55 protein-coding genes (1 of these 55 cut by a window edge) are annotated in these 52,318 nt (G+C 75.2%); 29 read left to right on the top strand and 26 right to left on the bottom strand.

The features are described 5' to 3' along the window. Positions 1-125: 125 nt before the first annotated feature. Both ABD254_RS17345 and ABD254_RS17340 read left to right on the top strand, forming a co-directional pair. On the top strand, positions 126-2,333 hold the full coding sequence (locus ABD254_RS17345; RefSeq protein WP_344249897.1) for a primosomal protein N': 2,208 nt from the start codon (positions 126-128) through the stop codon (positions 2,331-2,333). Positions 2,334-2,335: 2 nt separating this feature from the next. Next, entirely contained in the window at positions 2,336-2,959 is a 624-nt protein-coding gene (locus tag ABD254_RS17340; RefSeq protein WP_344249896.1) for an HAD family hydrolase, read from the top strand. A 7-nt stretch (positions 2,960-2,966) separates the two neighbouring features. On the opposite strand, the gene ABD254_RS17335 is transcribed toward ABD254_RS17340, so the two are convergent. Beyond that, the gene (locus ABD254_RS17335) at positions 2,967-3,653 is read right to left on the bottom strand and encodes a hypothetical protein (protein ID WP_344249895.1); all 687 of its coding nucleotides are present in this window, start codon (positions 3,651-3,653) and stop codon (positions 2,967-2,969) included. A gap of 37 nt (positions 3,654-3,690) precedes the next feature. On the opposite strand from ABD254_RS17335, the gene fmt reads away from it, so the two are divergent. The 4 genes from fmt to ABD254_RS17315 all read left to right on the top strand — a co-directional run bounded on the left by fmt (position 3,691) and on the right by ABD254_RS17315 (position 7,824). After that, a complete protein-coding gene (gene fmt, locus ABD254_RS17330) occupies positions 3,691-4,665 on the top strand; it encodes a methionyl-tRNA formyltransferase (RefSeq protein WP_344249894.1) in 975 nt (324 codons plus the stop codon). Beyond that, a complete protein-coding gene (locus tag ABD254_RS17325) occupies positions 4,662-6,200 on the top strand; it encodes an RsmB/NOP family class I SAM-dependent RNA methyltransferase (RefSeq protein WP_344249893.1) in 1,539 nt (512 codons plus the stop codon). Before fmt ends, ABD254_RS17325 begins: the two co-directional genes overlap by 4 nt. A gap of 110 nt (positions 6,201-6,310) precedes the next feature. Further along, positions 6,311-6,550 carry a helix-turn-helix transcriptional regulator gene (locus ABD254_RS17320; protein ID WP_344249892.1) on the top strand — a complete coding sequence of 80 codons (240 nt, stop codon included), beginning with the start codon at positions 6,311-6,313 and terminating at the stop codon, positions 6,548-6,550. After that, positions 6,547-7,824: a HipA domain-containing protein gene (locus ABD254_RS17315; RefSeq protein WP_344249891.1), complete on the top strand. Its 1,278-nt coding sequence runs from the start codon at positions 6,547-6,549 to the stop codon at positions 7,822-7,824. Before ABD254_RS17320 ends, ABD254_RS17315 begins: the two co-directional genes overlap by 4 nt. Before the next feature lie 43 nt (positions 7,825-7,867). Here ABD254_RS17315 and ABD254_RS17310 read toward each other — a convergent pair whose 3' ends face one another. After that, a complete protein-coding gene (locus ABD254_RS17310; RefSeq protein ID WP_344249890.1) occupies positions 7,868-8,446 on the bottom strand; it encodes a GNAT family N-acetyltransferase in 579 nt (192 codons plus the stop codon). Positions 8,447-8,494: 48 nt separating this feature from the next. Continuing rightward, positions 8,495-8,920, bottom strand: a complete 426-nt coding sequence (locus ABD254_RS17305; protein ID WP_344249889.1) for a DUF1761 domain-containing protein — start codon at positions 8,918-8,920, stop codon at positions 8,495-8,497. A 55-nt stretch (positions 8,921-8,975) separates the two neighbouring features. On the opposite strand from ABD254_RS17305, the gene rpe reads away from it, so the two are divergent. The 4 genes from rpe to ABD254_RS17285 all read left to right on the top strand — a co-directional run bounded on the left by rpe (position 8,976) and on the right by ABD254_RS17285 (position 11,568). Continuing rightward, entirely contained in the window at positions 8,976-9,638 is a 663-nt protein-coding gene (gene rpe, locus ABD254_RS17300; protein ID WP_344249888.1) for a ribulose-phosphate 3-epimerase, read from the top strand. 143 nt (positions 9,639-9,781) lie between these two features. Then, positions 9,782-10,045, top strand: coding sequence for a phosphoribosyl-ATP diphosphatase (locus tag ABD254_RS17295; RefSeq protein ID WP_344249887.1), 264 nt, complete (start codon positions 9,782-9,784; stop codon positions 10,043-10,045). 112 nt (positions 10,046-10,157) lie between these two features. Further along, complete coding sequence (gene hisG, locus ABD254_RS17290; protein WP_344249886.1) at positions 10,158-11,006, top strand: ATP phosphoribosyltransferase; 849 nt, start codon at positions 10,158-10,160, stop codon at positions 11,004-11,006. 58 nt (positions 11,007-11,064) lie between these two features. Continuing rightward, a complete protein-coding gene (locus tag ABD254_RS17285) occupies positions 11,065-11,568 on the top strand; it encodes a PH domain-containing protein (protein WP_344249885.1) in 504 nt (167 codons plus the stop codon). A 114-nt stretch (positions 11,569-11,682) separates the two neighbouring features. Here the strand turns inward: ABD254_RS17285 and ABD254_RS17280 are convergent, their stop codons facing one another. Further along, positions 11,683-13,605, bottom strand: a complete 1,923-nt coding sequence (locus ABD254_RS17280) for a DEAD/DEAH box helicase (protein ID WP_425553852.1) — start codon at positions 13,603-13,605, stop codon at positions 11,683-11,685. A 254-nt stretch (positions 13,606-13,859) separates the two neighbouring features. On the opposite strand from ABD254_RS17280, the gene clsA reads away from it, so the two are divergent. The 8 genes from clsA (at position 13,860) to ABD254_RS17240 (ending at position 19,849) form a co-directional block, all read left to right on the top strand. Next, positions 13,860-14,471 (top strand): cardiolipin synthase ClsA, encoded by a 612-nt coding sequence (gene clsA, locus ABD254_RS17275; protein ID WP_344249884.1) that lies wholly within the window; start codon positions 13,860-13,862, stop codon positions 14,469-14,471. Next, a complete protein-coding gene (locus ABD254_RS17270) occupies positions 14,468-15,439 on the top strand; it encodes a DUF881 domain-containing protein (protein WP_344249883.1) in 972 nt (323 codons plus the stop codon). The genes clsA and ABD254_RS17270 overlap by 4 nt, the downstream gene beginning before the upstream one ends. Continuing rightward, positions 15,436-15,768 carry a small basic family protein gene (locus ABD254_RS17265; protein WP_344249882.1) on the top strand — a complete coding sequence of 111 codons (333 nt, stop codon included), beginning with the start codon at positions 15,436-15,438 and terminating at the stop codon, positions 15,766-15,768. The genes ABD254_RS17270 and ABD254_RS17265 overlap by 4 nt, the downstream gene beginning before the upstream one ends. After that, the gene (locus ABD254_RS17260) at positions 15,765-17,006 is read left to right on the top strand and encodes a DUF881 domain-containing protein (protein ID WP_344249881.1); all 1,242 of its coding nucleotides are present in this window, start codon (positions 15,765-15,767) and stop codon (positions 17,004-17,006) included. Before ABD254_RS17265 ends, ABD254_RS17260 begins: the two co-directional genes overlap by 4 nt. 154 nt (positions 17,007-17,160) lie before the next feature. Next, entirely contained in the window at positions 17,161-17,637 is a 477-nt protein-coding gene (locus ABD254_RS17255) for an FHA domain-containing protein (RefSeq protein WP_344249880.1), read from the top strand. After that, complete coding sequence (ftsR, locus tag ABD254_RS17250) at positions 17,634-18,383, top strand: transcriptional regulator FtsR (RefSeq protein ID WP_486326999.1); 750 nt, start codon at positions 17,634-17,636, stop codon at positions 18,381-18,383. Before ABD254_RS17255 ends, ftsR begins: the two co-directional genes overlap by 4 nt. Before the next feature lie 114 nt (positions 18,384-18,497). Next, positions 18,498-19,025, top strand: a complete 528-nt coding sequence (locus ABD254_RS17245) for a bifunctional nuclease family protein (protein WP_344250081.1) — start codon at positions 18,498-18,500, stop codon at positions 19,023-19,025. 233 nt (positions 19,026-19,258) lie between these two features. Next, on the top strand, positions 19,259-19,849 hold the full coding sequence (locus ABD254_RS17240; protein ID WP_344249877.1) for a MerR family transcriptional regulator: 591 nt from the start codon (positions 19,259-19,261) through the stop codon (positions 19,847-19,849). A 50-nt stretch (positions 19,850-19,899) separates the two neighbouring features. Here ABD254_RS17240 and ABD254_RS17235 read toward each other — a convergent pair whose 3' ends face one another. The 6 genes from ABD254_RS17235 to ABD254_RS17210 form a co-directional block, all read right to left on the bottom strand. Beyond that, positions 19,900-21,180, bottom strand: a complete 1,281-nt coding sequence (locus ABD254_RS17235) for a phospholipase D-like domain-containing protein (RefSeq protein WP_344249876.1) — start codon at positions 21,178-21,180, stop codon at positions 19,900-19,902. Between the two features lie 5 nt (positions 21,181-21,185). After that, the gene (locus ABD254_RS17230) at positions 21,186-22,349 is read right to left on the bottom strand and encodes a tyrosine-type recombinase/integrase (protein ID WP_344249875.1); all 1,164 of its coding nucleotides are present in this window, start codon (positions 22,347-22,349) and stop codon (positions 21,186-21,188) included. A gap of 132 nt (positions 22,350-22,481) precedes the next feature. After that, entirely contained in the window at positions 22,482-23,045 is a 564-nt protein-coding gene (locus tag ABD254_RS17225) for a methylated-DNA--[protein]-cysteine S-methyltransferase (protein WP_344249874.1), read from the bottom strand. Between the two features lie 889 nt (positions 23,046-23,934). Next, the gene (locus ABD254_RS17220) at positions 23,935-24,246 is read right to left on the bottom strand and encodes a hypothetical protein (protein WP_344249873.1); all 312 of its coding nucleotides are present in this window, start codon (positions 24,244-24,246) and stop codon (positions 23,935-23,937) included. A gap of 190 nt (positions 24,247-24,436) precedes the next feature. Continuing rightward, positions 24,437-24,820, bottom strand: a complete 384-nt coding sequence (locus tag ABD254_RS17215) for a VOC family protein (RefSeq protein ID WP_344249871.1) — start codon at positions 24,818-24,820, stop codon at positions 24,437-24,439. Beyond that, positions 24,817-25,110, bottom strand: a complete 294-nt coding sequence (locus ABD254_RS17210; protein WP_344249869.1) for an ArsR/SmtB family transcription factor — start codon at positions 25,108-25,110, stop codon at positions 24,817-24,819. The genes ABD254_RS17215 and ABD254_RS17210 overlap by 4 nt, the downstream gene beginning before the upstream one ends. 226 nt (positions 25,111-25,336) lie before the next feature. On the opposite strand from ABD254_RS17210, the gene ABD254_RS17205 reads away from it, so the two are divergent. Both ABD254_RS17205 and ABD254_RS17200 read left to right on the top strand, forming a co-directional pair. Continuing rightward, a complete protein-coding gene (locus ABD254_RS17205; protein ID WP_344249868.1) occupies positions 25,337-27,136 on the top strand; it encodes a glycoside hydrolase family 3 protein in 1,800 nt (599 codons plus the stop codon). An 89-nt stretch (positions 27,137-27,225) separates the two neighbouring features. After that, positions 27,226-28,533: an exo-beta-N-acetylmuramidase NamZ family protein gene (locus tag ABD254_RS17200; RefSeq protein ID WP_344249867.1), complete on the top strand. Its 1,308-nt coding sequence runs from the start codon at positions 27,226-27,228 to the stop codon at positions 28,531-28,533. A gap of 96 nt (positions 28,534-28,629) precedes the next feature. On the opposite strand, the gene ABD254_RS17195 is transcribed toward ABD254_RS17200, so the two are convergent. Next, the gene (locus tag ABD254_RS17195; protein WP_344249866.1) at positions 28,630-29,679 is read right to left on the bottom strand and encodes a nitronate monooxygenase; all 1,050 of its coding nucleotides are present in this window, start codon (positions 29,677-29,679) and stop codon (positions 28,630-28,632) included. A gap of 22 nt (positions 29,680-29,701) precedes the next feature. On the opposite strand from ABD254_RS17195, the gene ABD254_RS17190 reads away from it, so the two are divergent. Together ABD254_RS17190 and ABD254_RS17185 are read left to right on the top strand one after the other, a co-directional pair. Further along, positions 29,702-30,139 (top strand): pyridoxamine 5'-phosphate oxidase family protein, encoded by a 438-nt coding sequence (locus tag ABD254_RS17190; RefSeq protein ID WP_344249864.1) that lies wholly within the window; start codon positions 29,702-29,704, stop codon positions 30,137-30,139. Positions 30,140-30,142: 3 nt separating this feature from the next. Further along, positions 30,143-30,586: a VanZ family protein gene (locus ABD254_RS17185; protein ID WP_344249863.1), complete on the top strand. Its 444-nt coding sequence runs from the start codon at positions 30,143-30,145 to the stop codon at positions 30,584-30,586. A gap of 6 nt (positions 30,587-30,592) precedes the next feature. On the opposite strand, the gene ABD254_RS17180 is transcribed toward ABD254_RS17185, so the two are convergent. Next, positions 30,593-31,411, bottom strand: coding sequence for a hypothetical protein (locus ABD254_RS17180; RefSeq protein WP_344249862.1), 819 nt, complete (start codon positions 31,409-31,411; stop codon positions 30,593-30,595). Between the two features lie 118 nt (positions 31,412-31,529). On the opposite strand from ABD254_RS17180, the gene ABD254_RS17175 reads away from it, so the two are divergent. After that, positions 31,530-32,249 carry an ATP-binding protein gene (locus ABD254_RS17175; RefSeq protein WP_344249860.1) on the top strand — a complete coding sequence of 240 codons (720 nt, stop codon included), beginning with the start codon at positions 31,530-31,532 and terminating at the stop codon, positions 32,247-32,249. A gap of 22 nt (positions 32,250-32,271) precedes the next feature. On the opposite strand, the gene ABD254_RS17170 is transcribed toward ABD254_RS17175, so the two are convergent. The 5 genes from ABD254_RS17170 to ABD254_RS17150 all read right to left on the bottom strand — a co-directional run bounded on the left by ABD254_RS17170 (position 32,272) and on the right by ABD254_RS17150 (position 38,415). Continuing rightward, complete coding sequence (locus tag ABD254_RS17170) at positions 32,272-33,627, bottom strand: sulfatase family protein (RefSeq protein WP_344249858.1); 1,356 nt, start codon at positions 33,625-33,627, stop codon at positions 32,272-32,274. Continuing rightward, entirely contained in the window at positions 33,624-34,892 is a 1,269-nt protein-coding gene (locus ABD254_RS17165; protein WP_344249857.1) for a sulfatase-like hydrolase/transferase, read from the bottom strand. The genes ABD254_RS17170 and ABD254_RS17165 overlap by 4 nt, the downstream gene beginning before the upstream one ends. A gap of 180 nt (positions 34,893-35,072) precedes the next feature. Beyond that, the gene (locus ABD254_RS17160) at positions 35,073-36,092 is read right to left on the bottom strand and encodes an LLM class flavin-dependent oxidoreductase (RefSeq protein ID WP_344249856.1); all 1,020 of its coding nucleotides are present in this window, start codon (positions 36,090-36,092) and stop codon (positions 35,073-35,075) included. After that, positions 36,089-37,615, bottom strand: coding sequence for a SpoIIE family protein phosphatase (locus tag ABD254_RS17155; protein ID WP_344249855.1), 1,527 nt, complete (start codon positions 37,613-37,615; stop codon positions 36,089-36,091). The genes ABD254_RS17160 and ABD254_RS17155 overlap by 4 nt, the downstream gene beginning before the upstream one ends. Further along, positions 37,612-38,415: an alpha/beta fold hydrolase gene (locus ABD254_RS17150; RefSeq protein ID WP_344249854.1), complete on the bottom strand. Its 804-nt coding sequence runs from the start codon at positions 38,413-38,415 to the stop codon at positions 37,612-37,614. The genes ABD254_RS17155 and ABD254_RS17150 overlap by 4 nt, the downstream gene beginning before the upstream one ends. A gap of 102 nt (positions 38,416-38,517) precedes the next feature. Between ABD254_RS17150 and ABD254_RS17145 the strand changes: the two genes are divergently transcribed. Both ABD254_RS17145 and ABD254_RS17140 read left to right on the top strand, forming a co-directional pair. Next, positions 38,518-39,003 (top strand): alpha/beta fold hydrolase, encoded by a 486-nt coding sequence (locus tag ABD254_RS17145; RefSeq protein ID WP_344249853.1) that lies wholly within the window; start codon positions 38,518-38,520, stop codon positions 39,001-39,003. 12 nt (positions 39,004-39,015) lie between these two features. Next, positions 39,016-39,327, top strand: coding sequence for an alpha/beta fold hydrolase (locus tag ABD254_RS17140; RefSeq protein WP_344249852.1), 312 nt, complete (start codon positions 39,016-39,018; stop codon positions 39,325-39,327). 41 nt (positions 39,328-39,368) lie between these two features. Here the strand turns inward: ABD254_RS17140 and ABD254_RS17135 are convergent, their stop codons facing one another. Further along, entirely contained in the window at positions 39,369-40,187 is an 819-nt protein-coding gene (locus ABD254_RS17135; RefSeq protein ID WP_344249851.1) for a sulfite exporter TauE/SafE family protein, read from the bottom strand. A 164-nt stretch (positions 40,188-40,351) separates the two neighbouring features. Here ABD254_RS17135 and ABD254_RS17130 point away from each other — a divergent pair, with 164 nt between their 5' ends. Together ABD254_RS17130 and ABD254_RS17125 are read left to right on the top strand one after the other, a co-directional pair. Next, on the top strand, positions 40,352-41,353 hold the full coding sequence (locus ABD254_RS17130; RefSeq protein ID WP_344249850.1) for a helix-turn-helix domain-containing protein: 1,002 nt from the start codon (positions 40,352-40,354) through the stop codon (positions 41,351-41,353). Positions 41,354-41,403: 50 nt separating this feature from the next. Beyond that, the gene (locus tag ABD254_RS17125; RefSeq protein WP_344249849.1) at positions 41,404-41,919 is read left to right on the top strand and encodes a GNAT family N-acetyltransferase; all 516 of its coding nucleotides are present in this window, start codon (positions 41,404-41,406) and stop codon (positions 41,917-41,919) included. Positions 41,920-41,931: 12 nt separating this feature from the next. On the opposite strand, the gene ABD254_RS17120 is transcribed toward ABD254_RS17125, so the two are convergent. Next, positions 41,932-42,483, bottom strand: coding sequence for an Lrp/AsnC family transcriptional regulator (locus tag ABD254_RS17120; RefSeq protein ID WP_344249848.1), 552 nt, complete (start codon positions 42,481-42,483; stop codon positions 41,932-41,934). Positions 42,484-42,632: 149 nt separating this feature from the next. Here ABD254_RS17120 and ald point away from each other — a divergent pair, with 149 nt between their 5' ends. Beyond that, positions 42,633-43,745 carry an alanine dehydrogenase gene (gene ald / locus ABD254_RS17115; protein WP_344249847.1) on the top strand — a complete coding sequence of 371 codons (1,113 nt, stop codon included), beginning with the start codon at positions 42,633-42,635 and terminating at the stop codon, positions 43,743-43,745. Between the two features lie 115 nt (positions 43,746-43,860). On the opposite strand, the gene ABD254_RS17110 is transcribed toward ald, so the two are convergent. The 5 genes from ABD254_RS17110 to ABD254_RS17090 all read right to left on the bottom strand — a co-directional run bounded on the left by ABD254_RS17110 (position 43,861) and on the right by ABD254_RS17090 (position 48,194). Then, positions 43,861-44,844: a ribonuclease Z gene (locus ABD254_RS17110; protein ID WP_344249846.1), complete on the bottom strand. Its 984-nt coding sequence runs from the start codon at positions 44,842-44,844 to the stop codon at positions 43,861-43,863. A 28-nt stretch (positions 44,845-44,872) separates the two neighbouring features. After that, positions 44,873-45,193 (bottom strand): hypothetical protein, encoded by a 321-nt coding sequence (locus ABD254_RS17105; RefSeq protein WP_344249845.1) that lies wholly within the window; start codon positions 45,191-45,193, stop codon positions 44,873-44,875. Between the two features lie 64 nt (positions 45,194-45,257). Beyond that, positions 45,258-46,280 carry a UDP-glucose 4-epimerase GalE gene (galE, locus tag ABD254_RS17100; protein WP_344249844.1) on the bottom strand — a complete coding sequence of 341 codons (1,023 nt, stop codon included), beginning with the start codon at positions 46,278-46,280 and terminating at the stop codon, positions 45,258-45,260. Positions 46,281-46,320: 40 nt separating this feature from the next. After that, positions 46,321-47,013 carry an FMN reductase gene (locus ABD254_RS17095; protein WP_344249842.1) on the bottom strand — a complete coding sequence of 231 codons (693 nt, stop codon included), beginning with the start codon at positions 47,011-47,013 and terminating at the stop codon, positions 46,321-46,323. Beyond that, positions 47,010-48,194 carry an LLM class flavin-dependent oxidoreductase gene (locus ABD254_RS17090; RefSeq protein WP_344249841.1) on the bottom strand — a complete coding sequence of 395 codons (1,185 nt, stop codon included), beginning with the start codon at positions 48,192-48,194 and terminating at the stop codon, positions 47,010-47,012. The genes ABD254_RS17095 and ABD254_RS17090 overlap by 4 nt, the downstream gene beginning before the upstream one ends. Positions 48,195-48,572: 378 nt before the next feature. Between ABD254_RS17090 and ABD254_RS17085 the strand changes: the two genes are divergently transcribed. Beyond that, a complete protein-coding gene (locus tag ABD254_RS17085; protein WP_225566476.1) occupies positions 48,573-48,917 on the top strand; it encodes an RNA polymerase-binding protein RbpA in 345 nt (114 codons plus the stop codon). 105 nt (positions 48,918-49,022) lie between these two features. On the opposite strand, the gene lnt is transcribed toward ABD254_RS17085, so the two are convergent. Both lnt and ABD254_RS17075 read right to left on the bottom strand, forming a co-directional pair. Then, entirely contained in the window at positions 49,023-50,861 is a 1,839-nt protein-coding gene (gene lnt, locus ABD254_RS17080) for an apolipoprotein N-acyltransferase (protein WP_344249839.1), read from the bottom strand. A 43-nt stretch (positions 50,862-50,904) separates the two neighbouring features. Next, positions 50,905-52,318, bottom strand: partial view of an amidohydrolase gene (locus ABD254_RS17075; RefSeq protein WP_344249838.1) — the 3' portion only. It continues 257 nt past the right edge of the window; only the last 1,414 of its 1,671 coding nucleotides appear in the window; its start codon lies off the right edge, out of view — the gene reads right to left on this strand; the stop codon is at positions 50,905-50,907.

Below are 52,318 nucleotides of genomic sequence, written 5' to 3'. Positions count from 1 at the left end.
CCGTCTTGCCTCGTTCGTCGGTCGAGCTTGTCGAGACCCAGCTCCGCCGTTGGATCGTCTCGAACCCACGCCCACCGGCCGAGTCTGTGGAGACCTGCGGCTCGTGGTCGGCGGGTCGTGATGGGATGGGCCCCGTGAACGACGTCCCCGAGCCCGAGCAGCCCGCGCTGCTCGGGCTCGACGACGTCCAGGGGCCGGCGTCGGGCCCGCGCGGCGGCAAGGCCCGGCGCAAGGCCGCGCTGGGGGCGCACGAGATCGCCGAGGTGCTGCCCGTCGCGCGGGTCGTGCTCGACCTGCAGCCCGCGCACCTGGACCGCGAGTACGACTACCTCGTCCCCGCGTCGATGGCGGCCGACGCGCAGCCCGGGGTGCGGGTGCGCGCCCGGTTCGGACCGCAGGAGGTGTCCGGGTACGTCGTCGCCCGCGCGGCGACCTCGGAGCACACCGGCCGGTTGATGCCGTTGCGGCGCGTGGTCTCGGGTGACCCGGCGCTGAGCGAGCCGGTCCTGCGTCTGGCCCGCGCCGTCGCCGACCGGTACGCCGGCACCCTGGCCGACGTCCTCCGGCTGGCCGTGCCGCCGCGGCACGCGCGCGTGGAGAAGGAGATCCTCGCCGCCCTGGCGAACCCCCCGTCGGTCGAGCCTGTCGAGACCACGCCCGTCGTGAACGTCCCGTCGGTCGAGCCTGTCGAGACCACGCCGCCCGCCGAGAGCACGCACGCGGACCCCTGGGCGCCGTACCGCGGCGGCGAGGCATTCTGCCGCCACCTGCTGGCCGGCGGGGCGCCTCGCGCCGTGTGGACGCCCCTGCCGGGCCTGGCGCCCGCGGACGACGGCTCCGTCGGGCACGTGCCGCACTGGGCGGACGCGATCGCCCGCGCGGTGCGCGCCACCGTGGCGGGCGGGCGGCGGGCCCTCGTCGTCGTCCCCGACGCCCGCGACGCCGACCGCGTGTGCGAGGCGCTGGAGGCCGCGGGCGTCGGGGACCATGCGCGGCTCCTGGCCGACGACGGCCCCGCGCCCCGCTACCGCGCGTTCCTGAGGGCTCGACACGGCCTCGCTCCGGTCGTGGTCGGCACCCGCGCTGCCATGTTCGCGCCGGTGCCGAGCCTGGGGCTGGTCGTGCTGTGGGGGGACGGGGAGGACACGCTCGCCGAGCCGCACGCCCCGTACCCGCACGCCCGCGAGGTGCTCGCCCTGCGCTGCGAGCTCGAGGGCGCGGCCCTGCTCCTCGCGTCCCCGGGCCGCACGGTGCAGGCCCAGGCGCTGCTCGCGTCCGGGTGGGCGCGGGAGATCGTCGCCCCGCGGGACGTCCTGCGCGCCCGCGCCCCCAGGGTGCGGGCGCTGACGTCGGTCGAGCTGGCCGCCGAGGGCCCGGGCGCCGCCGCTCGGCTGCCGACGGCTGCCTGGCGCGCCGCGCGCGACGGCCTCGCGTCCGGGCCGGTGCTGGTCCAGGTGCCGCGCACCGGGTACCTGCCCGTCGTCGCGTGCGGGCGGTGCCGCACGGCCGCCCGCTGCGCGCACTGCCACGGCCCGCTGGGCCTGCCGCGGCAGGCGGCGGCCCCGCAGTGCACGTGGTGCGGGCGCCTGGCCGGCGGCTGGCGGTGCGACGAGTGCGGCGACTCCCGGCTGCGGGCCGTGCGCGTCGGCTCCGACCGCACCGCCGAGGAGCTCGGGCGCGCGTTCCCCGGCACCACGGTCCGGGTCTCGGCGTCCACGGCTCCCGGCGGGGTGCTCGACCGGGTCGCGGCCGGGCCGGCGCTCGTCGTGTGCACCCCCGGCGCGGAGCCCGTCGCCGACGGCGGGTACGCGGCCGCGCTGCTGCTCGACGCCGCCGTCGCCACCTCCGGGACGGGCCTGGCGGCGGCGACCGAGGCGCTGCACCGCTGGCTTGCGGCGGCCAGCCTCGTGCGCCCCGCCCGGGACGGCGGTCAGGTGCTGCTCGTCGGGGACGCCGCCCCGGCTCCGACGGGCGCGCTCGTGCGCTTCGACCCCGCCGCACTGGCCGAGCGCGAGCTGGCGGAGCGGCGGGAGCTCGCGCTGCCGCCCGCCGTGCGGGTCGCGGCCGTCTCGGGCGACCGCGAGGCGGTGGGCGCGCTCGTCGGCCGGGTGGCGCTCGCCGGCGGAGAGGCGCTCCTCGGCCCGGTCGAGCTGCCGCCGGAGCCCGACGGGCGGGGCGCCACCCTCGACCCGCGGGTGCGGGCCGTGGTCCGCGTGCCGCTCGCCCAGAGCGCCGAGCTCGCCCGCCAGCTGCGCGCCTCGCTGGCGGTCCGCTCCGCGCGCCGGGAGGGTGGCAGCGTCCGCGTCCAGCTCGACCCGAAGGAGATGCTCTGACGATGGCAGGCAACGTGAGTGACGCCGCGATCGACACCGTGGTCTACGACTTCGGCAACGTGCTCGTGGAGTGGGACCCCTACGGGGCGTTCCCGCACCGGGACCGGGCCGAGGTCGCCGCCTGGATGGCCGAGGTCGACTTCCCTGTGCTCAACCACGCCCAGGACGCGGGGCGTCCGTGGTCCGAGGCGAGGGCGACGCTCGCGGACCGCCCCCACCTGGTGGCGCTGCTGGACGAGTACGTCGCAAACTTCCCCGGCACCCTGACCCGCCCGGTCCCGGGCTCCGCCGCGCTCGTCGGCGAGCTGCACGACCTCGGGCTGCGCCTGCTCGGGCTCACCAACTGGTCGGCGGAGCTCTTCGTCCACGCCGAGCCGGCCGCGCCTGCGACGGGTCTCATGGACGCCGTGGTCGTCTCCGGCCGGGTGGGGCTCGCCAAGCCCGACCCCGCGATCTTCGCCCACCTCGTCGCGGAGCACGACGTCGATCCCGGTCGCGCCGTCTTCGTCGACGACAGCCCGGCGAACGTCGCCGCGGCTCGCGACCTCGGCTTCCACGCCGTGCGCTTCACCGGTACCGCGGCGCTGCGACGCGCCCTGCGCGAGTACGGCATCCCTGTGCGCTGAGGCCTCGTCAGGCGTCGTGGTCGACCACGACGTCGTGCTCGGCGGCGTCGCGCAGGTCGCGCAGCGTGCGAGCGTCGACCGCGGGCAGCGCGGTGCTGCCGCCCGTCTCGCGGGCGACCAGGCCGGGCCAGGTGAGCGAACCGTCCCTGCCGACGTCGGCGAGCAGCGCGCCGTCGAGCGCGATCCGGTAACCGGCGGGCTCGTCGGCGGGCACGAGGAGCACGACCACGTCGTCGAGGGCGACGAGAGCATCGGCGACCGCGTCGGCGGGCGTCTCCGCGTCGACGACGACCTCGATCACGACGGTGCCGGCTGGCTCCGCGGTCCCTGCGCGGGCGTCGACCACCCCGTCGACGGCGAGGTCGACGAGCAACGTGCGGGTGTCCGCGTCGCCGTCCCACGCGACGACCCGACCGGCGTCCGTGTCCCAGGCACGCGCCTCGCCCCGCTCCCAGGACGTGAGCCGGCCCGAGACGGCGAGGTCGGAAAAGGTCAGGTCGGCACCGTCGACGAGGTGGCGGGTGGACGGCAGGGCGTCGGTGACGGAGTCCGGCAGCAGTGCGTACGAGGCGGTCGCGTCTCCGGGAGCGAGAACCGCGCCGAGGTCAACCGGCCCGTGCGATCCCGCGCACCCCGCGACCACGAGCGCCGCGCCGGCGGTCACCGTGCCACAGGAGTACGGGATGGTCCTCACACCAGGTCAGTGTGTGACGGCCACCTAGACTTGCACGGTGCGTCTGCTCTTCGCCGGAACCCCGGAACCCGCCGTCCCGTCCCTGCGTGCCCTGCTGGACTCCCGCCACGAGGTTGTCGCCGTCCTGACCCGCGCCGACGCGCGCTCGGGGCGCGGGCGCAAGGTCGTCCCCAGTCCGGTGCGGGTCGCGGCCGAGGAGGCCGGCATCCCCGTCCTCACCGACGTGCCCCGGGGCGAGGAGTTCGTCTCCCGGCTGCGCGAGCTCGAGGTCGACGCCGCGCCCGTCGTCGCGTACGGGCACCTGCTGCGCCCGGACGTCCTCGCCGTCCCGCGGCTGGGCTGGGTCAACCTGCACTTCTCCGTGCTGCCCGCCTGGCGCGGGGCCGCCCCCGTGCAGCACGCGATCCTCGCCGGCGACGAGGTCACCGGCGCCACGACGTTCCTGCTCGACGAGGGCATGGACACCGGCCCGGTGCTCGGCACCGCCACCGAGACCGTCCGCCCCCGGGACACCGCGGGCGACCTCCTCGGCCGCCTCGCGACCAGCGGGGCCGGGCTGCTCGTGGCCACCCTCGACGCGCTCGAGGACGGCACCCTGCGACCGCAGGCGCAGCCCGCCGACGGGGCCTCCGTCGCCCCCAAGATCACGACCGACGACGCCCGGGTGCGCTGGGACGACCCGGCGCTCGCGGTCGACCGCCGCGTGCGCGCCGTCACCCCCGCGCCGGGGGCGTGGACCACGGTCCCCGCCACGACCGGGGTGGACGCCGCTCCCGGCGTCCGCCTCGGCCTCGGGCCCGTCGACCTGCGGCCCGACGTCACCGACCTCGCTCCCGGCCAGGTGCGCCCAGGCAAGAAGGAGGTGCTCGTGGGCACCGCCACCCACGCCGTCGCGCTCGGACAGGTGCGCCCCGAGGGCAAGAAGCCCATGGCGGCCGCCGACTGGGCCCGCGGGCTGCGGGGCGTCCTCGACGCGCCCGAGGGCGCCGTCCTCGGGCAGGACGCCCGATGAGCGACCGTCGGGCGCCCCGCGACCCGCGCCGCGACGACCGCGGCCGCCAGCGCGGCGCCGCCCGCTCCCGGGGAGAGGGGCACCGCACCTCCCAGGCGCCCTCCCAGCGGCGCCGCCGCACCGACCCCGCCCGCACGGCCGCGTACGACGTCCTGCGCGAGGTCGACGGCTCCGACGCGTACGCCAACCTCGTCCTGCCGCCCCTGCTGCGCGAGCGGCGCATCAGCGGGCGCGACGCCGCGTTCGCCACCGAGCTCGCGTACGGCACCCTGCGCCTGCGCGGGCGCTACGACGCGATCCTCGCCCGCTGCGTCAGCCGACCCCTGGACCAGGTCGACCCCGACCTGCTCGACGTCCTGCGCCTGGGCGCCCACCAGGTCCTCGGCATGCGGGTGCCCGCGCACGCCGCCGTCTCCGAGACCGTGGCGCTCGCACGCGACCGGGTGGGCGCCGGGCCGGCCCAGATGGTCAACGCCGTCCTGCGCGCTGTCGGGCGGACGCCGCTCGACGAGTGGCTCGCGCTCCTGGCCGACGAGGCCCCCGACCCCGTCACCGCGCTCGCCACCACCGGCTCCCACCCGGTGTGGATCACCCGCGCCCTGCGGGAGGCACTCGTCGGGCACGGCCGCAGCCCCGACGAGACGCGCGACCTCCTCGACGCCGACAACGCCGCCCCCCGCGTCACCCTCGTGGCCCGGCCGGGCCTCGCCGGACCCGACACCCTCCGCCAGGAGGCGGACGACGCCGACGTGCGGCTCGAGGCGGGCCGCTGGGCGCCCACGGCCCTGGTCATGGCCGGGGGCTCCGACCCCGCCGGGCTGCCCGCCGTCGCCGACGCGCGCGCCGGGGTGCAGGACGAGGGCTCCCAGCTCGTCACCCTCGCCCTCGCCGCCGCCCCCCTGGAGGGCGCGGACGCGCGCTGGCTCGACCTGTGCGCCGGACCCGGGGGCAAGGCGGCCCTGCTCGCGGCGCTCGCGGCCGGGCGGGGCGCCACCCTCGTCGCCAACGAGGTGCAGCCCCACCGCGCCAGGCTCGTCGAGCGCGCCCTGCGTGCCGTGCCGGACGGCGTCGTGGAGCGGGTGCGCACCGGGGACGGGCGAGAGCTCGGCGCCGAGACGCCGGGGGAGTTCGACCGGGTGCTCGTCGACGCCCCGTGCACGGGTCTCGGCGCCCTGCGCCGGCGCCCGGAGTCCCGGTGGCGGCGCACGCCGTCGGACCTCGGCGAGCTCACCGTGCTGCAGCGCGAGCTGCTCGCCGCCGCTCTCGGCGCCGTCCGCGTCGGGGGAGTGGTCGGGTACGTGACGTGCTCCCCGCACCTCGCCGAGACCCGGCTGGTCGTCGACGACGTGCTGCGCCGCCGGGACGACGTCGAGCGGATCGACGCCCGCGCCGCCCTGCGCGACGTGCTCGTCCCCGGTGCCGAGATCGACCTGGGGGCGCCCGACGGCGGCGCGGCCGGGCTCGACCTGCAGCTCTGGCCGCACGTGCACGGCACCGACGCGATGCACCTGACCCTGCTGCGCCGACGACGCTGAGGTGAGGCGTGAACGTCGCATTTTCCTTGCAGGTTCGGGGATGTCAGCATAGTCTGAACCGACGTGATGTCAGGACAATCTGACATCACGTCTCGCCCCCAGGAGATCGCATGCCCGATACGACGCGGTGGACCCCGGCCAGGAGCGCGCGAGACCTCGGGCGCTTCGCCAAGGACGTGCGCCGACGACGCGGGATCAGCCAGGCGGAGCTGGCGGACGAGCTCGGGCTGACGCGGCAGTACGTCTCCGAGCTCGAGTCGGGCGTCGACAACCTCTACATCACGCGGCTCTTCGAGATCTTCGACGAGCTCGGCGTCGACGTCCGGCTCGCGGAGCGGGGCGACGCGTGACCGAGCTCGACGCGTGGCTCTACGGCGCCAGGGTGGCACGCTTCCGCGCCCGGGACCTGGGCCGCGACGCGCCGCGTGTCGAGCTCGAGTGGGACGCCGCCGCGCCACGCCGCTGGGGGTACGGCGCACGGCTGCTCTCGCACCTGCTGCCGATCGACCCCGACGATCCGCCGGCGCCCGCTCGCGTGGCAGCGTGGCTCGACGGCCTCATGCCCGAGGGCCGGATCCGCGAGCACATGGCCATCGACGCGGGCGTGGACCCGGAGAACCCGGTGGCATTCTTCCGGGCCTACGGCGGCGACACCGTCGGCGCCCTGGTCTTCGTGGCGCCCGGCGCCCGGCCAGCAGTCGACTCGCGGCCCGGCACGCGGCTCGACGACGCCGGAGTGGCGGCCCTGCTGCGCGAGAGCGTCGCCCGCGCCGGCGGGCAGGGGCGGGCGCAGCACCTGACGAGCTCGCTGCCGGGCATGGAGCCCAAGATCGGGCTGGTGCGGGACGAGCACGGCTGGGCGCGTGCCTCGTCCGAGCAGCCCACCACGCACATCCTCAAGGTCGCGCGCGAGGCGGGCTCGCCTACGGCCGACCTCGTGGACACCGAGGCCGCGGCCCTCGACCTCGCACGCCGGGTCGGCCTGACGACGATCGACGCGCACGTGGCCACGTTCGACGGCATGCGCTGCATCGTCGTCTCTCGCTACGACCGCGTGCCGGACCCCCGCGCCCCGGGCGGGCAGCGTCGCGTCCACCAGGAGGACGCGGCGCAGGCGCTGGGCATCAACACCCGCGACCCGGAGCGCAAGTTCCAGCACGGCCGGGCGCTGCCGTCCCTGGCGCGGATCGCGCGCGTGCTGCGCGACGACGGCGCACGTCCCGACCCGCTGCTCGCCCTCACCGTGCTGAACCTCGCCGTCGGGAACACCGACGCGCACGCCAAGAACATCTCGATGCTGCGCCGAGAGGACGGCACCGTCGCGCTCGCGCCCGCCTACGACGTCTCCATGCACCTGCACCACGCGCACGCCTCGCGGGTCTTCGCGATGGACGTCGGCGGTGAGCGGGACATGGACCGGATCTCTGCCGGCCACCTGGTCGACGAGGGCGCGTCCTGGGGGCTGCCGCGGCGTCGTGCCGTGCGCGTGGTCGGGCAGACGCTCGACGCCCTGCGCGCCGCGCTGGAGGAGGTCGACCGCGACGCCCATCCCGGTGTCGGCCCCGAGGCATGGCAGACCGTCACCGAGCGCACCGACGCGCTCCGCGCGGGGCTCGCGGCCTGACCTGGGGCGCCCGCCGGGCGCGGCGTGGCCCGGGCGAGCGGTGTCAGACGAGCGTGCGCTGCAGCAGCATCGTGCTGACGCTGCGGCCGTGCTTGACCCCGACGTCGCGCAGCACCCCGGCCACCTCGAAGCCGAGCTTGCGGTGCAGGGGGAGCGAGCCGGCGGCGGCCGGGTCGTCCGCGACGACGGCGACCACCTGGCGGACGCCCGCGAGCGAGCAGGCGTCGAGCAGCGCGGACAGCAGCCGCGTGCCCACGCCGCGACCCTGGGCCTCGGGGGCGAGGTAGATCGAGTTCTCGACCGTGTACCGGTAGGCGGCCTTGGGCCGCCAGGGTGACGCATAGGCGTACCCGACGACGGCCTCGTCGAGCTCGGCCACGAGGAACGGGAGCCCGCGCGCGGCGAGGTCGGCGAACCGGGTGGACCACGCGTCGAGCGTCGGGGGATCCTCGTCGAACGTGACGGCGGTCCGCGCGACGTACGGCTCGAGGATGTCGGCGACGGCGGGCAGGTCGGCGCGGGTCGCGGGCCGGACGACGGGCCGCGGCGCGCCCGCGCCGTCCTGCGCTGCGTCGTGCGCGGCGCCGGCGTCGGGAGCGGCGGGGGAGGGAAGGGGGACCACGGCTGACGAGCGTAGTGGGTCCCGCGACCGCCCGCCGTCGTCCGGCGGTCAGACGCCCGCGGGCGCCCAGAGGCCGATGACGAGCGCCATCACGGCGAACGTCACGAGCTCGTGCACGACGTTCAGCAGCGTGAGCGCAGGCGGACGGCCCTCGAACGCGTCGTGGGTGACGAACCGGGCCGCGGTGAAGCCGACCCAGAGGAAGCCCGCCGTGGCGAGGGCCGCACCGAGAAAGCCGCCGCCGTAGAACGTCCACGCGATGTAGGTGGCGCCGGCGAGCACCCAGGCGGACAGGAAGCTCACGACCACCGTGACCACGATCGGGCCGACGGCGCTCCCCGCGGAGTCCGGGTCGACCTTGGCGAGCCGCATCCAGAGCGTGCCGAACACCTTCGGCGTGTACCAGACCGAGCCGACGACCAGGGTCGAGGCCGTGGCGACCAGGACCGCCCAGTAGTTGATGTCCGGAACCATGGCCTGCCCCTTCGCCGGGCGCCCGGCGACGGTGCCGAGCCCTACGCTGGGCATCATGTCAGCCCTGATCAACCCGAGCATCCTGTCCGCCGACTTCGCGAACCTCGAGCGCGACCTGGGCGCGATCGCGACCGCCGACTTCGCGCACGTCGACGTCATGGACAACCATTTCGTCCCGAACCTGACGCTCGGGCTGCCGATCTTCGAGCGGCTGGCACAGGTCTCCCCGGTGCCGCTGGACGCGCACCTGATGATCGAGGACGCCGACCGCTGGGCCCCGCAGTACGCGGAGGCCGGCGCGGCGTCGGTGACGTTCCACGCGGAGGCCACGACGGCCCCGGTGCGGCTGGCGCGCGAGCTGCGTCGGCTCGGGGCGCGGGCCGGGGTCGCCCTGCGCCCGGCGACACCGGTCGAGCCGTTCCTCGACCTGCTGGCGGAGGTCGACATGATCCTCGTGATGACGGTCGAGCCGGGCTTCGGCGGGCAGTCGTTCATCGACGGCACCCTGCCCAAGATCCGGCGCGCCCGGCAGGCCGTGAGCGAGTCCGGGCTGGACGTGTGGATCCAGGTCGACGGGGGAGTGTCCCGCGAGACGATCGAGCGGGCGGCCGAGGCGGGGGCGAACGTCTTCGTGGCTGGGTCGGCCGTGTACGGGGCCGAGAGCATCCCGGACGAGATCGCCGCCCTGCGGGGACTCGCGTCCCGGCACACCCACTGACGCCGCCGCGGGAGCACCTCGTTGCGGCGGCATGCCCTGGCGGAATAAATAGTGTGCCAAGCGTCGAGACACCCCTGTGACGTCCGTCCCGAACCGCGGAACCCAGCCCCGAGGGGAGGGGCGGCCGCGTCTAGGCTGGGCGGGTGAAGACCTTCGACTCCCTGTTCGCCGAGCTGTCCGAGAAGGCCGCGACCCGCCCCGCAGGGTCGGGGACCGTCGCCGAGCTGGACGCCGGCGTGCATGCGATCGGCAAGAAGATCGTCGAGGAGGCCGCCGAGGTCTGGATGGCCGCCGAGCACGAGTCCCAGGAGGCGGCGGCCGAGGAGATCTCGCAGCTGCTGTACCACCTGCAGGTGCTGATGCTGGCCAAGGGCATGACGCTGAAGGACGTGTACGCGCATCTGTGAGCGCCGGGCCGGTTGCCTGCGACCCCGCGTCGCCACCCGGCCGCCGAGCGCTCCGCCGACTGCCGCACCCGTCGTCCGACCGTCCTGACCAGACCTGACCGAAGAGGTTTCCGTGCTCCGCATCGCCGTCCCCAACAAGGGTTCCCTGTCCGGCCCTGCCACCGACATGCTCCGCGAGGCCGGCTACCGCCAGCGCCGCGACACCCGCGAGCTGGTGCTCGCCGACCCGGACAACGGGGTCGAGTTCTTCTTCCTCCGTCCTCGCGACGTCGCCGTGTACGTCGGGTCGGGCACCGTCGACGCCGGGATCACCGGCCGCGACCTGCTGCTCGACTCCGGGGCGGACGCCGTCGAACACCTGCCGCTCGGCTTCGCCGGATCGACGTTCCGGTTCGCGGCGCCCGCCGGGACCGTGACGGAGGTGGCGCAGATCGCCGGCAAGCGGGTCGCGTCGTCGTACACCACGCTGGTGCGCACGCACCTCGCCGAGCAGGGCGTCGAGCCGGCCGCCGTCGTGCACCTGGACGGCGCCGTGGAGAGCTCGGTGCAGCTCGGCGTCGCGGACGTCATCGCCGACGTCGTGGAGACGGGCACCACGCTGCGTGCCGCGGGCCTCGAGATCTTCGGCGAGCCCATCCTGCGCTCCGAGGCGGTGCTGATCCGGCGCGCGGCCGTCGACGAGCCCGAGGGGCTCCGGGTCCTCACCCGGCGCCTGCAGGGCGTCATCACCGCGCGCGAGTGGGTGCTCATCGACTACGACGTCCCGATCAGCCTCGTCGACGCCGCCGTCGCCGTGACGCCCGGCTTCGAGTCGCCCACGGTCTCGCCGCTGCACAACGGGGAGTCGGCGGCGGTCCGGTCCATGGTGCGGCGGGGAGACACCAACCGCGTCATGGACGCGCTGTACGACGTCGGGGCCCGCGGCATCATCGTGACGTCGATCCACGCCAGCCGGCTGTGACCCGGCCCCCGGCGCGGCCGGGTGTCGAGCACCCGCTCGCGGTGGCAGCGTGGCGGGCATGAGCACGACCGACGGCCCGGGCCGTGGCGCGGTCGACAGGGTCGGCCGGGGCAGCGCGGACGAGGCCCGCTGGCGGACGTTCCGGCCGCTCTGGGGCCGCGTGACGGCGTGGGTGGTGTGGGCCGTGGCCGCGGGCGGCAGCCTCTTCGTCGGCCTGACGGCGAGCGGGCCGCTGGGTGCGGCCGCGGTCAACAAGGTGTCGTTCGTCGTCTTCGCCCTGGCCGCCACGTGGCTGCTCTGGCGGCTGGGCGGCGTGCACGCCGTGCCGGCTCCGACCGGGCTCACGGTCCGCAACCTCGTCCGCACGCGCCGGCTGGCGTGGGCGGAGGTGGTGGAGGTGCGCCTCGGACCGAACGACCCCTGGGTCCGGCTCGACCTCGCCGACGGCGGGACGCTCGCGGTGATGGCCGTGCAGCGGGCCGACGGCGAGCGGGGGATGGACGAGGCGCGGCGGCTGCGCGAGCTCGTCACCGAGCTGGGCGAGGCGCCCGACCCGAGGTGATCCGGCCGGGGCGCGTCGCGGACGACGCGACCCCGACCGGGCCCACGCGGAAACGCGGCACGCCGCCGTCGACGGATCGACGACGGCGTGCCGCGTTCGGCGGGAGACCCCGCGTCAGTAGGTGCGCGCCGGGCGACGCTCGGTGCGGGGGCGCTCGGTGCGCGGCCCGCGGTGCTCGGGGGCGCCCTTGTCGACGGAGATGCGCAGCGCCTTGCCCGCCACGTGCGCCCGGCCGATGCGGTTCATCGCCGCGTCGTCGAGCGGGCGCGTGATGTCCACCAGCGAGAAGTTCCCGAAGATGTCGATCTTGCCGATGTCGCTGCCCGACAGGCCGCCCTCGTGCGTCAGCGCCCCGACGATGCCGCGGGGCTGCGCGCCGTGGGTGTGGCCCACCGAGATGCGGTAGCGGGTGCCGTCGGCCGGGCGACGGATGCCGCGGCCGCGGTCGCCGCCGCGGTCGTCGGCGCGCGGGTGCCGGCCGGTCCGGTCGCCGTCGCGCTCCGTGCGCTCGGCGCGGTGGGTCTCGCGGGTGCGGCCACCCTTCGCCTCGGCGCGCTCGCGCTCGTGCTCCTCCTGCGCGGCCCGCTGCTGGGGGCCGTCGTCGCCGACCGCGAGCGCCAGGAGCGAGGCCGCCAGCTGCAGGAGGTGGGCGTCCGCGGGTGCCGCGGGGGCGGCGGACCCGTCGGTCTCGGCCTCGGTCGGCTCGGCGGACTGTGCCGCCGCGGCGACGTGCTCGCGGATCATCTGCGAGTACAGGTCGAGACGCCCGGCCTCGGCGCGCGCGCCGACGGCGTCGAGGAGGCGCCGGGCACGGTGCTGGGAGACGTCCCGGGGGGACGGGACCTCGACCTCGGTGAGCTGGGCGCGGATGGTCCGCTCGATGTGCTTGAGCTTCCCCCGCTCGTGCGGGGTGACGAACGACAGGGCGCGCCCGCTGCGGCCGGCACGGCCGGTGCGTCCGATGCGGTGCACGTAGGCCTCCGCCTCGCGGGGGATGTCGAAGTTGACGACGAGCCCGATGCGGTCGACGTCGAGCCCGCGGGCGGCGACGTCGGTGGCGACGAGGACGTCGAGGGCGCCGGAGCGCAGCCGCTCGACGATCTTCTCGCGCTCCTTCTGCGCGACGTCGCCGGAGATGGTCGCCGCGGAGGTGCCGCGCTCGACGAGGGCGGCGCCGACCTCCTCGGCGTCCTTGCGGGTGCGCGTGAAGACGATGGTCGCGTCGGCGTCGGAGGTGGCGAGGACCCGGACGAGCGAGCCGACCTTGTGGCGGAACGGCACGACGGCGTAGGTCTGCTCGACGGTGGAGGTCGTGGACGACTGGCGCGAGACGGCGATCGCGACCGGGTCGTTGAGGTGCGTCGCCGCGACGGAGCGGATCGCGGGCGGCATGGTCGCGGAGAAGAGGGCGACCTGACGCTTCGCGGGCGCCTGGCCGAAGATCGTCTCGACGTCCTCGGCGAAGCCCATGCGCAGCATCTCGTCGGCCTCGTCCAGGACGAGGAACTTCACGCCGTCGAGCGACATCGAGCCCCGCTCGAGGTGGTCCATGACCCGGCCGGGGGTGCCGACGACGACGTGCACGCCGTCGCGCAGCGCGCGCTGCTGCGGCTGGTACGGCGACCCGCCGTACACGGAGGTGACGCGGACGCCGGGCAGGTGCGTGGCGAAGGACTCGACGGCCTCGGCGACCTGGAGCGCGAGCTCGCGGGTCGGGGTGAGCACGAGGGCCTGCACGTGCCCCCCGGCGACGCTGGAGTCGGGGTCGACGGCGGCGAGCAGCGGGATCGCGAACGCGGCGGTCTTACCGGTGCCCGTCTGCGCGACACCAGTGATGTCGCGACCGGCGAGCAGCTCGGGGATCGCCCGGGCCTGGATGGGGGAGGGCGTGGTGAAGCCCTGGTCGTCGACGGCGGCCTGCAGCGCGGCGGGCAGTCGCAGGTCGGCGAAGGTGGGGCCCTCGACCTCGGGGGCGGTGACCTCTGTCGTGGTCTCGGGGGCGTCGGTGGGCAGGGTCGAGTCAATGCTCAAGGGGATGACCGTTCGTCGGTGGTGGGGGGAGTCCTGCGTCGCCGAGGAGGGCGAGGCGGTCGCTCGTTCCCGGACACACACCAGACCTGGCTCTTGGGCCGAGGTCGCAACGAACACGCGGGAGGCACGACGAACTCCGAAGGTCCCTCCATCGTACGCGGTGGGCGCCGTCCTGTGACCGGCGGCTGGTGGTGAGTTCGGCCACTGAACGGCGGACGGCGGCGCATGGATGGCCCGTCGCCGCTGCGTAGGATGTCCGCGTGCAGCCAGGCCCGGAGATCAGCAGCGCGGTCCTCACGGTGCCCAACCTGGTGAGCCTGGTGCGTCTGGCGCTGGTGCCGGTCTTCGCGGTGCTCATCGTGGTCGGGCAGGACATGTGGGCCCTCGCCGTGCTGGCGTTCTCGGGCTTCACCGACTGGCTCGACGGCGTCCTGGCGCGGCGGCTGCACCAGGTGACCAAGCTCGGCCAGGTGCTGGACCCGGCGGCCGACCGGCTGTTCATCCTCGTCAGCCTCGTGGGCCTCGCCTGGCGCGACCTCGTCCCCGTGTGGCTCGTCGTGGTGATCGTCGCCCGCGACGTCGTGCTCGCCTGCCTCATGCCGGTGCTGGCGCGCCACGGGTATGGTCCGCTCGAGGTCAGCTTCGTGGGCAAGGCGGCCACCTTCGCGCTGCTGTACGCCTTCCCACTGCTCCTGCTGGCGACCGCGCCCGGCGCCCTGGGCGCCGCCGCGCACGTGGTGGGGTGGGCGTTCACCTGGTGGGGCGTGGGCCTGTACTGGGTCGCGGGCGCGCAGTACGTGCGGCAGACGCGGGAGCTGGTCGCGGCCGACCGCAGCGGGCCGGCGCGCGACGCCGGAGGGGAGCGCGTATGACGGCGCCGACGCCGCGGCGCCCGACGGCGGGCGCCCGCGACTCCGGCGGCAGGCGCCTGGACGAGTCGATGACGCTGCTCGTCGAGGTCATGGAGCGACCGCTCGATCCCGGGTACGCCGAGGCCGCCGCGCGGCGGGCCGCCCGGGGCGAGGCCCCGCCGCGCGCGCGCCGCGGGATCGGCATGGTGCTGCTGGCCCTGCTCGGCGTGCTGCTGGGGCTCCTCACGGTCTCCGCGGCCCGCGAGCTGCGAGCGCCGCAGGCCGAGGTCGCCGCGGCTCGCCAGCTGCTCGAGGACCAGATCGTGGAGCGCCGCCAGACAGGGGACTCGCTGCGGGAGCAGTCGGTCGACCTGAGCGCCCAAATCGAGGCGCTGCAGCACTCGGCGCTGGCGAGCCAGGATCCCGCCCTCCTACAGACGTTGCGCCTGGACGCCGTCGTCAACGGGTCCACCCCCGTGAGCGGTCCCGGCCTCGTCGTGACGCTCGCCGACGGGGGCGGCGGGCTGGAGGACTCCGAGGCCGACCCCGGCGCGCGGGTCAGGGACGCGGACGTCCAGACGGTCGTGAACGCGCTGTGGGCGTCCGGGGCGGAGGCGGTCGCCGTCGACGACCAGCGGCTCACGTCGATGTCGGCGATCCGCAACGCGGGGGACGCGATCCTCGTGGACCTCGTGCCCCTGTCGGGGCCCACCTACGTCGTTCACGCGATCGGTGACTCCGACAGCATGCAGACCGCGTACGCTCGGACCGGCGCCCCCGCCTACCTGCAGCTCCTGGGGTCGCGCTATGGGATCTCCTCGAGCGTGGTCCCGCAGAGCGAGCTCGAGCTGCCGGGCGTCGGGACGCAGACCTTGCGTCACGCGGAGCCGGTGGACGACGACGCCGTCGACGAGGACGCGGGTGTCCCCGGTGCGGGTGGCGACGGCGTGGACGAGACCGAGGACGAGACGCAGGAGGAACGCCCATGATCGCCGTGGTCGGGCTCATGGTCGGCGTGGTCGCCGGCCTGGTGCTGCAGCCCACCGTGCCCGTCGCCCTGCAGCCCTACCTGCCCATCGCGGTGGTGGCTGCGCTCGACGCGCTCTTCGGGGGCCTGCGGGCGAAGCTCGACGGGTTGTTCGACGACAAGGTCTTCCTCGTGTCGTTCCTGTCGAACGTCCTCGTGGCGGCGTTCATCGTGTTCCTCGGCGACCAGCTCGGCGTCGGCTCTCAGCTGTCCACGGCGGTGGTCGTGGTCCTCGGCATCCGCATCTTCTCCAATGCCGCGGCCATCCGCCGGCACCTGTTCAAGGCATGAGCGCCGACATCCCGAAGCAGGCCGGCGCGGAGCCGTCGGAGCCGCAGCAGGAGCCCGTCGAGGACGCGGCGGTCCAGGACGAGACGCTGCCCCCGGGTGGCGCGGAGGTTGCGCCACACGACGATGCGGAGGACCCGGCTGAGGACGCGGGCGACGGCGCGGAGGTTGCGCCGCACGACGCGGGACCGGGCGACGATGCCGAGGACCCGGCTGAGGACGCGGGCGACGGCGACGACGCCGGTGGCTCCGAGCCCGTTGACGTCCGCGCCGACGAACCCGCTGACGACGACGATCCGCCGGCGGTGGACGACGCGTCGTCCGCGGGCACTGACGACCGTGACGCCGACGGCGAACCGCCGGCCCCGACCGCGAGCGCCGTCGTGCCGGACGCGACGGCACGGTCCGGACCCGAGGTCGGGGCCGAGGCCGTCGGCGAGGCCGAGCCCCTGGACCCGGGTGCGCACGAGCACGGCGACGATCCGGAGGGCGCGCGGTGGGACGCCGGACAAGCGGCGGAGCCCAGCGGCTGGCGGCGGCTGGGCACGGCGCTGCGGCCCCGCCTCTCGCGCTCGCACGTGCTCGCCGGCGTCCTGTGCGCGGCGCTCGGCTTCGCCCTCGTGGTGCAGGTGCAGCAGTCGGCGTCCGACCAGCTGTCGTCCGCCCGGCAGGAGGACCTCGTGCGGCTGCTGGACGAGGTGACCGACCGGGCGGAACAGCTCGCGGCCGAGGTCTCGGGCCTGGAGGCCACCCGTGACGAGCTGCTGTCGGGGTCGGGGCAGGCCCAGTCGGCGCTCGAGCTGGCGCAGCAACGGGCGGAGTCCGAGGGCATCCTGTCGGGCCGGCTCCCGGCCGAGGGGCCCGGGGTCCGCGTCCGGATCGCCGACCCGGGAGCGGCGCTGGAGGCGGCCCAGCTGTTCAACGTGCTGGAGGAGCTGCGCAACGCCGGCGCCGAGGTGGTCGAGCTCAACGGCGTGCGCCTGGTGACCTCGACCTGGTTCCGCGACCAGGACGGCGCGATCGTCGTGGACGGGCAGAAGCTCTCCTCCCCGTACGAGTGGACCGTCATCGGCGACCCGCAGACGATGGACCGTGCCCTCGAGATCCCCGGCGGAGCGCTCGCGACGGTGCGCACGGCCGGTGCAGAGGCGACGACGACGACGCGCGACAAGGTGCAGATCACGGCGGTGCGCGAGCCCGCGGAGCCCGAGCACGCCACCCCGCAGGGCGCCGGGAAGTGACCCCGGCCGGGCTTCCCGCCCCCGCCCGTCACGGGGTAGGTTGGGCGGACGACGGCGCACGTCGGACGCACAACCTTCCGTGGAGCACCGAGCACCGGGGCCGCCTCGGCAGCAGCGTCGCCCGACCACACGGCCCTACCTCGATGGAGGACTGATGACCGACCCCCGCGCTCTTCCGCCGCACCAGGCTGCCGCCGACACCACGGCCCACCTGGGTCGCGTCGGTGCGCCCGCGGAGGAGCAGGCGTTCCGGATCCCGCTCACGGCGGAGGAGGCGGCCGCCGTGGCCGCGCTTCCCCGGCACTCGGCGCTGCTCGTCGTGCAGTACGGGTCCGGCGCCGTGGGGGAGCGTTTCCTGCTGGACTCTGACCGGGCCGTGGCAGGGCGCAGCGAGCAGGCGGACATCTTCCTCGACGACGTGACCGTCTCCCGCAAGCACGCGGAGTTCGTCCGCGAGGGCGACCGGTTCGTGGTCCGCGACATCGGGTCGCTCAACGGCACGTACGTGAACCGGGAGCGGATCGACGCGGCCACGCTCGCCACGGGCGACGAGGTGCAGATCGGCAAGTTCCGGATGTCGTTCCACGCCAGCCCGCAGGCGCCGCGGGACACGCAGGCGCCCGCGTCGTGACGGGGGCGCGGGCGGCGCACGGCGAGCCTCCGGCCACCGGCGACACGCCCGAGCCGTGGCCTCGGGGCATCTCGCGCCAGGCGACGATGCGGATCTCGGACGTGCTCGCACAGCTGGGGCCCGAGTTCCCGGCGGTGTCGCACTCGAAGCTGCGCTTCCTCGAGGACCAGGGCCTCATCGACCCGGTGCGCACCCCCTCCGGGTACCGCCAGTACAGCCCGGCGGACGTCGAGCGCCTGCGGTTCGTGCTCACCGAGCAGCGCGACTCCTACCTGCCCCTGAAGGTCATCAAGGAGCGCCTGGCGGAGATGGACGAGGGCCAGCCCGCGCCCGGTCCCGCCCCGCGGCTCGCGGAGGAGCCCGCCGCCGCGGCGCCGGCCCGCCGCCGATGGACGGCGGAGTCGGTGGCGGAGGCCACGGGCACGTCGACGGCGTTCGTGCAGCAGCTCGTCGGCGCCGGCGTGCTGCGCCCGGGGGCGGGCGGCCAGCTCGACGCCGGCGCCGCCGACGTGGTGCGGATCGCGGTCCGGCTCGCCGAGCACGGCATCGAGCCCCGGCACCTGCGCTCGTTGCGCACCTCCGCGGACCGGCACGTGGGGCTCGTGGACCAGCTCGTCGCCCCCTACCGCAGCCAGCAGACGCCGTCGGGCCGGGCTCAGGCGGCGGAGCTCGCCGCGGAGCTCGGTGAGCTGCTCGCGCGGCTGCACACGGCGTGGGTGCGGCGCGGCACCGGCGACCTCGTGTGACCCTGGCGGGCCCCGAGGACGACCGCCCGGAACTGGTGCCGCCCCCACGCGACGGGTGGGTGCCAGCCGTCGTACGTTGGATCGGTGGACGGCAACGAGCCGAGCGACGCCCCCATGGTCCCGGTCGAGGTCATGGGTGTCCGGCAGCAGCAGCGCGACCAGGAGATCGTGGTGCTGCTCCTCGACGCGGCCGCGAACCTCGCCGTGCCGATCGTCATCGGTGCGCGGGAGGCGTCGGCGATCGCGATGGCGCAGGCCGGGCTCGTCACGCCGCGCCCCATGACGCACGACCTGCTGCGCGATCTCCTCGGCGCGGTGGGGGTGGAGCTGGAGCGGGTCGAGATCGTCGCGCTCGACGGCGGCATCTTCTTCGCCGAGCTCGTGCTGTCAAACGGGTCGCGGCTCGACTCGCGGGCGTCGGACGCCATCGCGTTGGCGGTGCGCACGGAGAGCCCGGTGCTGTGCTCCGCGGAGATCGTCGCCGTCGCCGGGGTCGAGGTGGTGGACGTGGAGCAGCAGCGCGAGGTGGAGAAGTTCCGCGACTTCCTGGACCACGTCACCGCCGCCGACTTCACGACGCCGGGCGGGCCGCGGGAGCCAGGGGCGCCGGACGGCGACCGGCCCGACGACGCCCCGCCCTGACGGCAACCCGTGCCACGCCGACCGGGGTGTCGACCTCGGGTCGAGGGTCAAGGTCGGCTACGGTGAACCCAGAACCTTCAGGTTGAGGTCGAAGGTTGCCTGCCAGGCCCGGCGCCCGTCGAGCGAGGCCCGCGGCGCCGCAGGGGGCGCGACACGCCGGATCGCTCGGGACGAACGTCGTTGACGGCCCGGTGGGGGCGACCTAGCGTGGAGAAGACATCTCAGGAGGCACAGTGAACAGCAGTGGTGAGGCAAGCGTCCCCACGGGTGCGTCGGTGCCCCACGGTGCCCAGGGTCTTCTCTTCGGGGAGGACCTCACGGAGCAGGACTCCGCGACCGGCTACCGCGGCACCACCGCGTGCCGCGTCGCCGGGATCACGTACCGCCAGCTCGACTACTGGGCCCGCACCGGCCTCGTCGAGCCCTCCATCCGCCCGGCGACCGGTTCCGGCACCCACCGGCTGTACAGCTTCCGGGACATCCTCGTGCTCAAGGTGGTCAAGCGCCTCCTGGACACCGGCGTCTCCCTGCACCAGATCCGCAGCGCGGTGACGCACCTGCGCGAGCGCGGGGTCGAGGACCTGGCGCAGATCACCCTGATGAGCGACGGCGCGTCGGTCTACGAGTGCACGTCGCCCGACGAGGTCGTGGACCTCGTGCAGGGCGGCCAGGGCGTCTTCGGCATCGCCGTCGGTCGGGTCTGGCGGGACATCGAGGGCACCCTGTCGGAGATGCCGACGGAGTCGCTCGACGACGTCGACGACCAGGCGGTGCGCGAGGGCGACGAGCTCGCCGCGCGGCGAGCCGCGCGCAACGCCGGCTGACCCGGCGGCGTCGGAGGACTGGCGGACCGCCGGGGACGGCGGCCCGGCTGTCACAGGAGCGGGCGCAGCGGGGACATGACGCGCTCGGCGATCTTCGTCAGCGGGTGCCGGCGCTGCCACTCCTCGAGCGTCAGCTCGCGCGAGTTGGACTCGTCCATCCGGAATGCGGCCTCGAGCTGTCCGGCGAGGCCGTCGTCCACGACCTCGAGGTTGATCTCGTAGTTGCCGGTGAGGCTCAGCCGGTCGATGTTCGCGGTGCCGACCGTGGTCCACCGCCCGTCGATCGTCGCGGTCTTCGCGTGGATCATCGCGCCCTGGTACAGGAAGATCCGCACACCGCCGCGGAGCAGGGTGGCGTAGTGCCCGCGGGCGAGCCAGTCCGCGACGACGTGGTTGGAGCGCTCGGGCACGAGCACGCGCACGTCGACCCCGCGGGCGGCCGCGGCCAGCAGGGCGGCCTGGATGTCCTCGTCGGGGATGAAGTACGCCTGCGTGATGTACACGTGGGAGCAGGCGCGGTCGATCGAGTCGAGGTAGATGCCCCGGATCGGGAAGACGAGCTCGGACGGCGCGTTGCGGGCCGCCCGCAGTCGCGGCAGCCACAGCGGGGAACCGACGTCCTGCAGCATCGGCAGGTCGGGGGTGCGCCAACGGTTCCAGATGTCGATGAAGGCGTTGCGCAGCTCCCACGTGGACGGGCCCACCAGGCGCACGTGCGTGTCGCGCCACTTGGTGGCGTACAGCTCGCCGATGTTGTACCCGCCGACGAACGAGATCTCGTCGTCGACGACGAGGATCTTGCGGTGGTCCCGCCCCGACCGCCGCACGTCGAGCATGAGCAGACCGGGCCGGAACGCCGGGAAGCGCAGCACGTGCACGCCGCGAGGCAGGTCGTAGAAGGTGCGCGGCACGACGAGGTTGGCGAAGCCGTCGTACACGACGAACACCTCGACGCCCCGGTCGGCGGCGTCCGCGAGCGCCTGCTTGAACTCCCGGCCGACCTCGTCGTCCTTCCAGATGTAGGTCTCGAGGAACACCTGGTGGCGGGCCGAACGGATGGCGTCGAGCATCGCCGCGTACAGGTCGGCGCCGTAGGTGTACACGGTCGCCGTGGTGTCGTCGACCTCGGTCGACGCAGGGGGCGCGGTGGGGAAGGGTGAGTCGAGCGGGTACTGCTGACGGCGGACGCGCTCCAGCCCCATGACTGCTGCGGCGGCGGCGACCGGCGCCGCAGCGGCGACGACGGCAGCGCGGGTCGCGTACTTGCGGACGGTGGACCAGTCGATCTGGACCCGGACGGGACCGGCGGACTTCACGGAGCGGAACGGCACGGGGTTCACCGTAGCGAGGGCCGAGGGCCCGCGCGCGCCGACCTGTCGTGTTCGTCGGTTTCCGGCGGTTCGGTGCGAGAGTCGTGCTCGTCACGCCGCAGCAGCTCGGCGGACAGGGGGTGGGACCGGATCGCCGCGCCGAGCTCCCCCTCGATCCGGTCGAGGTAGACGCCGGTGGTGGCGATCGACCGGTGGCCGAGCAGCTCGGCGACCACCTTGACGTCCCAGCCCTCGGCCACGAGGAGGGTGGCGGTGGTGTGCCGCAGGGCGTGCGGCGTGGCGGGACGCCGGTACGGGGCGGGCATCCGCTCGACGGCGCGAGCGAGCAGGGCTCGGACCGCCTGCGTGTCGACCCGGCGACCCCGCCAGGTGAGCAGCAGCGCCCGCTGGGCGTCGGCGTCGTCGTCCCGCCGCGCGGCCAGGCGGGGTCGCAGCCCGGTGAGGTAGTCCTCGAGGGCCGTGGCCAGCGGGGGAGACAGGGCGACGGTGCGCGTGCCCCCGCCCTTGCCGACGATGCGCCAGCGCGTCTCGCCGGGCTCCCGGGCGAAGTCCGCCACGTCGGCGCGGGCCAGCTCGGACACGCGTGGGCCGAGCACGAGCAGCAGCGCGATGACGAGCCGGTCGCGCAGGGCGAGCGCCTGGTCCGCGCGGGGTGCCCGCTCCGCGCCGGCGGCCGGGACCGCCCGGGCCTCGGGTACGGGCCCCGCCGCCGTCGTGCGCAGGAGCGCCTCGGCGGCCGAGGCGGAGAGCGCCGTGCGCGCGACGCGCAGGCCGTCGCGCACCTTGGCGGGCGGCGATGCCCACTGCATCGGGTCGGCCTGCACCCAGCACTCGCGCGCGGCGTGGGTGAAGAACCTGGTCACGGACTGCCGGAACCGGTTGACGGTCGCGGTGGAGCGGCCGGGCGCGCCCTTGCGCGCCGGGTCGGCGTACCGGCCGTCGGGGCTGGACTGGTAGCGCACGAGGGCGTCGTCGACGTCGTCCCCGGTGACGTCGTCGAGCACGCGCCCGGCGCCGAGCAGCCGTGCCAGCTCCGTGACGTCGCGTTCGTAGCTGCGGGCGGTGGCGGGGGACAGGACTCCCCGCACCGCCTCGACGCGGACCGACGAGAGGTAGCGGTCGGCGGCGTCGGCGACGGTGACACGGTTGAGCCGGGGCGGCGCGACCATCGGGTTCCTCCTGTCCTTTCCGGACGCCGGTCCAGGCGGGTGACCTGCGGCGACGTCCGGACGACACGGTAGGCGCAGGCACCGACACCGGCGCCCGCCCTCGGTTCGCCGGCGCTGCGGCGGGCGGGTCCGTCAGAGGTCGAAGAGCGTGGGCTGCTCGAGGTGGACACCCTCGGCGGCCAGCATGCGGAGCTTGGTGCGTGGACCTCCGCGGGCCGAGAAGCCGCCGACCCGCCGGCCGGCCGCCAGCACCCGGTGGCAGGGCACGATCGGGGGGTACGGGTTGCGCCCGAGGGCCTGGCCCACCGCCTGCGCGGCGCCGGGCATGCCGAGCCTCTCGGCGACCTCGCCGTAGGTGAGGGTGTTGCCCGGCGGGATCTCGCGCACGACCCCGTAGACGCGGGCGTCGAACTCCGGCGCCGCGGTCAGGTCGAGGGGGAGGTCCACCAGGTCGCGGGTGCCGCCGTCGAGCAGCTCGCGGACCGCCTCCACGGCTCCGGCCAGCTCCCCGCCGGGCTCCGGCTCGGTCTCGACTGCGCCCGGGTACCAGCGGCGGACGGCCGCTCGCACGGCCGACGCCCCGCCCTGGGGGAGCGTGGAACCGACGACGGCCGCGACGGCCGGGTCCCACACCATCGCGCAGTGGCCGATCGAGGTCGGGAACACCACGGCCACGAGCCCGGACGAGCGGTTCATGGCACGAGGCTACGGCGAGGGTCCGACACCGCCCGGGGCGCCCGGGGGAGCGGACGACGCACGTCCCGCGACGGTAGGCACGGCGCCACGTCCGCGGGCGCGGCGCGCGAGGGGCAGGGCGTCGACGAAGCGCGTCGTGGGTGCAGGGGAGCGACCGCGCCCGCCCCCGGGACTCTGGGCCCGCGGTACGGCGGGCGCCGGTATCGGCCGCGGCGGCCACCGTCCTCACACCACTGTGTTGTGCCATACACAATGGTTTGAGAGGTATGTCCGTTTCAGTGTAGCCCGCGGCCCGGCCGAAGGCGAGCTCTCGTCGTTGTGGGCGCTCGCACGATGCCGAGCGGAGTCACGGGCGTCCGTCCGCGCGAAGATGCCGGGCCGCACGCATGCAGGGCACGAGTTCGAGGGGAGTGCGCGTCGAGTACGGCGGCGCGACGGTCGGGGCGCCGCCGCTGTGAGACGCATTTCCGGTTCCCGCGCCGTCGTACCGACGGCAACGACGCGACGACGACACGACATGGCGACGACACGGAGCTGCGCCGATCGGCTCGTGGACGCGTCGCGCGCGACGTACTCAGCGCATTCGTGGCTGAAGTGACGACGCCGTGTTTCCGCGACGCCTTCACGTCGGCGCCAGGCCGGGGCGGGTTCGGTTCGCCGGCGACCTCCGGGTGGCGAGGGCGTTCGGTGCGTCAGGCCCGCGAGCTGTGGGTGCAGGGGACCGGTCCCGGCCGGTTCACGGGCCCCTCCTTCCGTGCGAAATGACATAATGTGCATTATCGGTGCTAGATCAGTGCGAGTTGCATCTGATGCAATCGCACCTCGTCCGACCGGTCCGCTCCGGCGCCTGGCGGCAGATTGCCTCACGTCAGCGCGCGCCGACCCTCGCTCAGGCGGGGTCTGCCCAATTTGGGTGCTCGCGCACGTATTCGTCGACGGTCTGCCCGATCACCCACTCGCTTTCGGTCATGTCGGCGGTTGTCCAGGCGACCGTGCCTGGCTCGAAGTGGTCGATGAGTCTCGCTTCGGATGCTGTCGCAACCCGATAGGACTTCGCGCTGAGGCCGACGTCCCGCAGGAGCCTCCGGGCACTGCTGAGACTGTCGGCGCGGACGACAGCAAGCGAGGGCAGCAGGTGCTGAGTCGATGAGCGACCCAGGTCGCCATGGCTCTTTAGTTGGTGGAAGTAGAAGGTCTTCATCGGGTGCATCCCACCCGTGCGCTGGCCACGACCACACCTTGCTTGATCCGCGAACGCACCCTCGACGACCTGGCGGACGCGCGTTCACGCGGACGGATCGGCGGACGTCCGACCACCATGTCACCGGAACGGCTCGCTACCGCGCGGGCATCGGTCACCGGTGGCCAGTCACCGGCCGGCACGAGAACCATCATGGGGACTGGAGCTGGATCAGGTTGCCGCACGTGTCGTCGAGGACCGCCGTGGTGACCGGGCCCGTCCGGAGCGGCTCCTGGGTGAACCGCACGCCGAGCCCGCGCAGCCGGTCGTGCTCCGCGTGCACGTCGTCGACCGCGAAGGCGGCGAGCGGGATGCCGTCGGCGACCAGCGCCTCCCGGTACGGCTTCACCGCGGGATGCCCGGACGGCTCCAGCAACAGCTCGGGGCCGTCCGGGTCCTCCGGCGAGACCACGGTCAGCCACCGGTCGGCGCCGACCGGGACGTCGTGCTTCGTCACGAAGCCCAGCACGTCGGTGTAGAAGCGCTGGGCCGCCGCCTGGTCGTCGACGAAGATGCTGGTGAGATGGATCTTCATGGGGCACTCCCCCGCGTGTCGGGACTCGCCCACCGCTCGGCGATGTGCCCGAGCGGCGTCGTGTCGATGTCGTGGAACTTGTAGCGACCCTCCCGCCGGCTCACGACGAGCCCGGCCGCCTCGAGCACGGCCAGGTGCTGCGAGACGCCCTGGCGCGAGATCGCGAGCCCGTGCTTGGTGCTCAGGCGCGCGCAGATCTCGAACAGGGTCTGGCGGTTCCGGTCCACGAGCTCGTCGAGGATCGTCCGGCGGGTCGGGTCGGCCAGCGCCTTGAAGAGTTCGTCGGCCACTCCCCCACGTTAGGCAAGTATGGACTTGCCTGTCAACGGAAGGTCGCTGCCGAGGCGCAGGCGTCCATGCAGAACCATCGGCGCTGAAAGTTCCTTCACCGAACCGAATGCATCGCGGAAACTCTTGACGCCGGCCGGTAGCCCTCCTAACGTCCACCTCAGGCGCTCCGGGACAACGACGTCCAACGGTCACCCACCGTCGCGCCGTCCGACACAGGAGGACCTCGTGAAGGAACCAGGAGAAAAGCGCCTCGTGCGCTCGGCGGCGGCGGTGGCGGCTGCAGGGCTGCTGTGCGCCGCGGTCGTGACAGCGCCCGCCCAGGCGGACACCAAGGGCCCGGCGACCAGCGACGTCGCGGCGATGGTCGACGCGATGACGCTGGACGAGAAGATCGGCCAGATGACGTGGACCCACGTCTACGGCGCCTCGGCCGACGACACGTCGATGGCCGCGAGCAACCAGGCCCGCTACGGGGTGAACACCCCGGCCGAGGTCGTCGAGAAGTACCACCTCGGCGGCGTGCTGTACTTCGCGTGGTCGGGCAACACGAACAACCCGCAGCAGGTGAACGCGCTCTCGAACGGCCTGCAGGAGGTGGCCCTCGGCGAGGACGGCCCCGGCATCCCGCTGGCCGTGACGATCGACCAGGAGGGCGGGCTCGTCGCCCGCATCGGGCCGCCCGCCACCCAGCTCCCGGGCAACATGGCCCTCGGCGCGACGTTCGACCCGAAGCTCGCGTACAAGCAGGGCAAGATCCTCGGCTCCGAGCTGGACGCCATGGGCGTGAACGTCGACTTCGCCCCGGTCGTCGACATCAACACCAACCCCGCGAACCCGGTGATCGGCATCCGGTCGATGGGCGAGAACCCCTACCTGGTGAGCGCGTTGGGTGCCGGGCAGATCGCGGGAATCCAGAAGCACATCGGCGCGACGGCGAAGCACTTCCCCGGCCACGGCGACACGGTGACGGACTCGCACTACGGCCTGCCCGTGGTCACCTACGACCGGAAGACGCTCGACAAGCACCTGCTGCCGTTCCGGGCAGCGATCGCCGCCGACGTGGACATGATCATGACGGCGCACATCATCGTCGAGGCGATCGACCCGGACCTCCCGGGCACCCTCTCCCCCGCCGTCCTCACCGGGCTGCTGCGCGAAGAGCTCGGCTTCGACGGCATCATCACGACCGACGCCCTCGACATGGCCGCGATGACCGACAACTGGTCGCAGGAGGAGATGTCGGTCATGGCCATCCAGGCCGGGTCGGACATCCTGCTCAACTCCCCCGACGTCGACGCGTCCATCGCCGGGGTCAAGCAGGCCGTCGCGGACGGCACGATCACCGAGGAGCGGCTCGACGAGTCGGTCACCCGCATCCTCGAGTGGAAGGCAGAGCGGGGCGTGCTCGACGACCCGTTCGCCGACCCCGCCGCCGTGAACGACATCGTCGGCAACGACGAGCACCTGGAGCAGGCGGCGAAGATCGCGGACCGCTCGATCACGCTGCTGCGCAACGAGCAGCGCACGCTCCCGCTGGAGGCGGACGAGGACACCGTCCTCATGGTGGGCGCCGGGTCGGCGTGGCCCGAGCGGCTCGGCCCGATGCTCGCCGACCGGGGGTTCGACGTCATCGAGGAGTACGAGAACGGCAGCTCGCCGTCGGCGGCGTACCGGGCACGTGCCGTCGCGGCGGCCGCGAGCGCCGACGCGATCGTCTTCGCCTCGAACAACGCGAGCGGCAACGCTGCGCAGCAGCAGATGGTGGACGCATTGGCCGCGACCGGCAAGCCCGTGATCGTGGTCGCGGCACGTAACCCGTACGACGTCAACGTGTTCGACGACGCCGATGCGGTGCTGAACAGCTACGGGTACAACGTCGTCAACTACACGGCGGTGGTGCGGGCGCTGGCGGGCGACATCAACCTGTGGGGCAAGCTCCCGGTCGCGGTCCCGACGGCGGACGGCAGCGGCACGCTGCTCCCGCTCGGGTACGGGCTGCGCTACGGCGGTCACGGCCGGGGCTGACGCCCAAGGACGGTCACTTCGTCGGGGGGCGCGGCGCATGCCGCGCCCGCCGACCCCCTCTCGTACGACTTCGGTGGAAGGCAGCTGACATGAATCGACGCAACTGGAAGAGCGTGGCCGTCGGGGCCGCGCTCGCCGTGGGGGTCGCGGCCCCGCTGGCGGTGGGAGAACCGACGGACCGGCAGGGTTGGCCCTCGCAGGGCCGCGGGCAGCTGGAGCTGGGCGTGGAGAGGCTTCTCGACGACCCCGCCCTCCTGGAGGGCCAGCGGGTCGGCCTCATCACCAACCCCACGGGGGTGACGCAGGACCTGACGTCCACCGTCGACGCGCTCGTGGCGGGCGAGGAGGCGGGCGGCTACGAGGTGACGGCCCTGTACGGGCCGGAGCACGGGGTGCGCGGCGGCGTGCCGGCGGGCGCCTACGTGGAGAGCTACGTCGACGAGCGCACCGGTCTGCCGGTGTACTCGCTGTACGGGCCGACGCGGAAGCCGTCGCCGGAGATGCTCGAGGACGTCGACGTGCTCCTGTTCGACATCCAGGACATCGGCGCCCGCTTCTACACGTACATCTGGACGATGTACTACGCGATGGAGGCGGCCGCGGAGAACGGCAAGCAGTTCGTCGTCCTGGACCGGCCGAACCCGCTGGGCGACAAGGCTGACGGCCCGATCCTCGACTACCCCGAGCTCAGCTCGTTCGTGGGGCTGCGGGAGATCCCGCTGCAGCACGGCATGACCGTCGGGGAGCTGGCGCGATACTTCAACGGCGAGCTGCTGGAGACGCCGGCGGACCTCGAGGTCGTGCGGATGTCGGGCTACCGCTCCGACGACATCCGCACCGACTGGGACATGCCGTGGGTGCTGCCGTCGCCGAACATCCCCACCCGGGAGACGGCGCTGGTGTACCCGGGCACGGGGCTCATCGAGTCGATCAACGTGTCGGAGGGTCGCGGCACCACGAAGCCGTTCCTGTGGTTCGGGGCGCCGTTCATCGACGAGACCGAGTCCTATGCGCTCGCGGAGGACCTGAACTCGCGCGGCCTGCGCGGCGTGACGTTCCGGCCCATGTCTGCGACGCCGTCGGCCAGCAAGCACGTCGGTCGGTTCTCGGGCGGGATCGAGGTCCACATCACCGACGCGGAGCGGTACGAGTCCCTCCCGGTGGGCCTGCACGTCCTCGACGCCCTGTTCACGCAGATCGACGAGGTGGACTGGCGGGAGGGCAACGCCTGCCGCACCGCGGCGGACGAGTGCTGGATCGATCTGCTGAGCGGCTCGAAGGACGTGCGCGCCCAGCTCGAGGCCGGCGTCGACCCCGACACCATCGTGGCCGGGTGGGACGACGGGCTCGAGGAGTTCGAGGACGAGGCGAAGCCGTACTGGCTGTACCGGCGCTGATCCGCTGAGGGACCGGAGTCCGGGAGGCCACGGCCGGTCCGGGCTGGTGCCCCGCGGGCCGCACGACGCGGCTCGTGGGGCACCGTCGTGCGGCCGTCACCACCGCGCTGCGAGGTCGCGCACCACGTCCGCCGCTGGGACGGCCCTCGCCGCCCGGAACCCGGTGCCCGCCCACAGATGTAGCCGGTCGGCGTCGCCCGCGGCGGCCGCCCGGCGTCGCAGCTCACGGGTGAGGTGGTGCACCTGCGGGTAGCCGACGGGTGCGGCGGCGTCGTGGCGTTCGGCGAAGGAGTTGCGCAGCGCCCTCGCAGGCCGGCCGGTGAACGCCCGCGTGACGATCGTGCCCGTGCAGCGGGGCGAGACGAGGGCGTCGCGGTGGGTCACGGTCGTCCCGGACTCATGGGTGCGCAGCAGCAGGGTCCCCACGGCGACGGCCTCGGCCCCAGCGGCTCGCAGGTGCGCGGCAGCGTCGGGTCCGTCCACCCCGCCGGCGCCGACGATCGGCAGGCGGGTACGGGCGGCGACGGACGCCACGACGTCGGCGGTGTCCGTGTCGGTCACGGTGCGCGAAGGGTCCCAGGTGCCGCTGTGCCCGCCCGCGTGCGGCCCCTGCACCACGAGACCGTCGACCCCGGCCTCCTCGGCCGCCCCCGCCTCGTCGGGCGTCGTGACGGTCACCAGGACGACGGTGCCCGCAGCCCGCAGCGTCCGGATGTCGCGCGGGGACGGCAGCCCGAACGTGAACGACACGACTGGCACGGGCCGCTCGACGAGCAGTGCCACCTTCTCCGCCCACCGGTCGTCGTCGCGGGACGGCACCGCGGCCCGGAGGTCGGCGTACGTCAGACCATGCTCGGCGGCGTCCGGCGCGATCCGCTGGGCGTAGGCCGCGAGCACCGCCGGGTCGGCGTGGCCGGCGGCGTCGGGGACGAACAGGTTGACGCCGAACGGGCGCCCCCACGCGCGGGCGGCGTCGACCTGCTGGGCGAGGGCGTCGGGCGTCCGGTATCCGCCGGGGAGGATAGCGAACCCGCCGGCCTCGGTGACCGCGGAGGCGAGCTCGAGCGTGGTGGGACCGCCGGCCATGGGTGCCGCGACGACGGGCAGCGGCGAGCCGAGGAGCGTGGTGCGGCGCGGACGGGTCACACCCCCACCTTAGGATCCGGGCATGACGGGACACGGCGGGGATCTCGACCGGGGTGCGCTGGTGGCGTTCGTGCGCGAGCACGGCGAGGGCGTGCTGTCGACGCTGGGCCCGGACGGCGGCCCGCAGGCGGCGTACCTCGCGCTGGCGGCCACCGACGACGGCGACCTGGTGCTGGACGCCCGGGCGTCGTCGCGCAAGGTGGCGAACCTGGGGCGCGACGCGCGGGTGGCGGTCGTGGTCGGCGGCAGCGACGGGCGGACGGTGCAGTGCGAGGGCGTGGCGGACCTGCCGACGGGCGAGGACCGGGACCGGTGCGCGGCCGCGTACCGGGAGGCGTTCCCGCAGTTCGCCGGATCGCTCGAGGACCCCGGGATCGTGGTGGTGCGCGTACGCGTGACCTGGGCGCGATACGGCGACTACCGCACCTCTCCCCCGCAGCTGCGCGAGCTGCGGTACTGACCCGTGTTCCATCGCCACCCGTTCCTGAGCCTGCTGACCGGCGGCTACCTGCTGTTCGTCGGCTGGCTGACGCTGACGCCGCAGCCGATCGGCCCGGACGAGCAGGACCTGATCGTGCGGGCGCTCGACGCCCTGCACCGCCGCGGCCACCTGGAGTCGCTGGACTACGACCGGCTGGAGTTCGTGGCCAACATCGCGCTGTTCGTGCCCGTGGGGGTGTTCCTGCTGCTGCTCTTCGGCGCGGGCGGCTGGTGGGCGGCCGCGCTGTCCTCGCTCCTGATGACCGTCGGCATCGAGTGGGCGCAGCGGTTCATCCCCGGCCGGGTCTCCGACGAGCGCGACCTGCTCGCCAACGGGCTGGGTGCGCTGATCGGCATCGGGACGGCGTTGGTGCTCACCCTCCCGGCGACCCTGCGTCGCCGCCGGCACCGGCGCGAGGGCCGCTGACCGGCGTCAGAGCGGCACCCGCAGGAGGCGTTCCGTGGCGTACGGGGTGAACCCGCCGCGGACGAGGATGGGCGCGGAGGTCTCCGCCCGACCCTTGACCAGCGCGAGGGTCGCGCCCGCGGCGCTCGCCAGGCGCAGCCGCTCTCCCAGGACGGCGCGGTAGGCGCCGCGGCCGCGAGCGCTCGGCAGCGTGGCCGCACCCCAGAGCCGGGCGACCCGCCCGAGCGGGGGTCGGGGCGCGTCGACGACCGTGGCGCCACCCGTCGCGACCGGGCGGCCGTCGAGGTACGCGACGACGCGCAGCGCCGCTGCGGTGCCGTCGGGCGCGGGGCGTAGACCGTCGAGCTCGGCCCCGAGCCGTGCGGCATCCATGGGCTGCTGGTCCCAGACCGCGACGTCGACGACGTCGGCGTCGCGCAGGTGGTCCAGGGTCGTGACCTGGTGCACGTCGATCCCGGCGGCAGCAGGGTCGGCGGGGGCGGCGGACCCGGTCGGCCGGGCGAGCACGTCGACGGTCTCGACGGTCTCGGCGCCGCGCGAACGCAGCAGGGGCTCCAGGTCGGGATTGTCGGCGCCGCTCACCCACCAGCTCAGGTGGTCGCGACCCCAGCCGCGGGCCGCGTCGGCCGCCTCGTCGAGCAGCCCTGCCGGTTCGCGGTCCGGGCGTGCCGCGAGGACGACCGCTCCCTGCGGCGACCAGTCGGGCCAGTTGACGATCGTGTGGTCCCCGGTGACGACCGACGCGTCGTCGGGGTACCACTGCCAGGCAGCGGAGGCGGCGAGGACGTCGCTCGTGGACCAGGCAGCGGCCGGTTCGGCGGTCATGGCGTCAGCGTAGGGGCGGGTCCGCGTCACCCGGGCCGAGCGCCCGCCCGGAAGATGAGAGATGTCCTCATCCGGTGGTGGCATCCTGTGCTGCCGACCCCCAGGTGAGAGGACGCGGATGACCCGCCGCACGACCATCGACCCGACCACGAGCGCCCCGACCGGCCGGGACGCCGGCGCGCCCGTCCCGGCGTCCGCGGGCCTGCCCGGCCCGGACGGCCGCCGTCGTCCCCGGCTCGTGCTCGTGGGCGGCGTGCCGGGCGCGGGCAAGAGCACGGCACTGGCCCGGGTCGCGACCGCCGTCCCCGCGGTGCGGGTCCTGGACTCGGAGTCGGCCCGCGAGCGCCTGCGCTCGCGCCTCCCCGGAGCGCCGTACCCCCTGCTGCGCCCGGTGGTGCACGCGTGGCACGCCGTACGGGTGCTGGGCGCGGTGCTCCACGTTCGGGGCGCCCCGCGCGGCTCCGACGGACCGCCGGAAGCGAGCGAACCCCCGACGCTGCTGGTGCACGACCCCGCCACCCGGCGGTGGCGCCGGGTCGCGCTCGCCCTGCTGGCGCGGGCGTGCGGGTGGTCGCCGGTGCTCGTGGTCCTGGACGTAGGCCTCGACGACGCCCGGCGGGGTCAGCAGGAGCGGGGGCGCGTGGTGCGCGGGCGGGCGTTCACGAGGCACTGGCGGCGGTACCAGGCGCAGCGGCCGCGACTGGTGAGGGCCTCCGAGGCGGGCGTGGCGTCCGGCGGGTGGGACGGCGTGCACGTGGTCGACCGCCGCTCTGCCCCGACCGTGCTGGCCTCGCTCGTCGGCCGACCGTCGCGACCGGAGGCCGGTGCCAGGCCGTGACGTCGCACGGCCGGGCAACCGGTCAGCTTCCGTACCGGGCGGCGCGGTCGGCCCGGAGCGCGGCGTCGAACGCGCGGATCGTGTCGGCAAGCTCCTCGACGAGCTCCGGCCGGTGCTCGGACAGGTCGTACGACTCCTCCGGGTCGGTGCGCAGGTTGAACAGCTGCGGGGTCTCGGCGGTCGACGAGAACCCGCGGCCCGTGAAGTAGGGGCCGGCCGCGCGGCTCACGTGCAGCTTCCAGTCACCCCGGCGCACGGCGTTGAGCCGCCCGTTGCCCCCCTCGTAGTAGAAGATGTCGCCGCGGTCGACCCGCCGGCCGGTGCGCCACGCGGTGAGCAGGTCGTGCCCGTCGATGACTCGGCCCGGGTCGGGCCGGGCGCCGACGGCCGCGAGGATCGTCGGGAGCAGGTCGACGAGCTGGCCGGGCTCCCGGTAGGTGGCCCCCCGCGGCACGACGCCCGGCCACTCCACGAGGAACGGGACCCGCATGCCGCCCTCGTAGGTCTCGGCCTTGCGGCCGTACAGGTCGCCGGCGCTCCCGACATACCACGGGCCGTTGTCGCTGGTGAAGACGACGCACGTGTCCTCGCGGATCCCGAGCGCGTCGAGCTCGTCCAGCAGCACGCCCACGTAGTGGTCGATCTCCTCCACGGAGTCGCCGTGCGCCCCCGCGGCGGACCGGCCGGCGAACTCGGAGGCGAGCGGCTCGTGCGGCTGGTGGTGAGCCAGGTACACGAAGAACGGCTCGTCGGCGTGCTCGCGCACGAAGGCGACGGCCTGTTCCGACAGCCTCCGGGTGATCGTCGCCTGGTCGACGGGCTCCTCCACGATCTCCCGGTCGTCGTACAGCGGCACCGGGTCCATGTCGTTCGAGTACGGGATGCCGAAGTACCGGTCGAATCCGTGCTCCATCGGGTGGTGCTCCGCCCGCGACGCCGGGTCCCCGAGGTGCCACTTGCCGAAGATCCCGGTCGCATACCCCTCGCGCTTGAGGTACTCCGCGATCGTGGTCTCCTCGGCGGAGATGCCCTCGTCCACGTCCCGCGGGTACGGGAACAGCACCGCCGGCAGGTTCACGCGCGGGCCGTAGCACCCGGTCATGAGCGCGGCCCGCGACGGCGTGCACACGGGCGACCCCGAGTAGAAGTCCGTGAACCGCATGCCGCGGCGCGCCATGCCGTCCAGGACGGGGGTCCGCACGAGCGGCGAGCCGTAGCAGCCGAGGTCGCCGTACCCGAGGTCGTCCACGTACACGACGACGAAGTTCGGCGTCCGCGACCTCGGGGTCGAGGCGCTCGCCGACGGGGCGGCGAGCGTGGTCGCGAGGCCGGCGGCGCCGGCCCCCAGGACGGAGCGTCGGGTCACGGTGGCGGTCATGCGGCCTCTCCTGGGGTGCGGGCGGCCGCCTCCGCGGCCACGTCGGCGCGGACGGCCTCGAGCCGGCCGGTGAGCTGGTCGACGACGTCGGGGTGCAGGGTCGCGACGTTGTAGTTCTCCCGCACGTCGGCCTCGAGGTCGTACAGCTGCGGCATGTACTGGCGCTGGTCCGCCCCGAACGCGACGTGCAGCTTCCACCGTCCGGAGCGGATCGCGTTGAGGTGCGGCCCCGCGAACAGCGGCACGGGTCCGCGGTCCGCGGCCCGCCCGCCCGTGAGCAGCGCCGAGAAGTCCTGGCCGTCGAGGTCCTCGGGTGCGCCCGCGCCCGCGAGCGCCGCGAGCGTCGGCGTCACGTCGAGCAGCGACCGCGGCACGGCGTCGCGCACGCCCCGCCCGCCGTCGAGCCAGGAGGCGACGAACGGCACCCGCACCCCGCCGTCGAACACCTCGGGCTTGCGCCCGCGCCGGCGCTGGGTGCGGCCCTCGTAGGCGGGGCCGTTGTCGCTGGTGACGACCACCAGGGTGCGCTCGTCCCGGCGGCGGAGGCGCCGCAGCCGGCGCACCAGGTCGCCGACCGCGTCGTCGAGCGTCTCGACGACGTCACCGTAGAGGCCGGCGCGGGACCGGCCGCGGTCCGGCTCCTCGGCCGCGAACGGGGCGTGCGGCGCGAGGAGGGACAGCACCGCGAGGTACGGCCGCCGCCCCGCGGCGCCGCGGCCGTCGCCCGCGCCGACCTCCTGGGCGAACGACACCGCGTCGTCGGCGATCCGGCGCGTCGCGGTGGCGGGGTCGAGCTCGCCGACGGCGTCGCGTCCGTCGACCCATTCGACGGGGCTGACGTCGGTCCCGTAGAGGCTGCCCGTGAACCGGCCGAAGCCGTGGTCCAGGGGGTGGCTGCCCTCGGCGCCCCCCAGGCGCCACTGGCCGAAGAGTCCCGTCGCGTACCCGGCGGCGCGCAGGCTGCTCGCGACCGTGACGGCGTCGGCAGGGAGTCCCGCCGTGCTGTCCGGACCCAGGGAGGCGGGCAGGCCGTAGCGCGCGCCGTGCCGGCCGGTGAACAGCCCGGCGCGCGACGGCGTGTCGGTGGCGGCGGCCGCGTACATGGCCTCGGCCCGCAGGCCGGTGCGCGCGAGCGCGTCGACGTGCGGCGTGCGGATCAGCGGGGACCCGTAGCAGCCGAGGTCGCCGATCCCCAGGTCGTCGGCGAGCACCAGCACGACGTTCGGGGCCGCGTGGGCGGGGGCTCGGCGCTCAGTCGTCACCATGGCGGGCTCCCGGTGCGTGGGGCGGGTCGTGGCGGATGGGCATGGGGCGGTCCCCTTCGTCGGCACGGACGGATGCGTCGGCGTTGCCTTGGCACAGTATCCCGACCGGAGTTCTATGAAAAGGCCACAGGGCCGGGGGTCGCCGCCCCCGCGCAGCCGGGTCGGGGCGAGCCGGCCGCGTCAGCGCCAGCCGAGGGCCGGCGCGACGTGCCGCACGACGTTCTCCAGCACGTGCGCGTTGTACTCCACCCCGAGCTGGTTCGGCACCGTGAGCAGCAGGGTGTCCGCGGCGGCGACCGCCTCGTCGCCGGCAAGGTCCGCGACGACGTCGTCCACCTCGCCGGCGTACGTCTTGCCGAACCGGGCGCGCCCGCCCTCGAGCATCCCGACCTGGTCGGTGCTGGCGGCCTCGGCCCCGAAGTAGGCCCGGTCGCGGTCGTCGGTGATCGGGAAGATGCTGCGCGACACGGACACGCGCGGCTCCCGCCCGTGCCCGGCCGCCGACCAGGCGTCGCGGAAGCGCCGGAGCTGCTCGGCCTGCAGCACGTGGAACGGGACCCCGGTGTCCTCGGTGAGCAGCGTGGAGCTCATGAGGTTCATGCCCTGGGCCGCCGTCCACTCGGCGGTGGCGCGCGTGCCGGCGCCCCACCAGACGCGCTCGCGCAGGCCGGACGAGTGCGGCTCCACGCGCAGCAGGCCGGGCGGGTTCGGGAACATCGGCCGCGGGTTGGGCTCGGCGAAGCCCTCGCCGCCGAGCAGATCGAGGAACCGCGCGGTGTGCCGGCGCGCCATGTCGGCGTCCGACTCGCCGTCGGCGGGGACGTGCCCGAAGTGCCGAAAGCCGTCGACCACCTGCTCCGGGGACCCGCGGGAGATGCCGAGCTGCAGGCGTCCGCCGGCGATGAGGTCGGCCGCGCCGGCGTCCTCGGCCATGTACGCGGGGTTCTCGTAGCGCATGTCGACGACGGCCGTGCCGATCTCGATCCGGCTCGTGCGGGCGCCGACGGCGGCCAGCAGCGGGAACGGGGACGCGAGCTGCCGGGCGAAGTGGTGCACGCGGAAGTAGGCGCCGTCCGCGCCGAGCTCCTCGGCCGCGACGGCGAGGTCGATCGACTGCGTCAGCGCATCCGCGGCCGACCGGGTGGCCGACTGCGGGTGCGGCGTCCAGTGGCCGAACGACAGGAATCCGATGCGCTTCACGTCACGTCTCTACCGCACCCCCGTCGCCCCCGCCCGCCGGGGCGGGGTCCGGCGCCGCCCCGGGGGGGCCGGCCGTACCAGGTGAGCTGCAGCACGCAGGCGTCGTCGCGGGCGTTGCCGAGCGTCTCGACGACGAGCGCCGGCAGGTCGGGGTCACCGGCGTGCGCGGCAGCCACGGCGAGAAGGCGGTCGAGCCCGTCGTGCAGCGGGCGGTCGCGCCGCTCGGCCACACCGTCGGTGTAGAGCAGGACGGCGTCGCCCCGGTCGAGCCGGACCGCGCCCGCGGCGCGGCCGGCGTGGGGCCCTGGCACCCCGAGCGGTACCGAGCGCCCGTCCCACAGGTAGCGGGCCGTCCCGTCGGCGCGCACCAGGAGGGGCGGCGGGTGCCCCGCGCACGCGTACCGCAGGAGGCCGTCCCTCGTGTCGAGCTCGGCGTGCACGAGGGTCGCGCCGAACCCGGCGTGGTGCCGGCCGACGAACCGGTCGACGAGCCGCAGCACGGCGCCCGGGCCGAGGCCGGGCGCGGCCAGCGCGCGGGTCGCCGTGCGCAGCTGGCCCATCGTCGTGGCCGCGGGAAGGCCGTGCCCGACCACGTCGCCGACGCAGAGCGCGACCGTGGTGGGGTCGACCATGAACGCGTCGTACCAGTCGCCGCCGACCTCGAGCCCGCGGGTGGCGGGTCGGTACTCGGCGGCGACGGCCAGGTCGTCGCGGCGCGGCAGGTCCTGGGTGAGCATCGCGTGCTGCAGCTCGCGCGCCACCGACACGCTCTGCTCGTGCAGCCGGGCCCGGTCCAGCGCGAGGGCCCCGTGCCGGGCGATCGTCGCCAGGGCGTCCGGGTCGACGGGCGCGTCGCCGGGGCGCCCGTGCGGGACGACGACCAGCGTGCCGTGCCCGGCGGGGCCGGCTCCGACCGGGACGTGGAGGCGGCCCTCGGGGGCGGCCTCCGCGGCGGCCGGGCTCAGCTCGGCAGTCGCGACCGACACGTGGCGCGTCACGGACGTCAGCAGCGCGGCGACGACCGAGTCGACGCCCGCGGCCTGCGACAGGGCCGCCGTCGCGTCCTGGACCCAGCGCAGCCGCTGAGCGGACCGTTCGGCCGACGCCCGGGCGGCGACGAGCTCGCGCTCGAACCGGTCGCGGTGGTGCGCCGACAGCAGGACGGCGTCGATGCCGTCGTTCGCGTCGTCGTGCCCGTCGCCCTCCCCGCCGGTGCGCCGCGCGGACAGCAGGACCGGCAGCGGGCCGCTGCGGGAGCGCAGCTGGGCCGCCACGTCGTCGACCTGGCCCCGCAGCACGAGCATCGGCGCCACGTGCGTGTCCCAGTAGATGCGGCCTCCGGCGGTGAGCAGGTCGCTGAGCCGGCGCCCGAGGACCTCCCGCGGATCGAGCGGGTCGTGCCCGGGCCCGCCGCACCACGCGAGGAACGTGTCGTTCGCGTCGAGCACGTACCCGTCGAGGTCGAGGCGCAGCAGCGCGGCCGGGGCGGAGCCCCACCACAGGGCGCGCCCCGTCGCGGTCATGGCCGCAGGTAGTCGCGCATCGCGCCGACGAGGGCGTCGGGCGCGCTGAGGTTGGGGCAGTGCCCGACGGCGTCGATGAGGGCCAGCCGGGAGCCGGGCAGGTGCTCGTGCACGTACCGGCCCACCTCGACGGGAGCGATCGCGTCGTGCCGGCACTGCACGACGAGGCTCGGCGTGCGCACCGCGGCGAGGTCCGCGCGGTTGTCGGACAGGAACGTGGTGCGGGCGAACCGGCGCGCCGGCTCGGGATCGGTGCGGCAGAAGGCGGCCGTGAGCTCGGCGCCGAGCTCGGGCCGGTCCGGGTTGCCGACGATGACCGGGGCGAGGAGCTCCGACCAGCCCAGGTAGTTGCTGTCCATCGTGGCGAGCAGCCCGTCGATCTCCTCGGCCGAGAACCCGCCGCGGTACCCGTCGTCGTCGTCGTCGATGTAGCGCGGGCTCGGGCCCACCAGGACGAGCCGGTCGAACAGGTCCGGGCGCCGGGTCGCGGCGAGCATCCCGATCATCGCGCTCACGGAGTGGCCGACGAACACGGCGGGCCCGAGCCCGAGGTCGTCGAGCAGGTCGGTCACGTCGAGGGCGTACCCCTCCAGGCTCGCGTGCCGGCCCGCGTCGTACGCCGACGGGTGGGCGCGTCCCGAGCCCGCATGGTCGAACAGCACCACCCGGTGGTCGTCCTCGAACGCCGGCGCGACGAAGCGCCACATCGACTGGTCGCACCCGAACCCGTGGGCGAACACCATGGGGGCGCCGTCCGGGACCCCGGAGAGGCGCGTGTGGTGGCGTTCGCGGGGACTCATCGGGGCCAGGCGTAGAGGCCGGACCCGCCGAACGGTGGCGTCCGCGCGGGTGAGTGCACCCGACGGCGCTCGACCGGCGCGCGCTCCCCCTAGCCTGGGCCCATGACCCTCGCGCACGACCTCGACGGCGCCACCGGCGCCCCCGCCGTCCTCCTCCTGCACGCCGGGGTGGCCGACCGCCGCATGTGGGACGCCGTCGCGCCCCCGCTCGCGCACGCGTTCCGCGTGATCCGGCCCGACCTGCGCGGGTTCGGCGCCTCGCCGCTGCCCGGGCCCGGGTCGGCGGAGGCGTACACGAACGCCGACGACCTCGCCGCGTTGCTGGACGACGTCGGGGTGCCGGACGCCGTGGTCGTGGGCTGCTCGTACGGCGGTCGCGTCGCGCTCGAGCTCGCCGCCCGGCACCCGGCACGGGTGCGCGAGCTGGTGCTGCTGTGCCCGGCGGCCCCGGGCGTGCCGGACACGGCGGCGTCCGAGGCGTTCGACGCCGATGAGGCTCGGTTGCTCGACGCCGGCGACGTCGAGGGGGCGGTGCGGCTGAACGTGGCCACCTGGCTCGGGCCGGACGCCGACGAGGACGCGGCGTAGGCGCTCGCGGGCATGCAGCGCCGGGCCTTCGAGGTGCAGCTCGCGGCCGACGCCGCCGCGAGCGCCGCGGGCGCGCCCGAGCCCGGCCCGGGCCCCGTCGACGTCGACCTGACGGCGATCCGGGTGCCGACGCACGTTGTGTCCGGCGCGCACGACATGGACCTCATGCGGGCGAGCGCGGCGCACGTCGCCGCGCAGGTGCCGGGGGCCGAGCTCACGGAGCTGGCGTGGGCGGGCCACCTGCCGGCGCTCGAGCGGCCGGGCGCCGTGGTCGCGCTGCTGCTGGACGTGCTGCGCGGCGACCCGACCGTGCACGCCCCCTGAGGCGCACCCGCGAGCGGCACGCGAGGGCCGCGCGGCCGGGGTCACGCGGTCAACCACTGGTCGTGCACGATCTTGACGACGAGCGCCACGACGACGATCAGCAGCACCGCGCGCACGAACCCGGCGCCGCGGGCGAGCGCCGTCCGGGCGCCCACGACGCCGCCCGCGACGTTCGCGACCGCCATCACCGCCCCGAGGAGCCACAGCACGTGCCCGAGCGTGCCGAACAGCGCGAGGGCACCCAGGTCGCTGCCGAGGCTGACGACCTTCGCCATCGCGGACCCGCGCAGGAAGTCGGTGCCGAGGGCGGTCACGAACAGGGCCACCAGGAGCACCCCGGTACCGGAGCCGACGACGCCGCTGTAGAAGCCGACGGCGGACGCGCCCCCGCCCAGGATCAGGGCCGAGCGCCAGGGCCGCGCCGGGACGACGCCACCCGGGCGGCCGGGGGCCGCGCAGGCGGCTCGCGGTGCCCGCGGCTTCGGCCCGGCGAATACCGCCCACCCGCCGACGGCGAGCAGGGTGGCGGCGACGACGAGGACGACGGCGTCGCGGGGCAGCCGGGACGCCGTGGCGGCACCGAGCAGCGCCGTCGGCACGCCGAGCGCGGCGGCCGCGAGCGCCCGGCGCCGGTCCAGCCCGACGCGGGACACGTACGTGACGGCGGCGCCGGACGTGCCGGAGATCGCAACCAGCTTGTTGGTGCCGAGGACGGTCGCGACCGGCGCGGTGGGCAGCACGAGCATGAGGGCCGGCACCTGGACGAGCCCGCCACCGCCGACGACGGCGTCGAGCCAGCCGGCGGCGAACGCGACGGCCACCAGCAGGCAGACGTCGGCGGCATCGACCTGCAGTCCCATCGGCGCTCCTTCCCGGGGTGCCCGGCGAGGCCCGGACGACGGTGGGGAGGGCGGGGCGCGCCGTCGGCGCACGGATCGGGGGGAGATTCGACGACGGCGCAAACAGGTGTGGGCGGCGTCGGCGGCGGATAGCGTGGGTCGGCGGAGACGGGGGTGGCGGCGGCATGCTCAGGATCGACCTCACGGCGGAGGACATGACCCGGCTGCGGGTGCCGGGGCGCCCCGACCCGTTGTGGGACACGGTGCTGAGCCTGCACCTCCTGCAGAACCGCCAGAGCGCCCTGGCGTTCGACCCGTGGCGCCGGCAGGTGCGTCGCCGGATCGCGGCCGCCGGCCTGACCTCGACGGTGACGGCGTTGGCACGGCTGGCGCCCTGGGCGTCCTACTTCCCCGACTTCCTCACCCCCTCGCCGGCGGACGTGCCGGACCTGGACGCGGGCGTCGACCGGGTCCTGAGCACGCCGAGACGCCGGATGACGCGGGAGCTGGCGCGCACGTACCCCGCGGGCGGTCCGGCGTGGGTGCGTCGGGTCGCCCGCGGCGAGGCCGCGGCGATGCGGTGGCTCGGGTCGGCGTTGCGCCGGTACCACGCGGTCGCCGTCGGGCCGTACCTGCCGTGGACGGGGGCCGCGGTGGCCGCCGACCAGGGGGCGCGCGACGCCGCCCTGCGTCGTGGCGGGGTGCACGCCATGCTGGGCAGCTTCGACCCGTTGCTGCGTCGCGACGGCGCGTCCTGGGTGGGGAGCTACCCGGTGACCCGGACCGTGCCGCTGCGCGGCCGGCCGCTGACCGTCGTGCCGTCGTTCTTCTGCGTGCTGGAGCCGGTGGTGCTCGCGGACGACGACCTGGACCCGGTGCTGGTGCACCCCGTCGACCCGGCCCCGGGCTGGCTGGCACGCGGCGGCCCGGGCGACGACGGCCGCGGGGAGCGGCTGCCGGTGGCGCAGCTCATCGGACCCACCCGGGCGCGGGCGCTGGCGCTGCTCGACCGGTGCCGCACCACGAGCGAGCTCGCGGCGGCTCTGGACCTGACGCCCGCCACGGCCAGCCGGCACGCCACCGTGCTGCGGGAGGCCGGGCTGGTGGTCTCCCGGCGCGAGGGGAACCGGGTGCTGCACTCGCGGACCCGGCTCGGCAGCGCCCTCCTCGCGGGGCAGCTGCCCTGATCGAGCCGGGCGGACACACCGGTGAAACACGAGCGGGCGAGGATGCCGTCGTGATCATCGCCCCGGAGACCCCGACCGGCGCCGACGTGCGGGCGCTGCTGGACGAGCACCTGGCCGACATGTTCGCGACGTCCCCTCCGGAGTCCGTGCACGCCCTCGACCACACGGCGCTGCTGGCGCCGTCGGTCACGTTCCTGGCGGCGCGGGACGACGCCGGGGTCCTGCTGGGGTGCGGGGCGCTCGCGGAGCTGGCGCCGGGCGCGCCGGACGGCGCCGGCGCCGCCGGGCACGGCGAGCTGAAGTCCATGCGCACGGCGCGTGCGGCACGGGGACGCGGCGTCGCGAGCGCGGTGCTGGCGAGGCTGCTCGAGCTCGCCGCCGGGCGGGGCTACGCCCGGGTGAGCCTCGAGACGGGGACCCAGGAGTTCTTCGCCCCCGCGCGCCGTCTGTACGCCCGGCACGGCTTCGTGGAGTGCGGCCCCTTCGGCTCGTACGCCCTGGACCCGCACAGCGTGTTCATGACGCTCCCGCTGCCGGCGGGGGCCCTGCTCGACCGGGCGGGATGACCGCCGGGTGGGTCAGTACCAGCCGGCGCGGGCGTGCTGGAAGATCAGGTTGGTCTCGGTGAGCGCCACGTCGGGGTCGGTCGACAGGTGCTCGATGACGAACTCGTTGAGGGCGTCGCTGTCGGGCGCGGCCACGTGGACGAGGAAGTCGTGCGCCCCGCCGAGCAGGAAGACGTGCAGCACGCCCGGCAGGTCGGCGAGCCGCTGGAGGTAGGCGCTCAGGCGGGTGCGGGCCGCGCCGCGCATCTGCACGGCGATCATCGCCTGCAGCGGCCGACCGGCCCGGGCCGGGTCCACGTCGGCGTGGAACCCGCGGATCACGCCCTCCTCCTTCAGCCGGCGCACCCGGGCCAGGCAGGTGGACGGCGCCACGCCCGCCCTCGACGCCAGCGCGTTGTTCGGGATGCGGGCGTCCTCCGCGAGCGCCGCCAGCAACCGGTGGTCGACGGCGTCGAGCCGCACGGGGGCCTCGGGGCCGCGATCGAGCCCCCACGAGGCGTCCGGGCGAACATCCTTCGGCCGACCACCCCGCAGGGCGGCCGCCGGCGACGATCCTGGCGTCATGTCGGCAATCTACCGAAGGATCCGCGAACTCGTGGCGCAGGACCGAACGACTGCACCACACTGGGGGTGAGCGGGGTCACATGCCCCGGTCGTGTCCCCCTGACGGCGTGCGGTCACGAGCCGCGGCCGCGATCACTGAAGGCAGAACCATGCGCATCGGCGTCCCGAAGGAAGTCAAGAACCACGAGTACCGGGTGGCGATCACCCCGGCCGGCGTGCACGAGCTCGCGGCCCACGGGCACGACGTGCTGGTGCAGGCGGGCGCAGGTGCGGGCTCCGCCGTGACGGACGACGAGTACCGCGCCGCGGGGGCCGAGATCCTGGGCGGCGCGGACGAGGTGTGGGACGCGGCCGAGACCGTGCTGAAGGTCAAGGAGCCCGTCGCCGAGGAGTACGAGCGGCTGCGCCCGGGCCAGGTGCTGTTCACCTACCTGCACCTCGCGGCCGACAAGGCGCTCACCGAGGAGCTGCTCGCCCGCGACGTCACGGCGATCGCGTACGAGACGGTCCAGACCGACGACGGCCGGCTGCCGCTGCTCGCGCCGATGTCCGAGGTCGCGGGCCGGCTCGCGCCGCAGGTCGGCGCCGCGACCCTGCTCAAGGGCGCGGGCGGGCGCGGCGTCCTGCTGGGCGGCGTCCCGGGGGTGACGGCCGGCCACGTCGTGATCGTCGGCGCGGGCGTGTCCGGGATGAACGCCGCCCGCATCGCCGTCGGGCTCGGGGCGCGCGTCACCGTGCTGGACACCAGCGCCGACGCCCTGCGCGCGGCGGACCGCGAGCTCGGCGGCCGGGTGCAGACCCTCGCGTCCAACCGGCTCACGCTGACCGAGGCCGTGCTCGACGCCGACCTCGTGGTCGGGGCGGTCCTGGTGCCGGGGGCGAAGGCGCCGGTCCTCGTGCCGAACGACCTCGTGGCCCGCATGAAGCCGGGCGCCGTGCTCGTCGACATCGCGATCGACCAGGGCGGCTGCTTCGAGGACTCGCGCCCCACGACGCACGCCGACCCGACGTTCGCCGTCCACGACACCGTCTTCTACTGCGTCGCGAACATGCCCGGTGCGGTGCCCCGCACGTCCACGTACGCGCTGACCAACGTCACCCTGCCGTACGCCGTGGCGCTCGCGGACGGCGGCTGGCGCGAGGCGCTGCGCCGCGACCCGGCGCTGGCGCGCGGGCTGAACACGCACGCCGGCCGGGTCACCAACCCCGGCGTCGCCCAGGCGCACAGCCTGGAGGCCGTCGACGTCGCCGACGTCCTGTAGGACCCTCGGCGGTCGAGCCTGTCGAGACCATGGTTTCGACAGGCTCAGCCCCGCGCCGGTCGAGCCTGTCGAGACCATGGTTTCGACCCTTCGACAGGCTCAGGACGGCGCAGGCTCAACCGGCGGGGCGGCGGCGCGGGGGCAGCGGGACCCGGTCGAGGTCGTCGGCCACCGTGAGCGCGCCGCCGAACACCTCCCGCGCCTCCCGCTCGAACGCGTCCGGCAGGTCGTCGGGCACCCGGTAGCGCTGCGAGAAGTGCGTGAGCACCAGGTGGCGCACGCCGGCACCGGCGGCGAGCAGCGCCGCCTGCCGGCACGTCAGGTGCCCCCACCGCTCGGCGAGGTCCGCGTCGCGGTGCAGGAACGTCGACTCCGCGACGAGCAGGTCCACGCCGTCGGCGAGCGCGGCCGCGGCGTCGCACAGGCGCGTGTCCATGACGAACGCGACGGACTGCCCCGGGCGGGCGACGCTCACGTCCGCCCGGCGCACGACGCGCCCGTCGCCGAGGGTGAGCGAGCCGTCGCGGACCAGCCGGCCCACGTCGGGCCCGGGCGGCACCCCGGCGGCAGCGAGCGCCCGCGGGTCGAGCGAGACGCCGTCCGGCTCGTCCAGCCGGTACCCGACGGCGTCCACGCGGTGCTCGAGGGGTCGGGCCGTGAGCGTGGGGGCGGCGGGCACGTCGCCCCGCTCCCCCGGCACCCGCGGCACGACGACGGCGCCGCCGCGCCCGGGGTCGGCGAGGGGCTGCAGCGCCACCCGCTCGTGGTGGTCGTAGGCGCTGGCATCCAGCAGGTGCCGCACCCACGGCTCTCCGGAGGCGGGGAACGAGATCGGCACGGTGTGGCGCACCTGGTCGCCCGACAGCCGCTGCGCCACGCCGGCCAGGCCCAGCGAGTGGTCGCCGTGCAGGTGGGTGATCGCGATCCGGGTGAGGTCGGTCGCCGAGACGCCGGCGAGCGTCATCTGCCGCTGCGTGCCCTCGCCCGGGTCGAACAGGATCGCCGTCTCGTCGAAGAACAGCACGTACCCGTTGTGGTTGCGCCGCCGGGTGGGCAGCATGCTCGCGGTGCCGAGGACGACGAGCTCGCGGCGGGACACGTGCGGCCCGGGTCCGAGGGGCGCTGGCTCAGGACGTCAGCGCGCGGCCGACGGCGCGCACCAGCCCCGTGGTGTCCAGCGCGCCGCGCCGGTACCGGGCGGCCGACGCGGCGAGGGCGTCGGCGAGCCCCGGCCGGGCGCCGCGCACGTCGACGCGCCACACCTCGCGGTCGAAGACGGCGGTGCGGCGCACCGGCCCGCGGCGCAGCCGGCCGGCCAGGCGCGGAGGCGTCGGCAGCGACGCCCCGGACGACACGGGAGCCGGCCGGCGGGCGGCCAGCACGGACGGGCGGTATCGCGCCCCTGGGTCCCACCGCAGGTCAGGGCGGGCGTCGCCGTCGTCGGACATGCGCTCATCGTGCCGCCGCGCGCGCCCCGTCGCAAGAGGTCCGGGTGCGGTCACCCGGCGCCGGTCAGGCGTCCGGGAAGCCGTGCGGGTTCGCGGACTGCCAGCGCCAGGTGTCCGCGCACATGTCGTCGATGGTGCGCGTCGCGTGCCAGCCCAGCTCGGTGTTCGCGCGCGTCGGGTCCGCCCAGAACGCGGGCAGGTCCCCGGCGCGGCGCGGGCCGACCTCGTACGGCAGCTCCCGGCCGACGGCGCGCTCGAAGGCGCGCAGCAGCTCCAGGACCGACGTCCCCGTCCCGGTGCCGAGGTTGAACGCCCGCGCCGGCTCGGCCATGTCGTCCAGGTGCTCGAGCGCGGCGACGTGCCCGGCGGCGAGGTCCTCGACGTGCAGGTAGTCCCGCTCGCAGGTGCCATCGGCGGTCGGGTAGTCGTCGCCGAACACGGTCAGCCGCTCGCGGCGCCCGACGGCCACTTGCGCGATGAAGGGCATGAGGTTGTTCGGGACGCCCTGCGGGTCCTCCCCGATCCGCCCGGACGGGTGCGCCCCGACGGGGTTGAAGTAGCGCAGCAGCGCCACCTTCCAGCCCTCGCTGATGTGTGCGACGTCGGACAGCACGCGCTCCACCATGACCTTGGTCTGCCCGTACGGGGACGACGACGACAGGTTCTCGTAGTCCTCCCGGTACGGCACCGGCGCCTTCTCGCCGTACACCGTGGCGGAGGAGGAGAACACGAACCGGGTGACCCCGTGCCGGTTCATGGCGTCGACCAGGGAGAACGTGGACTCGAGGTTGTTGCGGTAGTACGCCAGCGGCCTGGTGACCGACTCCCCGACGGCCTTGAAGCCGGCGAAGTGGATCACGGCGTCGATCTGCTCGTGCGCGAACAGGCGCTCGGTCTTGTCGGCGTCGGTCAGGTCGAACGAGTGCACCGGCACGTGGGCCCCGGACAGCGACTCCAGCCGCCCGATCACGGTGGGCTTGCTGTTGGAGAAGTCGTCCACCACGACGACGTCGTGACCGGCGGCGACCAGGGCGAGGACGGTGTGCGAGCCGATGTAGCCGGCCCCACCGGAGACGAGAACGCGCATGCGCCCAGCCTATGGGGTCGCGTCGCCCGCCCCGGCGCGGTCAGCTCCCGCCCAGCAGCTCCGTGAAGCTCGGCGTCGCGGCGAACGGGTCGGCGGGCCCGTCGTTCTCGCGGACGGCGACCCGGCGGGCGAGCTCGCGACCGGCCCGGGCGATCCGTCGCGGCAGTCCCCCGCCGTCGCGCTGCCCCGAGCCTGCGCCGGGCTGAGCCTGCCGAAGGGTCGAAGGGTCGGCGCTCGCGGCCCAGTCGTCGGTGGCGGCGTACACGCTGGTCGGCACGACGTCGGCGCGCAGGTACGTGAACAGCGGCCGCATCGTGTACTCGAGCGCCAGCGAGTGCCGCGCGGTGCCGCCGGTCGCGCCGAGCAGCACGGGCGTCCCGGTGAGCGCGTCGGGGTCGACGACGTCCCAGAACGACTTGAACAGCCCGGAGTAGCCGGTGGTGAACACCGGGGTCACCGCGATCAGGCCGTCCGCGCCGGTCACGCTCTCCAGGGCGCGCGGCAGGTCGCCGGACGGGAACCGGGTGAGCATCGCGTCGACGACCGCGTGGGCGAGGTCGCGCAGCTCGATCGTCTCCACGCGCACGGTGTGCCCGGCGTCCTCCAGCTCCCGGACGGTGGCGTCCGCGAGCCGGTCCGCGAGCAGCCGGGTCGACGACGGCTGCGAGAGCCCGGCCGAGACGACGGCGAGGGTGCGGCCCGGGGAGCCCCCGGGGGTGGTCGGGACGGTCATGCGCGTGCCTCCTGCGATGCGGCGGGGCGGGTGCCCTCGGCAACGGTACCGGTGTACGGGTCGGCGGTGTCACCGACGTGCGTCGCCACGACCTCGCCCGCCGCGCGGGCGGTCGCGACGCGCTGGGCGTGGCTCGGCGGGTTCAGCGGGACGTCGTCGGCGGGTCGCTTCGCCTCGACGATCTTGCGCAGCTCCGGCACGACCTCGCCCGCGAGCAGGTCGATCTGCTCCAGCACGGTCTTCAGCGGCAGGCCCGCGTGGTCGACCAGGAACAGCTGGCGCTGGTAGTAGCCGACCTCGTCGACGAACGACGCGTACCGGTCGATCACCTGCTGCGGCGAGCCCACCGTCAGCGGGGTCTGCTGCGTGAAGTCCTCCATCGACGGCCCGTGCCCGTAGACGGGGGCGTTGTCGAAGTAGGGCCGGAACTCGTCCCACGCGTCCTGCGAGCGCTTGCGCATGAACGCCTGCCCGCCGAGCCCGACGATCGCCTGGTCGGCGCGCCCGTGGCCGTAGTGCTCGAAGCGCTGGCGGTAGTACCGCACCATCTGCCGGGTGTGGTGCACGGGCCAGAAGATGTTGTTGTGCAGGAACCCGTCGCCGTAGTACGCGGCCTGCTCGGCGATCTCCGGGCTGCGGATGGAGCCGTGCCACACGAACGGCGGCACGCCGTCCAGGGGCCGCGGCGTGGAGGTGAAGCCCTGCAGCGGGGTGCGGAACTTGCCCTCCCAGTCGACGACGTCCTCGGTCCACAGGCGCCGCAGCAGGGCGTAGTTCTCGACCGCGAGCGGGATGCCGTTGCGGATGTCCTGCCCGAACCACGGGTAGACGGGACCGGTGTTGCCGCGGCCCATCATGAGGTCCATGCGGCCGCCGGAGATCACCTGCAGCATCGCGTACTCCTCGGCCAGGCGGACCGGGTCGTTGGTCGTGATGAGGGTGGTCGCGGTGGACAGCGTGATCTGCTTCGTCACGCCCGCCAGGTAGCCGAGCATCGTCGTCGGGCTGGAGGCGACGAACGGGGGGTTGTGGTGCTCCCCGGTGGCGAACACGTCCAGGCCGGCCTCGTCGGCGTGCCGGGCGATCGTGAGCATGTCGCGCACGCGCTCGGTGTCGTCGGGGGTACGACCCGTGGTCGGGTCGGTCGTGACGTCACTGACGGAGAAGATTCCGAACTGCACGGGGTTGCTCCCTGCTCGTCGTCCTGCGTCCTCGTCACGACGGCGTCCGTTCCCGGCTCGGCGCGACGGTCCATGCGTTTGCATGTACACGCGGCCTAACCCGGTCCCGGGCGGCGTTGTTCCCGTCGGCCCGCCCAGGCGGCGTGACGTCCCGCACAAACCGGGCGCTCAGGGGGGTCCCGAGTTGCGCGCGGCGCTCCGACTGGCCAGCCTGAGGTGGCACCGCTGCGTCCAACCGGCACCCGCGCCCTGCCCGGGCACCGCCGCTGGACCACCGGGACCTCGCTTCACGGGACCTTCACGAGCCGGCGGAACAAACCGTCGCCCGGCTCGCGTTGGACCCTCAGGCCCCATTCCCACCGACCTCAGGAGGACGACATGCCCGACCGGTCCCTGCGCGGCATGAGCATCGGCAGCAAGAGCATGGAGTCCGACGAGGGCGTCGACTTCGCCCCGCGGTTCCAGGCGCACTACGACTGCCCCAACGGCCACACCATCATCCTCCCGTTCTCCACCGAGGCTGAGGTGCCGCCGGTGTGGGAGTGCCGGTGCGGCGAGGAGGCGCTGCTGCGCGACGCCGAGAAGCCGGAGCCCAAGGCCACGAAGCCGCAGCGCACCCACTGGGACATGCTGCTCGAGCGCCGCACCGTCTCCGAGCTGGAGGAGCTCCTGGACGAGCGCCTCGAGCTCCTGCGCGCCGGCAAGCTGCGCCGCAGCGCCTGATCCGTTCCGGCCGTCGTCGCACGACGGCCGACCGCCGAAGGGCGGGCACCCCCGGGGGTGCCCGCCCTTCGCGCGTCCCGTACCTCGTGGGCCGTGCGGCCCCCGTCAGCCCTGCGCGCTCGCGCGACGGCGCTCGCGCACGGTCGCGCCCAGCCCGCCGAGCACCAGGACCACGGCGAGGGCCCCCACGACCCACCCCGGCCAGTAGCCCGCCCGGACGGCGGGCGTCAGCTCGGTGCGCAGCGGCAGGTCGGCCACGAAGTGGTCGGCGGTGAACAGCTGCGTGCGCGCCACGAGCGTCCCGTCCGGGGCGACGACGCCGCTGACCCCGACCGTGGAGACCTGCACGGCGGCGCGGCCGGTGGTGATCGCCTGCAGGCGCGTCATCGCGAGCTGCTGGGTCGACTCCGCCGTGTACCCGAACGACGCGTTGTTCGTGGGCACCACCAGCACCTGCGCGCCCCGCTGCACGGCGTCCCGCACGATCTCGTCGTAGGCCACCTCGAAGCAGATGACCGTCGCCATCGGCACGGTGGTCGGCCCGGCCGCACGCCCGATGTCGGCGCCGTCGACCGGCAGGTCGACCACGGCGGGCTCGGTGCCGGGGATCATGTCGGTCGTGACGCGGTCCACCTGCGCGCTGAAGAGGCGCACGAAGCCGCGGATCGGGATGTACTCGCCGAACGGGGCCGGGTGCTGCTTGGCGTACCGCTGGGTGACGCCCTGGCCCGGCTCCCACAGCAGCGCGACGTTGTACCGGCCGCCGGTGTCGGGCCACTCCTGCGCGCCGACGAGGATCGGCGCACCGACCGCGGTCGCGGCCTCGTCGATCGCGGCGGCGACGTCCGGCGTGGTCTGCGGGTCCAGGTCCGAGCCGTTCTCCGGCCACAGCACGACGTCGACGGCCTCCTCGCCGTCGTCGCCGGGCGGGTAGGTGCCCGCCGCCTGCTCGTCGGCGATGGCGAACGTGCCGGCCAGGTGGTTGTTCAGCACCTCCGCGCGGTTCGCGAACGAGCCCTCGCCCGGCTCGGACACGTTGCCCTGCACGGCGCCGGCCCGCAGCACGCCCGCCTGCGCGGTGGCGGTCCCGGCGTCGACGAGGGTGCCGGCGTTCTGGTCGTCGGCGCCGGGCTCGCCCGCGTCGGCGACCTCGCGCGTGCCGGGGTCGCTCGCCAGCGGCAGCAGGCCCGGGCTCGCGGCGAGGACGCCCGCGGCGGCCACGAGGGCGACGGCGTTCGCCCACCCGCGGCGCCGGCGCCGCAGCAGGTGACCCACCGCGAGGGCGAGCAGGACGCCTGCGACGGCGACGAGGAACGAGACGAGCGTCGTGCCGCCGAGCCACGCGGCCCGGCCGGTCGGTGCGCCGGCCACCGCCCAGGCGAGCCGGCCCCACGGGAAGCCGCCGAAGGGGATCTCCGAGCGCCACTGCTCGACCGCGATGAACACGACGGCGAACGTCGCCGAGAGCGCGGCGGCCCGCGCCGCGGCGTGGCGGCGGACCCACCCCCACCGCTGCACCCACCGGCGCGCCCACGTCCACAGCGCGCCGAACCCGGCGAGGAACGCGGCCTCGAGCACGGCCAGCGCGACCCAGGGGACGGTGTCTGTCGCGAAGTTGGCCCACCAGATGTGCGGCAGCCAGAACACGACGCCGGCCACCAGCCCGACGAGCGCGTTCCAGCCGGCGGCGCGGCGCCCGTCCCGGCGCAGCGCGGCGAACAGCAGGCCGACGCCGACGAACGCGAGCGGCCACGCGCCGACGTCCGGGAACGACGCCCACAGCGCGACGCCCGCGGCGACGGCGAGCAGCAGCGTCGCGGGCCGGCTCGTCCACCCGTCGGCGACCGTGCCGCCGGGCGCGGGGGCCGCGGCGGCGGCCGGCCGCGGGACCGACGCCCCGGACCCCGGGGTGTCCTCGGCGGGGGACGACGTCACGTGCAGCACTCCCGCAGGGTACGTGACCGGCGCGACGGCACGGGGCGGGCGGTCAGTCGAACGTGTCGTGCAGGACGACGCCGGCGCGCACCGTCTGCAGGCACTCGGGCTCGGGCGCGCCCTCGGACAGGTCGGGCAGCAGCGGCTGGCCCGCGCGGGCCTCCGGGTTCCATTGCGAGAGCCGTCCCTCGGCCGACTGGACGGCGAGCTGGTCGGCCCGCCACACGGCCAGGTGGGCGGGCGCGCCCACGCGCAGCTCGCCCGCGCCGGTGTGGTCGAGGCCGGCGAGCCGCCACCCGCCGCGGGTGTGCGCCCGGAACGCAGCCCGGGCCGAGATCCGTTGCGTGGCGTCCTCGTGCGCGAGGGTGGCGCGCACGCCCTGCCACGGGTCGAGGGGCGTCACGGGGGTGTCCGAGCCGAACGCGAGCGGCACGCCGGCGCTCGCCAGGTCCGCGAAGGGCGACAGGTTCGACGCCCGCGCCACCCCCAGCCGGGCGGCGTACATCCCGCCGCTGCCGCCGAAGGCGGAGTCGAACGCGGGCTGCACCGACAGCGCCACGCCGTACAGCAGCAGGGCCGCGAGGGTGGACGCGTCGACGAACAGTGCGTGCTCCAGCCGGTGGTGCGCGGCGCGCAGGACCGCGGGGCCGTGCTCGGCGCCCGCGAGCTCCAGCCCGCGCACGACCTCGTCCATCGCACGGTCCCCGATGACGTGGAACCCGCCCTGCGTGCCCGCGACCGCGCACGCCGCCACGTGCGCGGCGATCTCCTCGGCGCCCAGGTACAGCCGGCCGGTGGCGTCGTCGCCGCCCGGGCCGGGCAGCAGGTCGGCGTAGGGCTGGCGCAGGGCGGCGGTGCGCGACCCGATCGACCCGTCGACGCTGAGGTCGCCGGCGATCCCGGTGAGGAACGGCAGCTCGGCGAGCAGCTGCCGGGCGTCGTCGGCCGTGTCGCACAGCTCGCCGCGGTAGGCGACCACGTGCGGCAGCCCGCCCGCGGGGTCCGCCGTGAGCGCCATCAGCTCGCGCAGCCCGTCCCGGGTGTCCACGTGCGGCGCGCTCATCTCGTGCACGCTGACGACGCCGCGGCGCGCGGCGCGGGTGAGCGCCGCGGTGTAGGCGCGGGTCCGGCGCGCCGGCGGGACGTCCTGCACGACGGCGCGCGCCGCGTGGTGCGCGTCGCCGACCACGACCCCCGAGCCGGACGGGTCCCAGCCCGGGAGGCGGTCGAGCCCGGCGGCCTGCGCGAGCGCGGTCGAGACCACCGCCGAGTGGCCGTCCACCCGCGGCGCGTACACCGGCCGCCCGCCGCCCGCGGCGTCGAGCTCCGCGCGGTTCGGGCCCCGCCGCTCCGGCCACCCCTGGTCGTCCCACCCGAAGGCAAGCAGCACCTCGCCGCCGCCCGGGTCCGACGCGGCCAGCGCCCGGGCCCCCGCCGCGAGGACGTCCAGCGCGGCGGCGAGGGTC

The organism is Isoptericola hypogeus (genome assembly GCF_039531145.1).
GTDB classification, from domain to species: Bacteria; Actinomycetota; Actinomycetes; order Actinomycetales; family Cellulomonadaceae; genus Isoptericola; species Isoptericola hypogeus.
Note: the sequence above shows the minus strand (reverse complement) of the source record. Positions and strands in the feature narration are given on the sequence as shown.

What these genes read in the sequence shown, in the direction of transcription:
- ABD254_RS17260 (WP_344249881.1), top strand. Translation starts at nt 15,765, where the DNA reads ATGAGCGCCGACATCCCGAAGCAGGCCGGCGCGGAGCCGTCGGAGCCG.
- ABD254_RS17175 (WP_344249860.1), top strand. Translation starts at nt 31,530, where the DNA reads ATGACCCGCCGCACGACCATCGACCCGACCACGAGCGCCCCGACCGGC.
- ABD254_RS17215 (WP_344249871.1), bottom strand. Translation starts at nt 24,820, where the DNA reads ATGAAGATCCATCTCACCAGCATCTTCGTCGACGACCAGGCGGCGGCC.
- ABD254_RS17155 (WP_344249855.1), bottom strand. Translation starts at nt 37,615, where the DNA reads ATGACCGCGACGGGGCGCGCCCTGTGGTGGGGCTCCGCCCCGGCCGCG.
- ABD254_RS17285 (WP_344249885.1), top strand. Translation starts at nt 11,065, where the DNA reads ATGAGCACGACCGACGGCCCGGGCCGTGGCGCGGTCGACAGGGTCGGC.
- ABD254_RS17140 (WP_344249852.1), top strand. Translation starts at nt 39,016, where the DNA reads ATGCAGCGCCGGGCCTTCGAGGTGCAGCTCGCGGCCGACGCCGCCGCG.
- ABD254_RS17120 (WP_344249848.1), bottom strand. Translation starts at nt 42,483, where the DNA reads ATGACGCCAGGATCGTCGCCGGCGGCCGCCCTGCGGGGTGGTCGGCCG.
- ABD254_RS17135 (WP_344249851.1), bottom strand. Translation starts at nt 40,187, where the DNA reads ATGGGACTGCAGGTCGATGCCGCCGACGTCTGCCTGCTGGTGGCCGTC.
- ABD254_RS17145 (WP_344249853.1), top strand. Translation starts at nt 38,518, where the DNA reads ATGACCCTCGCGCACGACCTCGACGGCGCCACCGGCGCCCCCGCCGTC.
- ABD254_RS17325 (WP_344249893.1), top strand. Translation starts at nt 4,662, where the DNA reads ATGAGCGACCGTCGGGCGCCCCGCGACCCGCGCCGCGACGACCGCGGC.
- ABD254_RS17270 (WP_344249883.1), top strand. Translation starts at nt 14,468, where the DNA reads ATGACGGCGCCGACGCCGCGGCGCCCGACGGCGGGCGCCCGCGACTCC.
- ABD254_RS17305 (WP_344249889.1), bottom strand. Translation starts at nt 8,920, where the DNA reads ATGGTTCCGGACATCAACTACTGGGCGGTCCTGGTCGCCACGGCCTCG.
- ABD254_RS17190 (WP_344249864.1), top strand. Translation starts at nt 29,702, where the DNA reads ATGACGGGACACGGCGGGGATCTCGACCGGGGTGCGCTGGTGGCGTTC.
- ABD254_RS17200 (WP_344249867.1), top strand. Translation starts at nt 27,226, where the DNA reads ATGAATCGACGCAACTGGAAGAGCGTGGCCGTCGGGGCCGCGCTCGCC.
- ABD254_RS17265 (WP_344249882.1), top strand. Translation starts at nt 15,436, where the DNA reads ATGATCGCCGTGGTCGGGCTCATGGTCGGCGTGGTCGCCGGCCTGGTG.
- galE (WP_344249844.1), bottom strand. Translation starts at nt 46,280, where the DNA reads ATGCGCGTTCTCGTCTCCGGTGGGGCCGGCTACATCGGCTCGCACACC.
- ald (WP_344249847.1), top strand. Translation starts at nt 42,633, where the DNA reads ATGCGCATCGGCGTCCCGAAGGAAGTCAAGAACCACGAGTACCGGGTG.
- ABD254_RS17255 (WP_344249880.1), top strand. Translation starts at nt 17,161, where the DNA reads ATGACCGACCCCCGCGCTCTTCCGCCGCACCAGGCTGCCGCCGACACC.
- ABD254_RS17340 (WP_344249896.1), top strand. Translation starts at nt 2,336, where the DNA reads ATGGCAGGCAACGTGAGTGACGCCGCGATCGACACCGTGGTCTACGAC.
- ABD254_RS17230 (WP_344249875.1), bottom strand. Translation starts at nt 22,349, where the DNA reads ATGGTCGCGCCGCCCCGGCTCAACCGTGTCACCGTCGCCGACGCCGCC.
- ABD254_RS17345 (WP_344249897.1), top strand. Translation starts at nt 126, where the DNA reads ATGGGCCCCGTGAACGACGTCCCCGAGCCCGAGCAGCCCGCGCTGCTC.
- ABD254_RS17150 (WP_344249854.1), bottom strand. Translation starts at nt 38,415, where the DNA reads ATGAGTCCCCGCGAACGCCACCACACGCGCCTCTCCGGGGTCCCGGAC.
- ABD254_RS17220 (WP_344249873.1), bottom strand. Translation starts at nt 24,246, where the DNA reads ATGAAGACCTTCTACTTCCACCAACTAAAGAGCCATGGCGACCTGGGT.
- ABD254_RS17095 (WP_344249842.1), bottom strand. Translation starts at nt 47,013, where the DNA reads ATGACCGTCCCGACCACCCCCGGGGGCTCCCCGGGCCGCACCCTCGCC.
- ABD254_RS17130 (WP_344249850.1), top strand. Translation starts at nt 40,352, where the DNA reads ATGCTCAGGATCGACCTCACGGCGGAGGACATGACCCGGCTGCGGGTG.
- ABD254_RS17225 (WP_344249874.1), bottom strand. Translation starts at nt 23,045, where the DNA reads ATGAACCGCTCGTCCGGGCTCGTGGCCGTGGTGTTCCCGACCTCGATC.
- ABD254_RS17320 (WP_344249892.1), top strand. Translation starts at nt 6,311, where the DNA reads ATGCCCGATACGACGCGGTGGACCCCGGCCAGGAGCGCGCGAGACCTC.
- ABD254_RS17105 (WP_344249845.1), bottom strand. Translation starts at nt 45,193, where the DNA reads ATGTCCGACGACGGCGACGCCCGCCCTGACCTGCGGTGGGACCCAGGG.
- ABD254_RS17165 (WP_344249857.1), bottom strand. Translation starts at nt 34,892, where the DNA reads ATGGTGACGACTGAGCGCCGAGCCCCCGCCCACGCGGCCCCGAACGTC.
- rpe (WP_344249888.1), top strand. Translation starts at nt 8,976, where the DNA reads ATGTCAGCCCTGATCAACCCGAGCATCCTGTCCGCCGACTTCGCGAAC.
- ABD254_RS17170 (WP_344249858.1), bottom strand. Translation starts at nt 33,627, where the DNA reads ATGACCGCCACCGTGACCCGACGCTCCGTCCTGGGGGCCGGCGCCGCC.
- ABD254_RS17245 (WP_344250081.1), top strand. Translation starts at nt 18,498, where the DNA reads ATGGTCCCGGTCGAGGTCATGGGTGTCCGGCAGCAGCAGCGCGACCAG.
- ABD254_RS17180 (WP_344249862.1), bottom strand. Translation starts at nt 31,411, where the DNA reads ATGACCGCCGAACCGGCCGCTGCCTGGTCCACGAGCGACGTCCTCGCC.
- ABD254_RS17085 (WP_225566476.1), top strand. Translation starts at nt 48,573, where the DNA reads ATGCCCGACCGGTCCCTGCGCGGCATGAGCATCGGCAGCAAGAGCATG.